50 protein-coding genes, 1 tRNA gene and 1 pseudogene are annotated in these 50,593 nt (G+C 50.6%); 5 read left to right on the forward strand and 47 right to left on the reverse strand.

The genetic code is table 11. From position 1 onward, the window contains the following. The 6 genes and pseudogenes from AC1DWB_RS19115 to AC1DWB_RS19140 all read right to left on the reverse strand — a co-directional run. Window positions 1-885, reverse strand: an 885-nt coding sequence (locus AC1DWB_RS19115; protein WP_477542684.1) for a choice-of-anchor Q domain-containing protein, incomplete at its 3' end; no start/stop codon positions are given. Between the two features lie 19 nt (window positions 886-904). Continuing rightward, a complete protein-coding gene (locus AC1DWB_RS19120; RefSeq protein WP_477542685.1) occupies window positions 905-1,615 on the reverse strand; it encodes a DUF1565 domain-containing protein in 711 nt (236 codons plus the stop codon). A gap of 314 nt (window positions 1,616-1,929) precedes the next feature. Continuing rightward, window positions 1,930-3,192: pseudogene (gene ltrA, locus AC1DWB_RS19125) on the reverse strand (group II intron reverse transcriptase/maturase). A gap of 634 nt (window positions 3,193-3,826) precedes the next feature. Further along, window positions 3,827-4,309 (reverse strand): 23S rRNA (pseudouridine(1915)-N(3))-methyltransferase RlmH, encoded by a 483-nt coding sequence (gene rlmH, locus AC1DWB_RS19130; RefSeq protein ID WP_477542686.1) that lies wholly within the window; start codon window positions 4,307-4,309, stop codon window positions 3,827-3,829. Between the two features lie 115 nt (window positions 4,310-4,424). Next, the gene (locus AC1DWB_RS19135) at window positions 4,425-4,592 is read right to left on the reverse strand and encodes a CxxH/CxxC protein (RefSeq protein ID WP_477542687.1); all 168 of its coding nucleotides are present in this window, start codon (window positions 4,590-4,592) and stop codon (window positions 4,425-4,427) included. Window positions 4,593-4,596: 4 nt separating this feature from the next. After that, on the reverse strand, window positions 4,597-5,820 hold the full coding sequence (locus tag AC1DWB_RS19140; protein ID WP_477542688.1) for a S1C family serine protease: 1,224 nt from the start codon (window positions 5,818-5,820) through the stop codon (window positions 4,597-4,599). A 230-nt stretch (window positions 5,821-6,050) separates the two neighbouring features. Here AC1DWB_RS19140 and AC1DWB_RS19145 point away from each other — a divergent pair, with 230 nt between their 5' ends. Next, complete coding sequence (locus AC1DWB_RS19145) at window positions 6,051-6,260, forward strand: hypothetical protein (RefSeq protein ID WP_477542689.1); 210 nt, start codon at window positions 6,051-6,053, stop codon at window positions 6,258-6,260. Here the strand turns inward: AC1DWB_RS19145 and AC1DWB_RS19150 are convergent. The 12 genes from AC1DWB_RS19150 to AC1DWB_RS19205 form a co-directional block, all read right to left on the reverse strand. Continuing rightward, a complete protein-coding gene (locus AC1DWB_RS19150; RefSeq protein WP_477542690.1) occupies window positions 6,226-7,041 on the reverse strand; it encodes an MBL fold metallo-hydrolase in 816 nt (271 codons plus the stop codon). The two genes, AC1DWB_RS19145 and AC1DWB_RS19150, sit on opposite strands and share 35 nt — an antisense overlap. 77 nt (window positions 7,042-7,118) lie before the next feature. Continuing rightward, window positions 7,119-7,859, reverse strand: a complete 741-nt coding sequence (gene yycI, locus AC1DWB_RS19155; protein WP_477542691.1) for a two-component system regulatory protein YycI — start codon at window positions 7,857-7,859, stop codon at window positions 7,119-7,121. Between the two features lie 44 nt (window positions 7,860-7,903). Beyond that, window positions 7,904-9,178, reverse strand: a complete 1,275-nt coding sequence (locus tag AC1DWB_RS19160) for a YycH family regulatory protein (protein ID WP_477542692.1) — start codon at window positions 9,176-9,178, stop codon at window positions 7,904-7,906. Beyond that, window positions 9,175-11,019, reverse strand: a complete 1,845-nt coding sequence (gene walK, locus AC1DWB_RS19165) for a cell wall metabolism sensor histidine kinase WalK (RefSeq protein ID WP_477542693.1) — start codon at window positions 11,017-11,019, stop codon at window positions 9,175-9,177. The genes AC1DWB_RS19160 and walK overlap by 4 nt, the downstream gene beginning before the upstream one ends. A 16-nt stretch (window positions 11,020-11,035) precedes the next feature. Further along, entirely contained in the window at window positions 11,036-11,755 is a 720-nt protein-coding gene (yycF, locus tag AC1DWB_RS19170) for a response regulator YycF (protein ID WP_477542694.1), read from the reverse strand. A 149-nt stretch (window positions 11,756-11,904) separates the two neighbouring features. Next, window positions 11,905-13,443 (reverse strand): M23 family metallopeptidase, encoded by a 1,539-nt coding sequence (locus AC1DWB_RS19175; RefSeq protein WP_477542695.1) that lies wholly within the window; start codon window positions 13,441-13,443, stop codon window positions 11,905-11,907. Between the two features lie 167 nt (window positions 13,444-13,610). After that, a complete protein-coding gene (locus AC1DWB_RS19180) occupies window positions 13,611-14,228 on the reverse strand; it encodes a hypothetical protein (RefSeq protein ID WP_477542696.1) in 618 nt (205 codons plus the stop codon). 130 nt (window positions 14,229-14,358) lie between these two features. Continuing rightward, complete coding sequence (locus tag AC1DWB_RS19185) at window positions 14,359-15,645, reverse strand: adenylosuccinate synthase (protein ID WP_477542697.1); 1,287 nt, start codon at window positions 15,643-15,645, stop codon at window positions 14,359-14,361. A gap of 172 nt (window positions 15,646-15,817) precedes the next feature. Continuing rightward, on the reverse strand, window positions 15,818-17,173 hold the full coding sequence (gene dnaB / locus AC1DWB_RS19190; protein ID WP_477542698.1) for a replicative DNA helicase: 1,356 nt from the start codon (window positions 17,171-17,173) through the stop codon (window positions 15,818-15,820). A gap of 69 nt (window positions 17,174-17,242) precedes the next feature. Then, on the reverse strand, window positions 17,243-17,689 hold the full coding sequence (rplI, locus tag AC1DWB_RS19195) for a 50S ribosomal protein L9 (protein WP_477542699.1): 447 nt from the start codon (window positions 17,687-17,689) through the stop codon (window positions 17,243-17,245). Next, window positions 17,686-19,647: a DHH family phosphoesterase gene (locus AC1DWB_RS19200; protein ID WP_477542700.1), complete on the reverse strand. Its 1,962-nt coding sequence runs from the start codon at window positions 19,645-19,647 to the stop codon at window positions 17,686-17,688. Before AC1DWB_RS19200 ends, rplI begins: the two co-directional genes overlap by 4 nt. 21 nt (window positions 19,648-19,668) lie before the next feature. Continuing rightward, window positions 19,669-20,604, reverse strand: coding sequence for a DUF2232 domain-containing protein (locus AC1DWB_RS19205; RefSeq protein WP_477542701.1), 936 nt, complete (start codon window positions 20,602-20,604; stop codon window positions 19,669-19,671). A 180-nt stretch (window positions 20,605-20,784) separates the two neighbouring features. On the opposite strand from AC1DWB_RS19205, the gene AC1DWB_RS19210 reads away from it, so the two are divergent. After that, the gene (locus tag AC1DWB_RS19210; protein ID WP_477542702.1) at window positions 20,785-22,020 is read left to right on the forward strand and encodes an SGNH/GDSL hydrolase family protein; all 1,236 of its coding nucleotides are present in this window, start codon (window positions 20,785-20,787) and stop codon (window positions 22,018-22,020) included. A gap of 63 nt (window positions 22,021-22,083) precedes the next feature. Here the strand turns inward: AC1DWB_RS19210 and ftsX are convergent, their stop codons facing one another. The 9 genes from ftsX to AC1DWB_RS19255 form a co-directional block, all read right to left on the reverse strand. After that, on the reverse strand, window positions 22,084-23,001 hold the full coding sequence (ftsX, locus tag AC1DWB_RS19215) for a permease-like cell division protein FtsX (protein WP_477542703.1): 918 nt from the start codon (window positions 22,999-23,001) through the stop codon (window positions 22,084-22,086). After that, the gene (gene ftsE, locus AC1DWB_RS19220; RefSeq protein ID WP_477542704.1) at window positions 22,991-23,677 is read right to left on the reverse strand and encodes a cell division ATP-binding protein FtsE; all 687 of its coding nucleotides are present in this window, start codon (window positions 23,675-23,677) and stop codon (window positions 22,991-22,993) included. Before ftsE ends, ftsX begins: the two co-directional genes overlap by 11 nt. A 61-nt stretch (window positions 23,678-23,738) precedes the next feature. After that, window positions 23,739-24,818 carry a coiled-coil domain-containing protein gene (locus AC1DWB_RS19225; RefSeq protein WP_477542705.1) on the reverse strand — a complete coding sequence of 360 codons (1,080 nt, stop codon included), beginning with the start codon at window positions 24,816-24,818 and terminating at the stop codon, window positions 23,739-23,741. 72 nt (window positions 24,819-24,890) lie between these two features. Beyond that, window positions 24,891-26,153 (reverse strand): M20 family metallopeptidase, encoded by a 1,263-nt coding sequence (locus AC1DWB_RS19230; protein ID WP_477542706.1) that lies wholly within the window; start codon window positions 26,151-26,153, stop codon window positions 24,891-24,893. A gap of 127 nt (window positions 26,154-26,280) precedes the next feature. Further along, window positions 26,281-27,924, reverse strand: coding sequence for an extracellular solute-binding protein (locus AC1DWB_RS19235; protein WP_477542707.1), 1,644 nt, complete (start codon window positions 27,922-27,924; stop codon window positions 26,281-26,283). Between the two features lie 54 nt (window positions 27,925-27,978). Continuing rightward, window positions 27,979-28,869, reverse strand: a complete 891-nt coding sequence (locus AC1DWB_RS19240) for a carbohydrate ABC transporter permease (protein WP_477542708.1) — start codon at window positions 28,867-28,869, stop codon at window positions 27,979-27,981. Window positions 28,870-28,885: 16 nt separating this feature from the next. Continuing rightward, complete coding sequence (locus tag AC1DWB_RS19245) at window positions 28,886-29,803, reverse strand: ABC transporter permease (RefSeq protein WP_477542709.1); 918 nt, start codon at window positions 29,801-29,803, stop codon at window positions 28,886-28,888. Window positions 29,804-29,876: 73 nt separating this feature from the next. Continuing rightward, on the reverse strand, window positions 29,877-30,227 hold the full coding sequence (locus AC1DWB_RS19250; RefSeq protein ID WP_477542710.1) for a Rieske (2Fe-2S) protein: 351 nt from the start codon (window positions 30,225-30,227) through the stop codon (window positions 29,877-29,879). 15 nt (window positions 30,228-30,242) lie between these two features. Beyond that, entirely contained in the window at window positions 30,243-31,301 is a 1,059-nt protein-coding gene (locus tag AC1DWB_RS19255) for an amidohydrolase family protein (RefSeq protein ID WP_477542711.1), read from the reverse strand. Window positions 31,302-31,444: 143 nt separating this feature from the next. On the opposite strand from AC1DWB_RS19255, the gene AC1DWB_RS19260 reads away from it, so the two are divergent. Next, a complete protein-coding gene (locus AC1DWB_RS19260; protein WP_477542712.1) occupies window positions 31,445-32,257 on the forward strand; it encodes an AraC family transcriptional regulator in 813 nt (270 codons plus the stop codon). 241 nt (window positions 32,258-32,498) lie between these two features. Here the strand turns inward: AC1DWB_RS19260 and AC1DWB_RS19265 are convergent, their stop codons facing one another. From AC1DWB_RS19265 to rpsF, 6 genes are all read right to left on the reverse strand, one after another. After that, window positions 32,499-33,311 (reverse strand): helix-turn-helix transcriptional regulator, encoded by an 813-nt coding sequence (locus tag AC1DWB_RS19265; RefSeq protein WP_477542713.1) that lies wholly within the window; start codon window positions 33,309-33,311, stop codon window positions 32,499-32,501. 106 nt (window positions 33,312-33,417) lie between these two features. Beyond that, complete coding sequence (locus tag AC1DWB_RS19270; protein WP_477542714.1) at window positions 33,418-34,722, reverse strand: ABC transporter substrate-binding protein; 1,305 nt, start codon at window positions 34,720-34,722, stop codon at window positions 33,418-33,420. A 45-nt stretch (window positions 34,723-34,767) separates the two neighbouring features. Continuing rightward, window positions 34,768-36,036 carry an FAD-dependent oxidoreductase gene (locus tag AC1DWB_RS19275; protein WP_477542715.1) on the reverse strand — a complete coding sequence of 423 codons (1,269 nt, stop codon included), beginning with the start codon at window positions 36,034-36,036 and terminating at the stop codon, window positions 34,768-34,770. A 389-nt stretch (window positions 36,037-36,425) separates the two neighbouring features. After that, the gene (rpsR, locus tag AC1DWB_RS19280) at window positions 36,426-36,710 is read right to left on the reverse strand and encodes a 30S ribosomal protein S18 (RefSeq protein ID WP_477542732.1); all 285 of its coding nucleotides are present in this window, start codon (window positions 36,708-36,710) and stop codon (window positions 36,426-36,428) included. Between the two features lie 27 nt (window positions 36,711-36,737). After that, a complete protein-coding gene (gene ssb, locus AC1DWB_RS19285) occupies window positions 36,738-37,247 on the reverse strand; it encodes a single-stranded DNA-binding protein (protein ID WP_477542716.1) in 510 nt (169 codons plus the stop codon). 45 nt (window positions 37,248-37,292) lie between these two features. Then, window positions 37,293-37,577 (reverse strand): 30S ribosomal protein S6, encoded by a 285-nt coding sequence (rpsF, locus tag AC1DWB_RS19290; RefSeq protein ID WP_477542717.1) that lies wholly within the window; start codon window positions 37,575-37,577, stop codon window positions 37,293-37,295. A 242-nt stretch (window positions 37,578-37,819) separates the two neighbouring features. Between rpsF and AC1DWB_RS19295 the strand changes: the two genes are divergently transcribed. Continuing rightward, complete coding sequence (locus AC1DWB_RS19295; protein ID WP_477542718.1) at window positions 37,820-38,008, forward strand: YjzC family protein; 189 nt, start codon at window positions 37,820-37,822, stop codon at window positions 38,006-38,008. 138 nt (window positions 38,009-38,146) lie between these two features. Here the strand turns inward: AC1DWB_RS19295 and AC1DWB_RS19300 are convergent. The 4 genes from AC1DWB_RS19300 to AC1DWB_RS19315 all read right to left on the reverse strand — a co-directional run bounded on the left by AC1DWB_RS19300 (window position 38,147) and on the right by AC1DWB_RS19315 (window position 39,742). After that, a tRNA-Ser gene (locus AC1DWB_RS19300) sits at window positions 38,147-38,237 on the reverse strand. A 104-nt stretch (window positions 38,238-38,341) separates the two neighbouring features. Continuing rightward, entirely contained in the window at window positions 38,342-38,554 is a 213-nt protein-coding gene (locus AC1DWB_RS19305) for a DUF951 domain-containing protein (RefSeq protein ID WP_477542719.1), read from the reverse strand. Between the two features lie 35 nt (window positions 38,555-38,589). Next, entirely contained in the window at window positions 38,590-39,444 is an 855-nt protein-coding gene (locus AC1DWB_RS19310) for a mechanosensitive ion channel family protein (protein ID WP_477542720.1), read from the reverse strand. 40 nt (window positions 39,445-39,484) lie between these two features. After that, window positions 39,485-39,742, reverse strand: coding sequence for a putative Se/S carrier protein (locus tag AC1DWB_RS19315; RefSeq protein WP_477542721.1), 258 nt, complete (start codon window positions 39,740-39,742; stop codon window positions 39,485-39,487). 111 nt (window positions 39,743-39,853) lie between these two features. On the opposite strand from AC1DWB_RS19315, the gene yyaC reads away from it, so the two are divergent. After that, window positions 39,854-40,462, forward strand: a complete 609-nt coding sequence (gene yyaC / locus AC1DWB_RS19320; protein WP_477542722.1) for a spore protease YyaC — start codon at window positions 39,854-39,856, stop codon at window positions 40,460-40,462. On the opposite strand, the gene AC1DWB_RS19325 is transcribed toward yyaC, so the two are convergent. The 10 genes from AC1DWB_RS19325 to yidC form a co-directional block, all read right to left on the reverse strand. Continuing rightward, on the reverse strand, window positions 40,440-40,937 hold the full coding sequence (locus AC1DWB_RS19325) for a DUF4446 family protein (RefSeq protein ID WP_477542723.1): 498 nt from the start codon (window positions 40,935-40,937) through the stop codon (window positions 40,440-40,442). The genes yyaC and AC1DWB_RS19325 overlap by 23 nt on opposite strands. A 42-nt stretch (window positions 40,938-40,979) precedes the next feature. Then, window positions 40,980-42,137 (reverse strand): aminotransferase class V-fold PLP-dependent enzyme, encoded by a 1,158-nt coding sequence (locus AC1DWB_RS19330; RefSeq protein ID WP_477542724.1) that lies wholly within the window; start codon window positions 42,135-42,137, stop codon window positions 40,980-40,982. Between the two features lie 124 nt (window positions 42,138-42,261). Beyond that, a complete protein-coding gene (locus AC1DWB_RS19335) occupies window positions 42,262-43,116 on the reverse strand; it encodes a ParB/RepB/Spo0J family partition protein (protein ID WP_477542725.1) in 855 nt (284 codons plus the stop codon). Beyond that, window positions 43,109-43,870 carry a ParA family protein gene (locus tag AC1DWB_RS19340; RefSeq protein WP_477542726.1) on the reverse strand — a complete coding sequence of 254 codons (762 nt, stop codon included), beginning with the start codon at window positions 43,868-43,870 and terminating at the stop codon, window positions 43,109-43,111. The genes AC1DWB_RS19335 and AC1DWB_RS19340 overlap by 8 nt, the downstream gene beginning before the upstream one ends. 150 nt (window positions 43,871-44,020) lie before the next feature. Next, entirely contained in the window at window positions 44,021-44,842 is an 822-nt protein-coding gene (noc, locus tag AC1DWB_RS19345) for a nucleoid occlusion protein (protein WP_477542727.1), read from the reverse strand. Window positions 44,843-45,041: 199 nt separating this feature from the next. Beyond that, window positions 45,042-45,764 (reverse strand): 16S rRNA (guanine(527)-N(7))-methyltransferase RsmG, encoded by a 723-nt coding sequence (rsmG, locus tag AC1DWB_RS19350; RefSeq protein WP_477542728.1) that lies wholly within the window; start codon window positions 45,762-45,764, stop codon window positions 45,042-45,044. A 3-nt stretch (window positions 45,765-45,767) separates the two neighbouring features. After that, window positions 45,768-47,657 carry a tRNA uridine-5-carboxymethylaminomethyl(34) synthesis enzyme MnmG gene (mnmG, locus tag AC1DWB_RS19355; RefSeq protein WP_477542729.1) on the reverse strand — a complete coding sequence of 630 codons (1,890 nt, stop codon included), beginning with the start codon at window positions 47,655-47,657 and terminating at the stop codon, window positions 45,768-45,770. A gap of 33 nt (window positions 47,658-47,690) precedes the next feature. Next, window positions 47,691-49,067: a tRNA uridine-5-carboxymethylaminomethyl(34) synthesis GTPase MnmE gene (mnmE, locus tag AC1DWB_RS19360; RefSeq protein ID WP_477542730.1), complete on the reverse strand. Its 1,377-nt coding sequence runs from the start codon at window positions 49,065-49,067 to the stop codon at window positions 47,691-47,693. Between the two features lie 118 nt (window positions 49,068-49,185). Further along, complete coding sequence (jag, locus tag AC1DWB_RS19365; protein WP_477542731.1) at window positions 49,186-49,803, reverse strand: RNA-binding cell elongation regulator Jag/EloR; 618 nt, start codon at window positions 49,801-49,803, stop codon at window positions 49,186-49,188. Continuing rightward, window positions 49,800-50,504, reverse strand: a complete 705-nt coding sequence (yidC, locus tag AC1DWB_RS19370) for a membrane protein insertase YidC (RefSeq protein WP_477542733.1) — start codon at window positions 50,502-50,504, stop codon at window positions 49,800-49,802. The genes jag and yidC overlap by 4 nt, the downstream gene beginning before the upstream one ends. Window positions 50,505-50,593: the final 89 nt, after the last annotated feature.

The following is a 50,593-nucleotide window of genomic DNA, read 5'->3' on the forward strand; positions in this document are numbered from 1 at the left end:
AACTTCGACGGTAGTCGTTATGCCGCTATTAGCTATCGTGATTGTCGTTGTGCCTGCTCTTTTGGCTTCTATCAGTCCATCCGCTGTTACCGTTGCAACTGTTGGATCCCCACTCGTATAGGTAGTTCCTGTTGTGGAGTTAGTCACATCGTCTGTAGCTAAATTTGACAAGGTTGCCGTCACCGACAACTGTTGTGAATGAGTTGTCCCTCGTCTCAATTCGACGGGGGTTGGCGATGCCTTCAATTCTATGACCGACACTTGATATTCGTAAGCTCCCATATCGACCTGCAAACCTATAATGCGTGGGTTCCTTTCAATATCGGTGGAAATACCCGATAGATTCGGATTTTGTCCATCAGCGAATACACTTTTGTCCCCGGTACCAATGGCAGGTGAATAGGGTCTCAATCTGTAATCCCCTTCGGTTGTGGGTTCAATCATTGCCGGCTTATAATCTATTAACATAGGATTCTTATCTATATTTCCACCCCCATCAACTCCAAGATCTGTGTCCCAACTGTTGCCACTGCCCCCTGATCCTTCGATGAGACTATGATTAATTTTTGGAATGGAGGGATTATACCTGGTCTCATTGAAAACGCTGTGACCTATTACGTTGGTATTACCCCAGACAATGCTGTTGCGTATGTTAGGATAACTACTAGATTTGTTATATATCCCGCCGCCAGCATTAGTAGCTGTATTGCCGCTGATCGTCACATTCGTCAAGACGGGGTTGGAAGATTGGTTAAACATCCCGCCTCCATTAATAGCTTTATTGCCGCTTAGCGTCACGTTCGTCATGGTTGTATGGCTACTAAAATTAACCATCCCGCCACCGGCATCTTCAGCTTTATTACCGCTTAGCGTCACGTTCACCATGGTTGGTTTGCCTGAAAGGTTATACACCCCCCCCGCCTGAACCAGCTATATTGCCGCTTAACGTCACATTCGTCATGATTGTATTGCCATAACTGTTATATATCCCACCGCCATTAATAGCTTTATTGCCACTGAACGTCACATTCGTCAAGGCTGGGCTGCTTTGAATGTTATGCATCCCGCCGCCTCTTTCATAATTGAAACCACCACTCCCATTCGCATTCCCACCGGTGATTGTTACACCGTCCAGTATCGCAGTTTGATTTAAATTAGGAAGTTGATTGTAAAACACATGGTATGCTTTGTTCGCATCACTTCCGTCAAAATCCCCGCTAAGTATCGTTTTATGGGTAGTATAATTGCGATCACCGAGAGAAAAGCCTGGATCTTCATTACCCATGAAACCGCCGTATATGGCAACGTCGTTCTTCATCTCAAAATGGCGATCACGCCCTGTTCCGTTTTTAGTCGGAAAGTACGTTCCCTCCGCCATCCATATTTGATCCCCGGCAAGTGCCTTCTCCAATGCTTGCTGCAGCGTAGCGAAAGCACTCCCCCAACTGGACCCATCTTTTCCATCATCACCGCCATCTGTCACCGTTTTCACATAAATAATCGTCGGCCCAGCCGCCTTCACCTGATCTATACCGAGCCCCGGCCATAATCCGCCGAACAGCAAGACTACGACCATGAATGCACTAAACCACTTACTCTTCCAATTTCCCACCATTCATTCATCCTCTCGAGTAGAATCTATTCTACCCCTAGTTTCATAACGTGCTTTTTAAAAATTGTATTCTTCGTGACCACGACACAATGATTACCTTTCCAATGGGCGATCACAGCAGTGGCCAATTGTTCAAGTAAACACACCCTCAAAGATGAAGCGTACCATTTTACCTTCACGCATTCTATTATACGAACGTAGCAAAATAGTCGAATTCCGGTATACTTTCATTCTCCTCACAGACAAAATCGAGTAGGAGGGGGTGACTAGCCCCCGGCCTCTCACACCACCGTACGTACCGTTCAATATACGGCGGTTCATGAAATATTCCGTAATATGTTGTATCTGTCCGTTAAGCTCTTCAATCCATTGGATTCCCAGTATTGGTTTCCCAATGCTCGATGCAAGATCGGACTTCCTGCAATTCGCCAGTACCCTTTTCGGGTATTCCCCCACTCATAGGCTTATATCCTTCGGCATGCCTAAGGATATAAGCCTTTTGACTTTGGTTTTCAGTTTCTTCCATTGCTTCCAAAGGCACATTCGCAGCCTTCTTCGTATCCACGAATCCAGATGCTGAAAGATACTTGGCGTGTCCGCAAGCGAGAAATATCCGCACCATCCAATAAGATATTGGTTCAGCTTCTTAAATCTCTCTTCCATCTTCATCGATTTTCTTCGAGACGTAATCTCTCGAATCCTAGACTCCGCTTTCTATAAGGATTGTTTTGCAATTCTTACCTTCGGGTTCTTATTCACATTGAAACTAAATCTAAGAAACTTCCGTTTCCATGGACGGTCTACCGCGCTTTTCATTTGGTTTACCTTTAGTTTCAGTCTTGTCTCGATGAATTGGGTTACGGATGCCTTGACTCGTTTGCCTGCTCTCTTCGTTTTCACGTAGATATTACAGTCGTCCGCATAGCGGACGAAACGGTGTCCACGCTTCTCTAATTCTTTGTCCAGTTTGTCCAGTTCGTCCAGTACGATGTTAGATAGTAACGGACTCAGTGGCCCACCCTACGGCGCTCCTTCTAATGTCGGTTTAACTAACCCATTCTCCATTACACCAGATTGAAGGTATTTCCGAATGAGTAAGAGGACTTTCTTGTCCTTCACTTTCTCCGAGATCCTCATCATTAGACGGTCATGGTTGACGCGATCAAAGAATTTCTCCAAGTCCAAGTCGACTACGAATCGATATCCTTCTTTCATGAATGTTCCAGCTTTCCTCACTACGTCATGTCCGCGCCTTTTAGGACGGAACCCATAACTATGCTCAGAAAACTGTGGGTCAAACAATGGTGTTAACACTTGAGCGATTGCCTGTTGAACCATTCGGTCTGTCACGGTAGGTATACCTAACAATCTGACGCCTTTTCGGGATTTCGACCCGACGCACGGGGCTTGGTTGGTAGGTTCCTTCTTCTATCGCTTGTCGTAGGATCTGCCAATTTTGTTTGATGTGTTCGCGTAAGAATTTTACGGACATGCCATCTACGCCGTGGCTTCCTCTATTTGCTTCCACACGTTTAATGCTTTAAGAAGATTTTACACCGTGACAGCAACTGTTCCAACATTTCTACAACTCCTTACGTGATTTGTACCTTCCTCTTGTGCCAGAGATGAGCTCTGCCCTGCTGGAGCCCCACATGGATTCACCGCTTCCTTCTCCAGTCAGTTCCTTTCGGATTTTCTGCTTTCATCACTCATCCTGAACGCCTTGATGCACAAATACCTATTTCATGTTCAGCCCTTCCGCAGGTGTTGCAACACTCTGCGTAATATGGCTTCTGCTGACTTCTGTACGTTCAGTCTACTTTCACAAGCAGAGTTACGGAGATTGCTCCGCGTTCCGTACAGATCTCCCCAGGTAAGAACGCTATCTTTCCCTCCCTATTCGCCTCATTTACTCCCGTTCGCCTTCGGCAGTAAGGACTTTGGCTTGCTTTGCAGCCTCATCCAACGAACGTAGCCTGGTATGAGATTCGCGTTCCTCGAAACGGAGGTTTGCCGCCGACTTCATTCAGATTCGACCTCGCGGTCGACACCCTTGTCTTAAGCTAATGACTACTACTGCCTTTGTCACTCGGGACTTACACCCTATAGATATCGCCCATGCTGGGCGCACAAAGAAGACAAGCTCTCTCCTAGGAGAAAACTTGTCTGATTTCCGATCAGACCTTTGGGACAACCCCATATAAAAATTTCGCTCTATTTATGGTAAGGTTCCCCGCGCATAATCTTGTACGCGCGGTACACCTGCTCGGCCAGCACGAGCCGCATCAGCTGATGCGGCAGCGTGAGGCGGCCGAAGCTCAGCTTGCGTGCGGCGCGCTGGAGCACGGCGTCGGCCAGGCCGAGCGAGCCGCCGATGACGAAGGCGAGCTGGCTGCGGCCGTACGTGCCGAGCTCGTCGATATGGCGCGCCAGCTCCTCCGACGACCAGGCCTCGCCCTCGATCGCGAGGGCGATGACGTGGGTGTCGTCGCTCTTGATCGCGGCGAGGAGGCGCTCACCCTCGCGCTGCTTCACTTGCGCTTCCTCGGCAGCGCTCAGCCGCTCAGGCGCCTTCTCCTCGGCGACCTCGACGATCTGCAGCTTCGCATAAGGCGTCATGCGCTTCACATACTCCGCGATGCCGTCGATGAGATACTTCTCCTTCAGCTTCCCTACCGCTATAATCTGAATCAACAAAGCCGTCAACACCCCTTCATAGAATCCATCTTTCCAGAAGAAATAAAAAAGAAGAGAACCCTAAATCCCGTTCTCCCCTCCTGTCCAAGTCCTGTTCCAGCTCATCCCGAAATAGTCAAATAACCAAATATTGCGGAGCATTCCCGCACCGCTCACAGTGAGCCGGCGGCTCCCAGGCGGTGAACTTCACATCATTCAAGTCATAGATGTCTGGCGCTTCTTCGTACTCGTCGACGAAGATGTCGAGTGCGAGCTCCAGATGTTCTTTGCAAACCACGAGCATGCGATTATTCCTCTTTCCTCTCGATTAACGTAAGCGTCGCGGTCGCCTTCTTGCTGCCGCGATAGTACGTCACCGTAAGCTTATCGCCGATCTTCTTCTCCGAGTACAAGTATTGCCGCAGCATCAGATTCGTGGACACCGACTTCCCGTCCAGCTCCGTAATGACATCATTAACGGCAAGTCCCGCATCCTTGGCCGGGCCGAGTGCGTCCATGACGATAAGACCATTTTTCACATTATCCGGCAGTTTTAACCCTTCCACGCCTTTGTAGGAGCGCAGTGAATCGGTCGTCACGCCCAAGTAAGGACGCTTCACCTTGCCGTATTTGATCAAGCTCTCAATCGTATCCTTGGCCTGATTAATCGGTATCGCGAATCCTAGCCCTTCGACACCCGTCTCGGACACCTTCATGCTGTTGATCCCGACGACCTTGCCCTCGAGATTGACGAGCGCGCCGCCGCTATTGCCTTGATTAATCGCCGCATCCGTCTGGATGACGTCCATCTCCCAGTCGTAGTTGCCGTCATTCGCGAATGAGATCGGGATGCGCCGATGCGGAGAACTGATCACCCCGACGGTCGTCGTCTGCGAGAACCCGAGCCCGAGCGGATTGCCGATCGCAATCGCGGTCTCTCCGGACTGCAGTTTCTCCGAGTCGCCGAATTCCGCGAACACCTTAATCCCGTCCGCATCCATCTCCAGCACCGCCAGGTCGGTAATCTGGTCCTTCCCTTTGACCGTTGCCTTCTTATGCTCCCCATTCGCCAGCACGACCTCGACTTGCGTAGCGTTCTGCACCACATGGTTGTTCGTGACCACATAAGCGCGATTGCTATTTTTCTGGAAAATAACGCCGGAACCAATGCCAATCATCTGCGCTTGCGTCTGGTTCTTATCGGCAGGGTCCTTGCCCGCGCTAATGATGCTCACCACTGTAGGCTTCACCGTATTCACGGCTTTCACCACTTTATCGCTGCGCCATTGCACGTAATCGTCCGTTGACATCGCGGGTGCGGATGCAGCCGCTTGCTGAGCGGGTTCCGTCGAAGTACCGAGGGATGATGCGGCCCAGATGACCGCCACCGCCAGCACAATGCCGGCACCTGCAGATGCTGCCACAACCCCGAGCTTGTGCTGACTCTTCCAGCCCCGCCTGGACCAATCACTCTTCCATGGAGCTGCCTTCGTCACCTTCGTTGTGTAAAAGTCGTCGTCAAACAAGCTCATAGCCGCTTCTCTCCCTCCAAGGACCCGATCTATCCATCTATACCGTAATAAAATAGATTCTCCCCAACGTGCACCGCCACGAATGGCGGCTCTTATGTTTGCCTACACTAATAATAACCTTTTTGATCTAACCACAGGAAAAGAGATTCTAAATCTACGAAGCCTATCATACTATTCTACTAGATTCCTTGAAGAAGATCGAGAGAATACCAATAAAAGGAGAGATTGCCATGAACCGAATCCATTCCCACCTGCAAGAAGTCAACATGATCGCCAAGCTGGCGGATCTGAAGGAAGAGCATTACCGCAACAGTCTGCTGATTAGCGCCTTAATGGAGTTGCTGATCGAGAAGGGGCTGCTGAACCGACAAGAAATCGAGTCCAAGGTGGTTGAACTCGATTCGCTCATGACTCCCGATTCAGCTTATCCCATGTCGTAGATCGGTCGAAATAGGTGTCCATCAGTTTCACCTTCCGGCCTTCCGCCGGCAAGCCACCCTCTTCTAATACATTATTCACGGTCAGTTTGGCCAAGTCCATCAAATTATGATCCCGGCTTAAATGGGCCAAGTAGACGGACTCCGTCCGTTCGGAAATCATCTCGCATAGCGCTTGGCCTGCTGCATCGTTCGATAAGTGCCCCGTGTCGCCCATAATCCGGCGCTTGATGTTCCACGGGTAGTGGCCGACACGCAGCATCTCGACGTCATGGTTGGACTCCAGGATCAAGGCGTTGGAGTCTGAGATTTTCTCCTTCACCTTACTGCTTACGTAGCCCAAGTCCGTAGCCAGGCTTAGCTTCTGCTCCCCATCATAGAAGCAATAACCGACCGGATCAGCAGCATCGTGAGAGATCGAGTAAGCTTCAATCTGTAGTGATCCGGATCCGAACTCCAGCATTTCGCCGGTTTCCATGACCACCCTCTTATCCTCGGCTAGCTCGCCCAGATGCTTGTTGAGCGCTTCCCAGGTCTTCTCATTGGCGTACACTGGGAGGTCGTACTTGCGGGCCAAAGCGCCGACACCCTTAATATGATCCGAGTGCTCATGCGTGATGAGGATGGCGTCCAGCTCTTTCCCGTGTACGTCCCGCTCCTGCATGAGCTGCTCGATTTTTTTCATGCTCAAGCCTGCGTCCACCAGCACCTTCGCTTGCTCGTTTGCGACGAGCAGCGAATTGCCGGTCGAACCGCTGGCCAATACTGTGAATCGCAAAGACATGACGTTCTCCTTCATCCCTATTTACTTGTATCTAACTAGAACTTCCACACTAAGCGCCCTTATATTTATGTATTCCATCACTTTGTCGTGCCACGATTTTGCGGGTTCTCTACATCGCCACGGAATCCGTGCACATAATACACATCGCCGCCTTCAACCGCCACCCGCCACGTAGGGACGAGCAGTTTTTTCTCCGAGTCGTACAGCTGCCCGTGATACCCGAGCCGAATGTCCTGAATAACTGCGCCATTCTGTAAATACTTCTCGGTCAGCGCTCGCAGCACGGTATAGGCCGGAATGACTTTCTTCTCTTCCTTGTCATCGGTCGCCTCTACCTCGACGAACGATTGTTTATACGCACTTATTTCCCCGTTAGTCATATACAACTCCAGATTCACATCGAACATCGGATAATCACCATGCATCTGGTTCATCCCATACAGGCCATCCTTGCCCGTAATCGGGTCGTAGCGGTACACCTCAGCGTTCGGGATCGAATGATTGGTAAGATCCTTCAACGTGCCTTTACTAATAAATCGATTGTACTTGAGCGGTTCCACCAACGTGACTTTTCGACCGTAGTTGTTCCCTTCGACCCATTTTACCACAATCTCTTTCATCTTGGGTACGTCTTTGGGAATCTCCGTACCGACCCGAATACCGCGATTCTGCAGCAATTTATTGAGCTCGACCGCCTGATCAGCCGTCGTCTTCTTATCTCCGACCAACCACTGATTCGCCCATAGCTCGTAGCCAAGCGTCATATTCAGCAGCAGAAAAGAGAGGATCAATATGGTTTTGGCTCGACTCCAATCCATGTTACCCGACTCCCCTCTCCCCCTGCATAGTGCGGCCGCAGCCCTTACTTGATCGTCTCATATGTGCCATCTCTATACTCGGCGATCCACACCGGATTCAGCTCCATGAATTTGTCCTGCACCACCGGCTGGTAAGCCGGATAGATCGCGGCCAGTAAAGCGCGCTTAGACGAAACCATCAGCCAGTCATCCAGATGCTTGCCACCTTCAATCGTCTTCAAGCTTCGCTCTACCCTGCGATTCTCCAAGGTCACCATCGACCGGTCATAGTTGGCCACAACCCCTTTTTGCAACACAAGCTTGATCAGGCCGAAACCTTCCGCGCGATCGCTCATAATCGGGAATGAATCGTAATACTGGCGGAATGTGAACTGCTGACGGCCGATGACCGGCATCTGTGGAATGGACTTGACCGCGAACTGGCCATTCCATCCCCCATGCTGATTGACGAACGCCACGGCGGAGTTCAGGTTCTCCCGCACATCGTTGCGGCTGTCTACAGAGGGGATCGGGTCGGAATAGCTCATCCACAGCTGATCATTCTTAATCTGCAGCCCCCGCTTCGCATCTGTGTAGATCTGAGACCCGTCACGATTACCGAAGTTCCGCGTATTGCGCGGATCGACGAATAGCGTCTTCATCAGCTGTTCTACCGTCATCGGCTCGAATGGAATGCGGTACTTGGTCATCTCTATCGGCTTGTCGGGCAAATAGATATCGCCATCCTTGGAATGGTAGGTCGTCTGCAACTCATTGAACCCGACATACCCCTCCACGTCTTTAATATTCAAGTCCGCTCTCGCCTCGTAGGTGTTGTATTCGGTCATGAAGAATGTCTTCACATCTTCCTTCACGTCCTTCGTATAGATCCAGATCCGCGTAACCATCTCGTTGTCGAGCGGTAAATCACCCTTCAACTCGAATAGAGACTTCAGAATGTTGAAGGGGACTCCCCCGCGAAATCGAAGCTCTACGCCTGGCTGCTTATTGCGGATCTCTTCCCATTCGAAGTTGGCCGTCATCGTCGATGTGCGCCGGAAGCTGTCGAATGTTCGCTTCTTGAGCGATTCGAAGATGATCGTATAGAACCGATTGTTCGGGTACAGGACGGTATGCGTTTCTTTGCCGGAATGCAGAATCATCTGTTCCGGGAACAGCAGCTCCTCTACCGACACCTGCGTACCGATCGTGTCCGCTTCCACATATTCATTCTGCTTAACCGGATCATGCCGGGGCTCGCTGAATACGAGGAAGTAGCTCTGGACCAAGCTCGAAGCGATGAGTGCCGCGAGTAATATCGATTTCAGCTTCTCCATCATACCGGCTCCCCCTCCCACTGCTGGAAGGGCAACGTGAATGTGACCCGGGTTCCGTGGTTGTATTCTGACTCTAGCGTGATGGTGCCGCCGTGGGCTTTTACTATTTCCCGGGCAATCGACAAGCCTAGTCCTGTGCCGCCCATACTGCGTGAGCGAGCCTTATCCACCCGGTAGAACCGATCGAAGATGCGGCTCAAATCCTTCTTAGGAATGCCGATTCCGTTGTCCTGAACGTGGAATTCCATCCAATTGTCGTCCAGCTTCTTGCTGAATATTTGAATAAACCCGTCTTCCGGCGTATATTTGATCGCATTCGACACGAGATTGTCCAGCACTTGATCAATCTGATCGCGATCCAGCTTCACCTCGCCGATTTGGTTGTCGACACTAATCGCGATTTGAATGTTCTTCTGCTGCAGTTGGAAAGAAAAGCGGTCGGCGACTTCCTCCAGCATCTCCGGGACGTGCGTTCGCACCCTCGCCAGCTGAGCCTTGCGAGAATCGAGACGCGACAGATGCAGCAGATCGTTCACCAGTCGGATCATCCGCTCCGTCTCATTGCGCATCACACCTACGAACCGATGAGCTAACGCCTGATCTTCAACAGCTCCGTCGTCCAATGCCTCCAAGTAGCTCTTGAGCGTCGTAAGCGGCGTTCGCAGCTCGTGGGACACATTCGCCACGAATTCACGACGGGCCTGTTCCAGCTTCTCTTGCTCCGTAACATCCTGCAAGACGGCAATCGTGCCGGCGGCCGTCCCCTTATCCCGACGATAGATCGGCGTGAACATGATCCGAATCGTAACTGGCTCATCCTCTTCATCGTCGCCTACATGAATAAGCGCCATCTGCTGCTGTCCGCGTGTATGGGATTCCACCGCTTCTCGCGGCATCCCGAGGATCTCCCATATTTCCTGATAGCGAATGTCCGTATTGCCGATGCGCAGCATGTGTCGAGCACGTCGATTGATGACGATCACTTTGCCCTGATCATCGGTAGCAATTACCCCATCGTTCATGTTCGACAAGATCGAAGAAAGCTTCTCCTTCTCCTCCTCGTTGAGCGCGAGCGCGTCCTTCAGCCGGTCTGTCATATAGTTGAAGGCATGGCCCAACTGCCCGATCTCGTCGGAGCCTTTTACACGGACCACTTGATTGTAGTTCCCTTCAGCCATCGCAGTCGCTTGTCTAGTAATTTCCTTGATCGGATTCGTAATCGTATTCGATAGGATGACGCCCAGCCCGATCGTGAGCACTAACGCGATAATCGTCCCGGTTAGGAAGATTTTGTTGATCCCGTTCATCGTCTTGTACAGCGGCTCCATGGAAGCCACGATGTATACAACCCCGATCACCTTGGAGCCGTTACCGACTGGCTGCGCTACGATCTTCTTGCGCTCGCCATTCTCATCGATCAGATCCGACTCGTTGTCCTTAATCCCTTGGAGCGCCGAGATCACTTCCGCTTGCAGATTCTTCTGTCCGACCCTGGCAGCATTGCTCTGCAAAGACGTACTTAACACGATTCCGTTCGCATCAATAATCTGGATCTCCGCCGCACTAATGTCGAACAAGCTGTTCACGATCCCGTTCAAGTCGGCGAACGACTTCTTGCTTTCCTCCGTAGCGGTTGCATCCTGGCTTTCCGACAAATAGCGGTCGACGAACCCAGCCAGCAGCCCGGCCTGTGTATTCAGCGACGTGGTGAAGTTGTCGATGAACGATCGCTCCATCGTCCGAACGAAATACACCCCAATGAGCTGCATCGCGATAAGAATCAGCAACACATATATAATAATGAGTCGGGTTTGAATCGTCTGGAACAGCTTCATGCCTTTCATAGTCGGCCCCCTTGGCCTAGACTGGCCCTCCGGTTCTCGGATTCCGCATCATATACCCGAGCCCTCGTCGAGTCATAATGTACTCCGGCTTACTCGGATCATCTTCGATCTTCTCCCGCAGACGGCGAATGGTCACATCCACCGTACGGACATCGCCCAAGTATTCAAAACCCCACACCGCCTGAAGCAGATGTTCGCGAGTCATGACCCGTCCGCAATGCTTACCCATATAATACACAAGCTCATATTCGCGGTGCGTCAGATCGAGCGGTAGACGATCCTTATAGACGATATACATATCACTGTCGATCATAAGCCGGTGAATACGCAGTCCGGTCGGTTCTGCCGCTTCCTGTTGAGAGGGCAGCGACTTATTCTGCCTGCGCAGATGGGCCTTGACGCGTGCCAGCAGCTCTCGGGTACCGAATGGCTTGGTCACATAATCGTCCGCGCCTAGCTCCAGGCCGAGCACCTTATCCAGTTCCGAGTCCTTCGCCGTAAGCATGATGATCGGGATGTCTTTCTTCGCTCGTACTTCCCGGCAGACGTCCATGCCATCCTTCACCGGGAGCATAATATCTAACAGAATCAAGTCAGGGTCTTCTGACAAGGCCAGCTCTACAGCCGCACCACCGTCAAAAGCACAGATGACCTGATAGCCTTCCTTCTCCAAATTGAATTTCAATATTTCCGCAATCGGTTGTTCGTCGTCCACCACCAGGATTTTCCCGTGCACTCCCGCCACCGCCCTGCTTTTCTTTCCATTTTACCACACCCGGTCGAGCTATGCCCACAAACTCCTCCCGTCTGATGTCTCACGCAAATAAAAAAGAGGCCGAATAACGACATCATGGTCGTTACCCAACCTCTGGAAACCCTGGTTTGTTACATAGAAATGAATTTCAAAGGATTCTCCGCTACCCCATTGCGTTGTACTTCAAAGTGCAAGTGCGTCCCAGTAGAGTCTCCGGTACTGCCCATAATGCCGATCTTCTCGCCCTTCTCCACGACCTTACCTTTGGAGGTTAGGACCTGACTCAGATGGCCGTAAACCGTACGATACCCGTTCTGATGATCGAGGATGATCTGGGTGCCATAGCCATCGCCCTTATCGCCTGCATAGATGACGATGCCATTGTCGGACGCCATAATGTTCTTATTGCCGGTAATGTCGATGCCCTTGTGCATCTTGCCCCATCGCATCCCGAAGCTGCTGGAAATGCTCGGGCTTAGGACTGGTCGAGCGAACTTACCTGTTCCTTCTCCAAGAACGACCTTCGTTCCCTTCTTCACCACTGCGGATACCGGTTGTTCTAGCACTTGCTCTTCCAGTAACTGCTCCTCGGCAAGATAACCGTTCTCCTTGGTCAGTTGGAACGTAGCCTTCTTCAGTCCATTCTTGCCTGGCGAGATCGTCTGGGTCTGGCCGGCTCGCATGTTCTCATCCTTCTCATAGACCGTATCGTATTGGATCTCCTGATTCTCCACAACCTTCTCTACTGTACGAACGGTTAGCGCGGGTTTGAGTACCGTCAGATCCAATACTTGGCCTACTTTAATCTTATCGTCTACAATCCATGGATTCTTCTCGTAAATAAGCTGCCGGGGAATGCTCAGCTTCTTGGCAATACAGCCGACACAATCGCCTGGTACTACGGTGTACTTGGTCGGTGCGACGTCGCCTGTCTCCAGCTTCTTCATAATCTCTTGCGGATCGGTTAGCTGGTCCGGCTTAATCTCCTTGGTGTTCATCTCCACCGGTTCTACGAAGCTTACAGATTGGATGACAGGCTGCCCGATCTGCGGCTCGGCCTTGGCCGCCAGTACGCTGACTGCACCCGCCACCTTAGTCGCGGGAACATACTTTGTCTTCACTTGCTCCAGAAGCTGAGCGGCTGCTTCCTTGTCCTTAACTAGACCAACTGCCTTGCCGTTGACGACCAATTCGACACCAATCGCCTTGGTAACCAACAGTTTGTTCACGCCATCGATTGCACCTGCATTGTCGCTTTGGAGGTTGAAAGCCTTTTCAGCTTTATAGTTGACTGCCTCGGAATTCAGGACCATATGTACGCTGGGATTATTTGTCTCTATCTCCTTGTACTTGCCCATAATGAAATCCTCTACCACTTTCGGATCGTTCACGGTACCGGCCAATTGATCGCCGACATACACATGAAACACCTCATACGTGTGAAGCTTCACATATTGGTTGCCGCCTATTGATACGGAAGCCAGGAGCCCAAGAGCGCCTACCCCTTTCAACAGACGAAGCCTGTACGCTCGTAGAATGGAAATCGCGTGATGAAGAGGCTTTCGATCCTTGATTGGTTCAGTCAAGCTTGAGCTTCGGGTCTTGGTGAAAGCTTGCTTGGATTTCTCCATTGCAGCCTTGACCCACTCGGATGCCTTGAATGAGTTCATGATTGTCTCCTCTTACCTTTTTTTGAAACTGGCAAATTTCGACAGCAAATGCCGAATTGCCAATGTTTCTACTTTACCACAGCTAGTCTACTATTTTCAACCGCCGGGACTAAAGTCGTAATAGGTGTGGAAGAAGAGGATCGTGAATGAAGCGAATGTGTAAGCTATTACTCGTATTTTTGTAAAATTTGTAGTAACCTCTTGTACTCTTCCGGTTTCAGATGCTGCTCCACGAGCTTCTCCACCTCCGTAAGTTCGCTAGAGGTAATGCCGTCTTCGACAAGGGTCGAGATCGTTTGCATGTCTGCTTCGGGGAGCTTTGACAATGCAGAGAAGATAACGAGCTTGTCTTCGTTCGATAACTGTTCCTTCTTGGTCTGGAATTGCTCTTCCGACATCACTAAGGCGCGTTCCTGAGACTGGGACGAATTCGTACTTGCGCTATTGCCCGTCTGTGCCCATGCTGCGACAGAGTCCTCCTTTCCAACCTGAGAGGCGCTGCTCTTCGTACCGCTGCCTGGGTCATTGCCAGTGACATTCCCATTGCCCTTAGCCGATACAGGCGCGTCTGCAACAGTTCCCTCTTGACCCAGTATATTCGACTTTCCCCATAAATTACTCCAAATATCTGAAAGTTCGAGAGGTTTCTGTGAAATTTGCAAGTTTAATGGTTTGAGTAGCTGTGTGATGTAGGAGTTTACGATATAAGCTGTCGTAACTACCGAGATGGTACTAACCAAGATGGCACTCACAAGCAATTTGCTGATCCAGCCTACGATCTTCATGTCGATTTCCCGCCTTTTAGCGCTTCCCAGAAGCGAAATCCATATTCTTGCTTCCAGTATTGACGGATTGGCCTTGATTTAAAAGGCTCGGGGAAAAAGAAAACCCGGCCAAGAATGGCCGGGGTTAGAATTATGCGTATATAGGGCGAACCAGATTCGTCTGCTCACGGTTGCGACCTACCGAGAAGATCGCGATCGGGATGCCGGTCAGCTGTGCTACCCGCTCCAAGTAACGTCTAGCGTTATCTGGAAGATCATCCAACGACTTCACTTGCGACAGGTCCTCCTGCCAGCCCGGGAACTCTTCGTAGACGGCCTCGCATTCCGCCAGCACGTTCAAGCTTGCTGGGTAATGGTCGATGACTTCCCCACGATAGATGTAGCTCGTGCAGATCTTCACGGTGTCCAGACCAGAGAGCACGTCGATCGAGTTGAGCGACAAGCCTGTAATCCCGCTTACGCGGCGAGCATGACGGACGACAACACTGTCGAACCAGCCCACGCGCCGAGCACGGCCTGTTGTGGTGCCGTATTCGTTGCCCTTCTCGCGAATCCAATCGCCCGTCTCATTGCTTAACTCCGTTGGGAACGGTCCGTCACCGACACGTGTCGTGTAGGCTTTGGCTACGCCGATAACTTGGTTAATCTTCGTCGGGCCCACGCCCGAACCGATGCAGACGCCGCCTGCGGTCGGATTGGACGACGTAACGAACGGATATGTCCCTTGGTCGATATCCAGCATTACACCTTGAGCGCCTTCGAACAGCACACGCTTGCCGTCATCGATGGCGTTGTTGAGCACGACCGATGTGTCTGTTACATACTTGCGCAGCACTTCTGCATACCCCAAGTATTCTGTCAGGATCGGCTCTACGTTCAAGCCTTTGGAACCGTATACTTGCTCAATCACGCGGTTCTTCTCGCCCACCATCTGGCGAAGCTTGCGCTCGAACTCGCCTGCATCCATCAGATCCGCGATCCGAATGCCATTACGAGCCGCTTTGTCCATGTAGCAAGGACCGATCCCTTTGCGTGTCGTGCCAATCTTATTCGAACCCTTGCTGTCTTCTTCCAGACCGTCAAGCAGCAGGTGATAGGGCATGATAAGATGCGCGCGATCACTGATTCTAAGATTATCTGTGGAATACCCATTCTCATGAATGTAGTTAATTTCTTCAATAAGGGCAGCCGGATTCAGCACCATGCCGTTTCCGATTACGCAAGTTTTATTAGAATAGAAAATACCAGATGGAATCAAGTGCAATTTATACTTTTTATTCTGGATTAAAATCGTGTGGCCGGCGTTATTACCGCCTTGATAACGGGCTACGACCTCGGCACTTTCCGCCAGAAAGTCGGTGATCTTTCCTTTCCCTTCATCGCCCCATTGGGTTCCGACTACAACAACTGTTGACATCCCGCATACCCCCGTAAGATGGTGAGAAACACACACCAAGATAGCCGCACCCGTCGGAGAGCGGCATTACCAGTTTAGCAGTCCCCTATAGCAAAGTCAATAAAAACGAACAATCACACGGTCGCCCGCGCAATTGTTCGGAATTTGTCGTGATAGACGCCTATATAGCCAGCTAACCGGCAGCTTCAGGCACATACTGACGATCCAAGCTGACGAACTTGTTGAAGTTCTTCATGAAGACGAGCTCCACCGTGCCGACTGGCCCGTTCCGTTGCTTGGCGATAATGATCTCGATGATGTTCTTCTTCTCGGATTCCTTGTCGTAGTAATCGTCCCGGTACAGGAACGCAACGATATCGGCATCTTGCTCGATCGAACCGGATTCCCGCAAGTCTGACATCATCGGACGCTTGTCCTGCCGCTGCTCCACGCCCCGGCTGAGCTGCGACAAGGCGATGACCGGTACATCCAGTTCACGCGCAATTCCCTTCAGTGTCCGAGAAATCTCGGATACTTCCTGTTGACGGTTGTCGCCCTTACCTCGACCGTGAATGAGCTGGAGGTAATCGATCAGGATCATCCCTAAGCCCTTCTCCTTCTTCAGCCGTCGGCACTTGGCACGAATATCAGTGACCGTCACGGAAGGCGAATCATCTATATAGATGTTCGCTTCGGACAAAGCCCCAATCGCCATCGTCAGCTTCTCCCAGTCGTCGCCTTCCAGGAACCCGGTCCGCATCCGTGTAGCATCGACATTGGCCTCGGCGCAGATCATCCGCTGGACGAGCTGTGCCGCGCCCATCTCGAGACTGAAGATCGCGACGGTTTCTTTGGCCCGCACCCCGACGTTCTGCGCGATGTTCAGCGCGAACGCGGTCTTACCTACGGATGGCCGAGCCGCCACGATGATCAGATCAGACCGTTGGAACCCGGACGTCATACGGTCCAGGTCGGTGAAGCCCGACGGGATTCCTGTTGCTCCACCCTTGTGATTGTACAAGAACTCGACGCGCTCGAACACTTCCATAAGCACATCGCGAATCGACACGAACCCATTCCCCGCGCGGCGATTGGAAATCTCCAGAATCTTGCGCTCCGCCTCGCTCAACAGGTCGCTAACTTCCTCGCCGCCGGCGTAGCCGTTGCTCACGATCTGCGTGGCCGTGCGGATCAATCGGCGCAGCATCGACTTCTCTTCGACGATCTGTGCATAGTAATCGACATTGGCCGCCGTCGGAACCGCGTTGGCCAACTCGCTTAAGTACGATACACCGCCTATATCTTCCAGCTGCTGCTTGTCCTGCAGCTTGGCGGTCAGCGTAATTAAGTCAACCGGCTCGTCCGCCGAACCCAGTTCCTGCATGGCCGCGAAGATGTGCTGATGCGCCGTACGATAGAAATCTTCGTCACTAACCCGCTCCAGAGCCGTAATAAGTGCTTCCCCATCGAGCAGGATCGCGCCCAGTACGGCTTGCTCCGCTTCCAAGTTCTGCGGAGGGATGCGGTCAAGAAACAATTCCCCAGACATAGCCCTCACCTAACATTTCCTATAATTCCTATTACTTATACCTTCAACCATAATGGCGGTAATGCGATCCTACTTCTCTTCGGTAATCTGCACCTTCACTTGCGCGGTCACTTCCGGATGAATCTTGATCGCAATGACGGTAACGCCAAGCGTGCGAATGGCATCGTCCATCTGGATCTTGCGCTTGTCGACGGAGAGACCTTGCTTCTCCATCTCCTCCGCGATTTGCTTGCTTGTGATCGAACCGAACAACCGGCCGCCTTCACCAGACTTGGCCTTGATCACAACCGTCGTCTCCCCTAGCTTCGCGGCAAGGGCCTGTGCATCTTCCTTCTCCTTGTCCTTACGCTTCTTCTCGGCCTGCTTCTGCTGCTCCAACTGCTTCACATTGCCGTCAGAAGCGATAGCTGCCAGTCCTTGCGGCAGCAGGAAGTTGCGAACATACCCTTCTGACAAGTCTTTCACTTCACCCTTTTTACCTTGTCCCTTAACATCCTTCAGAAAAATGACCTTCATTCGAAAAGCCCCTCCTCTTCGTTGATTTGTGCTAATACTTGCTTCAGCTTCGCTACAGCATCCTCTACCTTGCCTTCCAACTGCACGGCCGCATTCGTCAAATGTCCGCCGCCTCCGAGCCGTTCCATGACCACTTGCACATTAATCTCGCCTAGTGAACGGGCACTAATGCCGATTAGGCCGTCCGTCCGTTCACTTACTACGAACGATGCCATTATGTCGGTCATATTGATCAATGTGTCGGCGGCCTGCGCGATGAGCAACTGCGGGTACTTGCGTCCCGGCGTCGTAACGGCCAACGCGATATGCTCATAGATCACCTCAGCATGCTTGATCAATTCGGCCTTGCGGTTGTACGCCTCCAGGTCTTCCTTCAGCATGCGCTGAATAAGGCCCGAATCGGCACCGTTGCGCCGTAGGAACGAGGCGGCTTCGAATGTCCTCGCACCCGTGCGCAGCGCGAAGCTCTTCGTGTCTACGGTAATGCCGGCCAGCAGCACCGTCGCCTCCAGCACTTCCATCGTCATCCGCTCCTGGAAATACTGCAGCAGCTCGGTTACGAGCTCGCAGGTCGAGGAGGCGTATGGCTCCATGTAGATGAGTGTAGCTTCGTTGATGAACTCTTCGCTACGACGATGGTGGTCGATGACCATAATGCGCTGCGTCATCTGCAGCAGCTTCGGCTCGGCTACCATCGAAGCTTTGTGCGTATCGACGACAACCGCTAGACTGCGTGGTGTCGTAATCTGCATCGCTTGCTCCGGTGTGATAAACCACCGATTCAGCCGTTCGTCCGACTTGATCGTCTCCATCAGCTTGAGAATCGAAGGATTGACGCCCTCCAGGACGATATAACCTTCCTTCTGGCTCATGTGAACCGCCTTCAACACCCCGACAGCGGCCCCGATCGCATCCATATCCGGGAAGCGGTGTCCCATGATGATCACCTTGTCACTGTCGCGAATCAGATCGCGAAGCGCGTGGGAGATCACCCTTGCCCGGACGCGCGTGCGTTTCTCAACCGCGTTGGAGCGTCCACCGTAGAAGGACAGCCGCTGGCCTACCTTGACGGCGACCTGATCACCGCCCCGGCCAAGCGCCATGTCCAAGCTCGTCTGTGCCAGTTGGCCCAGCTCCACCAACGTGTCCATGCCGGCGCCAATGCCAATGCTGAGCGTCATCGGCACTTTGTTCTCAATCGTCATGTCCCGGACGTCATCCAAGACGTCATACCGGGACTGCTCCAGCATACGAAGCGACTTGTTGTTCATCACAATCAGGAATCGGTCGGACGCTGTGCGCCGCAAGAACAGTTCATACTTCGTCGCCCAGCTCGTCAGCTCGCCTGTCGTCTTGGCTAGCATGAGGCTGCGGCTCTGATCGTCCATCCCTTGCGTAGCTTCGTCCAGGTTGTCCATCATGACGATGCCGATCGCAATCTTCTCTTCTTCGAATCGCTTGCTGATCGTGCTCAGAGCCGTTACGTCCTGGAAGTACAGCAGCCGCTGCTCGGCCTTGACCAGGACTTGTAGAATATGCTTACCCACGTTCAGCTCAAGCCGACCGTCCTTGTCCGTCTTGCCCTTCAAGGTCGGGAATAACTCGTGCAAGGGGTCCCCGATTAACGAATCCCGCTTCAATAGCTGGGCCATGTAGGGATTGTTCCATTGGATAGAGCGGTCTTCATCATACAGGATGATCCCGATGGGCAGCTCGTTGAACACCTCATTGCCGGCTTTCTTAACCCGGTGGGAGAGTGTTGCAGCGTATTCCGTCAAGTCTTTGCGAAACGCCTTCTCGGCTGCCAGTGTGTAGTAGGCGAGCACTCCGCCAAGCACAAGACCGACCACGCCTAATATCCACTCGTAGTAACTAAGAACACCTGACAAGAGCAGGACCAGTCCGAATACCCCGTACATATGCAGGCCGTGCCATCGATTCACTAGAAACTTCGGCATAATGTTGCTCCCTAACTCTAGTTATGCTTTTTTCTTGAACCGTTCCCGGATCGGAAAGGCTACGTCGAACAGACCAAGCAGACTGACCATTTGCATTAGAAAAGGGATCAAGACGAGTACGATTACACCCACTACGGTCAATGTTCTCGGCAAAGCCTTTGACCAGCCGCGCTCGTGTGCGATAAAGAACAGGAATCCGAATGCTTGAATGGTGAAAGCAAACAGCATGAGCGGCATTATATTCAGCAGGATCATAAAAATCATGGAATTGTCCGGGCTCGTGTACACATAACTTAAAATCAGTGCGATCAGGTAGTACCAGATCATCGACCGGGGGAGCATCCAATCCTTAGCGGGTTTCAGCCCAGGAATCGCCTCTCCACTGCGGATCAATGCTTTGCGCGCGAGCCAGTGTGTCACGATCGAGTAATACAAGGAAAATCCGATCAAGTACAACGGTAACAGTTGCGTCATCACTTGCAAGATCTGATCCAGTAATTCGGTTGGCACCATACTCTGCAGCTCTGCAGGAAGGGTCTCCAGGCTCGTTCTCATGTAGTCTCTCATCTCATCGATCACATGGAAGCCTGATACGGTCATAATCAAGAGCAGCAGTAGCAATTGCGCCAGCATCGCTACCGAACCGGCTGTCAGCACACTGCGTGCAGATGCTTTCCGCTTATACATCTTCCCGATTACGACGCTAGGCGCCAGGAAGAACAGGAATAAGATTACGGCCACGGTCCCTAGAGCCGCCACGCCGAACACGAATGAAATCACATAGACGGCAAGCAGGACGACGACGTTATGCAGTACGAACCGTTTCCAGTCCAGCCGCACGAATAACACTACAATCGGAATCATCATCAAATGGATCGTCACCAAGACGAGCGGTGTAAACGAAAGCAAGAGCAGCACCATGTAGATGAGGCTCCAAAGCAACGGCTGCTTTTTCAACAAATGTCACCTCTTACCCAAATTACTGTTCATTATATCACAAATGACAAACGCTTGCCCGATTCGTATTCCAGTTAGCGTTCACCAGAAGTTCATTCGGCCGCTTCAAAAAGAAGGGTTTTTCATAGTAAATGTAGAATATATCAAGGTTATTACATCCTAAAGATGGAGGGAATTCATGTGATTGGGAAGAAAAAGATAATGACCTCGATATCCACGCTGCTGCTTACCACTTTGCTGCTGATGAGCATCCCTATGAACGCACTAGCTGAAACCGCTAAAGTGACTTCATTCGTAGCGTTCGGCGATTCCATTACCGTGGGCTCAGAACCCGATATGAACGCTGCTGCTACTCCTTACGGGTATGTTGACCGTCTGTATGAGCAAGCCTTGTTCCGTGGACGTGCTACCGTAGCCAATCACGGCATCAACGGACTGAACAGCACCGGACTGAACAAGCTTATGCAAGCCATTGCCGCAGGTAAAGTCGTGAAGGGCACCGACCTTCAGAGTGACTTGGACGATCCGCGTAAGGATAGCCCGCTTCCGATCGATCAGATGAAGAAAGATTTACAAGCTGCTACTTATATCACCCTTACGATCGGGATCTACGATATTGGAACGGACATCATCCAGAAGTATAAGGAGATGAACGATGAGCAACTAAAGGCATTCGCTGATGAGCGGATTAAACAATATAGCGAGAACCTGAAGGCTGCCTTAACAACCATTACTACCTTAAACCCTCAGGCGAAAATCATTATTGCCGACCAGTATTCACCGATTCCTGCGGTGCTAACCGCTATCTCCCAGAAGCTGAAGCCGATTAAGGAGAACATGTCCGCTGCACTGAAAGCTGTAGTCCAATCGTTCACCGACAAGAAATTCACAGTTCAGATCGCTCCCGTCGCAGAAGCGTTCGTAGGCAGTGAGGGCCTCTTCACCCACATCAGCATTCTTGACGTGCTTCCTACGCAAGAAGGATATGCTGAGATCGCCCAAGTGTTCGCTAAGACGATCTGGGGCGACGTGAAGACTGCTGTGAAAGTAAAAGACTTGATTACTGTCGTCGTGGGCGGCCGTGTGCTGGATACGCCGTTCCTGCCGACCCTGATCGACAATTCCACGTTCGTGCCGCTACGCGAATATGCAGAGGTAGCGTTGGGTGCTAAGGTCGACTGGGTAGGCGAGACCAATACAGCCGTGATCAAGTATGGCAGCAACCAAATAGAGCTCACAATTGGTTCCAAGGTCATGAAAGTCAACGGCACGACGAAAACGATCCAAGATGTTCCGCTCTTTTATCAAACTGCAGGAGAGACTAAGACTTACATCCCGCTCCGTCTGATGGTCGAAGGCCTAGGCCTTGACGTCCAATACGTGGGTGGCAGCCATACCGCCTATATCAACCTATAATTGCACAGCACGAAGGCCGCATGCGATCCTGATGATCGCGATGCGGCCTTTTATTTGCAGCCATCATACTTTCATGAATTTCCTCATCGACAGAAGCGTCCCCGCAACGCCGAGCAGTACACCGATGCCAAGCAGCAATCCTGCGACGGAGACGAGGAATTCGTTCGGTGGAACGAGCTTGATCAGCATCAGGCCAAGCTCCACTTTACTGTAATCGTAAAATTGCCAATACCCGATTAACAGAAGCACGGCAGGTACGAGCGATCCAATAAACCCGAGCAGCGCCCCTTCGATGAAGAACGGCCATCGGATGAACCCGTTGGTTGCCCCGACGAGCCTCATGATGCCAATTTCCCTGCGACGAGCCACAATCGTCATCTTGATCGTATTCGAGATGAGGAACATGGCCGTGAACCCCAGCAGCAGCACGAACACCAGACCCGCGGTTCTTACGAAATCGGTAATTTGGAATAGCGTCTCGACGGTATCTTTACCGTAACTGACTTTGTAGATTGGCGGTGGGGTCTTGCCAGCATTGAGCGCCTCAATCTGCTGTGCCACTTGGTCAACCAGATAAGGGTCGCGTACTTCCACGGTGAACGCATCGTTAAGTGGATTCTCCTCCCCCTGGAAACCTTCGAGCAGCTCTTTGCTGTCTTCTCCCAGCTTCTCACGCAGAATCGTCAGCCCTTCTTCCTTCGAGACGAACGTGACTTTACTGACATCCGATAGACCGGATATTTGCTCCTGCACCGCCTTCACCTGTTGCGCTGGCGCATCGTAATCCATATAGACGCGAATTTCCACCTGGCTTTCAATCTGCTGCGTCAAGGAGTTAACGTTCAACGTCATCATCAAGAATAGGCCAAGGACGAACAGCGAGATGGAGATGGCGCTCACAGACGCGAAGGACATCCACCCGTTGCGTAGGACACTCTTCCCGCCTTCGCGACAATGTCGTCCCAGCGTCTCAATCTTCATAGCCGTACTCCCCTCTGGCCTCGTCCCGTACGATCTGGCCGCTTTCAATGGCGAGGACGCGCTTGCGCATCGTGTTGACGATCTCCTTGTTATGCGTGGCCATGACGATCGTCGCTCCCCGGAAGTTAATCTCTTCGAGCAGCTTCATGATCTCCCACGAGTTCTCGGGGTCAAGATTACCTGTAGGCTCATCCGCGATAATGACCGATGGATTGTTGACAATTGCCCGGGCAATAACGACCCGTTGCTGCTGCCCGCCGGATAGCTGGTTCGGGTATGCTCCAGCCTTCTCCCCCAACCGCACGAGCTCCAGCACTTCCATCGTCCGCTTCTTGATTAGCTTCTTCGATGCTTCGACCACTTCCATCGCGAACGCAATATTCTCATACACCGTCAACTTCGGCAACAGCTTGAAATCCTGGAAGACGACGCCAATATTGCGACGAACGTACGGAATTTTACGCGCCTTCAGTCTGCCCAGGTTAAAGCCGTTGACGAAGATCTGCCCCTTGGATGGGCGCTCTTCCCGATATATTAATTTCATGAACGTAGATTTCCCTGCGCCGGATGGACCGACCACGTACACGAATTCGTTGGAATCGACTTTGACATTGATGCCGTGTAATGCTGTTGTCCCATCTGCGTAAGTCTTCCAAACATCCTGCATCTCTATCAAAATGATTCACATCCCCATTCTCATAATCAAAAAAAGCCCATCACGAAAACTCCGCACGGGCCTAAAAGTTGAGTTTCAATTCAATCGTCAGCTTCCCGACCGTCGTTTTGGCGCTTGTCGCCTGCAAGTATTCCTCGATTTTGCTCGGATAAAAGCTCAAATCGTTCGTTTCCTTCAACTCGCTCACCGTGCCTGGCGGCAGTTGAAGTCCATTGTACATCAGTTCGTCAATTAGAAAGTCGATGGAGTTCTTCGTCTTCTCATTCAGTTCATAGCGGCCAATAATCTTCATTTCCGTATCACCCTGTTTCCCAACGACGGTGATCTTCCCTTCCTCGAACGTGAAGGACAACGTCTCCAGATCCTTGCTCTTCGCATGGATGAATTCGTTGAAATCCGTATCCTTGAGCTGAAACGAATAGCCTCGGCCTTTGAACACCAGGCTTTCCGGCTTCTGATCAATCAGCTCCGTCAGTTTCTTCATCGTTTCGGCCAGAGCGGAGAAATACACACGAACTTGCGGGAGCCCCTTCGTCTGCCACTGCTGATTCAGATCTTGGATCTGACCCACTACGTTGCTTTCCACCGGGAGGGCGGCCAGCTTGCGATCCAGCTCGGCCTGCAGCTCTTCTAGCTGCGTCTTTTGTGCGACGAAATGAGCCTTGAGGTCTCGAAGCTGCGTCCTTGTCACTTCAAGCTGCTCCGTGGCTGTCTTCATTTCTTTATATGCCGCTGTATATCGGTCTAGTGCTCGCTTGTCATTCTTGGCGACGATCTGTGTTTGCTCCAGCACATATAGAGCGTCCTTCCAGCTGTTCACAGACAACAACATCGCCCACACAGGCTTACGTCCGCCGTTGTAATACGCCCTAAGGACATGCTTGGCGCGATCGCGCGTCTGTCGGACTTGCTCGTTCTTCTCCTTCAGCCGTTCCTGATTCTCCACGATCTGCATCGTGGTTTGCACTTCCTTGACCGATAGACCGGCGATCTCCCGGTCGAGCTCATGGATCGTTAACCCCTGTTGCAGGAGACTACGGGTTTGTTCCAATTCGTCGGCCGCAAGAGACTGGCCACCAGCAGCAATCGCTAGCGACAAGGCAAAGCAGAGAAGGGCGAATCGTCGCAGCATGGTGCGCATCAAACTCCCACGTCCTTTCCTAGATTAAAATATACCATGAATCGGGGGAGGGTGACGATAAGAAATTGCTGCTTACAGCAATTCCTCTACAAAGGCGATGTACAGCTGAACCGCCTCCACAACTTGTGCCACTTCCACATACTCATCGATGGTATGGGCTTGCGCCAAGCTGCCGGGACCGCATATAAGCGTTGGAATACCCTTGTCGAGCAGGAAGAACGGTGCTTCGCACGTGGCCGCGAACGCTTCGACGCGGGGCGCGCCGATCCTTCCCGCTGCGGTCCGGACGCGCGAGCCAGCCCGTGTCGCGGCTTGGACCAGCGAATGCTCGGGATCGATGTGGCTCGCGGGGACGAACAAATAGTTGTCGAGCTCATATGTCACTCCGTCGCCATTCGGCTTAGCTTCCCGCAGACAACGCTCGATCTCCGCCCGCACCTGCTCCCTCGTCTCCCCCGGCAGCAAGCGCCGGTCGATCTCGACCTCGCACCAGCCGGGTACCATGCTCGGGGCGTCGCCGCCGCGAATCTGGGTGACGGCGAGCGAGGAACGGCCAACGATCGGATGCGAGCGGCTCTTCACTTCCTCGCTCAGCTTGGCCAAGCCGACGATGTAGGGGGCCATCGTATGGATCGCGTTGTCCGGCTGCTCGGTGAAGGCGGTGTGCCCCGGCGTACCGCGCGTCCGCAGCCGATACCGGGCGACGCCGCGATGGCCGACGCACAGCTGTAGCTCGGTCGGCTCGCCGATGACCGCATAGTCTGCGGTCCAATCTTCCGACAGGAATTTCTTCATCCCGGCATTCTCCCGCTCCTCATCCACGTTGAAGAAGAGGATCAGTTCGCCGCTGAATGGAAGGCCCGCCCGCTTCAGCGTGATCGCGGCGTACATCATGGCGGCCACGCCCGCTTTCATGTCACAGGAACCGCGGCCATACAGCTTGCCGTCTTCCACGGCCCCGCCCAGCGGATCGCGGCTCCAACCCGCTCCGGCGGGTACAACGTCCAGATGGCCGTTCAGGATGAGCTTGCGCCCCAATCCCGGCCGCGAGCCTGCCAGCCGGGCCACTATGTTCGGACGGCCGGGAGCGGCCCAGCTGAACTCCGCCGCAATCCCATGGCGGGTGAGCGTGTCTAGGACGAAGACGGCGACTTCCTCTTCGGTTGTCGTCGGATTCTCGCTGTTCCGGCTGATCAACGCCTGCACCAGCGCGATCAATTCCTCGTTCTGAATCTGTACCTGATTTTGCCTCTGATCCTGTTCCTGATCCTGTTCCTGATCCCGATCCTCGTGCTGATCCTGCTTCTGACCCTGCTCGTCCCCCACTGGCATCATAACTTGCCCCCAATTCTAATCATTTTTGCCTCTCGCCTGCACCTGCAACGTTCCCACGACCTGTCCCTGCCAAAAAAAAAATACTTCTCTCCTATTGTACATAGAAGAGAAGCAACGCGGACAGGCTTTATTTCTCGTAGGCCTGGTATGTTTTCTCATAGATCTTCAAATATTCGTCCAGCCCCATCTTCTTGATCGTGCTCACGTACTCGTCCCACTTGTCGAACCCGACTTTACCGGAGATGAATTTCGCCTGCATGTCTTTCATGTAGGTGTTCAGGTCGTTCTCCAGAATGCGAATCCGCTCGCTGTCCTCGTTCGCGAATACGAATGCCGCCCAAAGCTTCTTAGGGGTGAACGGAAGCAGATTCAACCCGGCCTTCTTCGTAATTTCCCCAATCGCGTGGTCGCCGAAATATTTGTCCCCGGCTACTGAAGGGTTGGCGCCTCCGCCCCATACGACGTATTTGCCAAGCACTTCTTCCTTGTTCTGGCCGTTCGGGTTGTTCGCGACCTCGTCCGTGTATTTGACCTTGCCATCCGAGCCGGTCGTGTACGTCTTCCCTTCAATCCCCATGAAGTACAGCTTCTGACCCTCTTCCCCATAGAAGTAATCGACCCACCGCATCGTCGCTTCCGGGTTCTTGTTCTCCTTCGTGATCGTGAACGTCCCGACCGCCGACAGAATCGTATTCAAGCTCGCGTACAGCTGATCGCCTTTCGGCCCCTTGAGGGCTGCGGATAAGCCGGCAAAGTCGTTCTCATGCTCCTTGCCTACATACGCGTTGTTCGTCGCGAAGTTCACCCCGATCAGATCCTGGGCACCCTTCGCCGCCAGATTCGGCAGTGTCATGGTGAAAATCTCCTGATCCATCAGCTTCTCCGTGTACAGCTTGTTCAGGAACTGCAGCAGTTCCTTGTACCGGTCGTCGGTCTGAATGAATCGCAGCTTGTTCGTGACCGGATCGATGTCGACCATCGGATGATGACCGCCGCGCGTACCAAGCCCGTAGGCTCCCTTCAACGCTTCGATCACGGGCGTAAGCAACTGGCCGGAGGAGAGCGGAATTTCATCGGTTTTGCCGTTCTTGTTCGGATCTCTTTCCTTGAACGCTTTCAATACGGTGTAGAGCTCGTCGATGGTCGTCGGTTCTTTCAGATTCAAGTTGTTCAGCCATTTCTGGTTGACGAATATTTTGCTGGACAGGCGGGAAGGTGTCGCAGACACCAAGTAGGGCAAGGAATAGATTTTGCCATCCGGCATCGTCACGCCTTTCTTCACATCGGGGTTCTCGTCCAGAATTTTTTTGAAATTAGGCGCGTATTTGTCGATTAGATCGTTGAGCGGAATGAACATCCCTTGACCGCCGTACTTGATGAGCTCGGACCCCGACATCCCAATCTTGAATAAAGCATCCGGCAGCGTCCCTGCGTTGAGCAGCAAGTTCTTCTTCTCCGTTACATTCGCCTGCTGGACGACGTCCCATTCGATATGAACGCCGGTCATTTGCTCGTACACCTTCCACATCTCCACATCCTTGAACTCACCTTTGTTGTACGGGCCGGCCATGGCGAACATCTTGAGCGTCACCGGCTTATTCACAATCGGCATTCCGGGGGCGGCATTCAAGTAATCCGGCCCGGTTCCCTTCTTCCCGTCTGTTGTTTTCTTGGCCCCATCCTCTGAGCCTGAACCGCTGCACCCGGCGATCACCGTAACGGCCATGACCGAGGATAAGACGGCACCTGCTAATCTCTTCCGATTTCTCATCTAACATACCTCCCTTTTATATGAGCAAGCTGTAAATCCTTCGTCATGCTGCACCTACCCCTTGATAGCGCCGATCATAAAACCTTTGACAAAATACTTTTGCAGAAACGGATACACGATCAGCGCTGGGACGCTCGCCACGATAATGATCGCGTACTTGATGCCTTCTGCTAACATCTGTTTGGACGCCAGCGTGTCAACATCCTCCATGATCTGCTCCGACATCTGGTTCTGGATCAAGATCTCGCGAAGCACCAACTGCAGCGGGAACTTGGCCCGATCGGACAAGTAGATCAAGGCGTTGAAGAACGCATTCCAATGAGCGACACCGTAGAACAGCACCATGACTGCTAGGATCGGTTTGGACAGCGGCAGGATGATGCGGATCAGCACACCGATATTCGAGCACCCGTCTACGAAGGCCGCTTCTTGCAGCTCGCCCGGAATCGAAGTCTGCAGAAACGTGCGCATGATGATAATGTTGTAGATCGAGACGGCGCTCGGGATGACCATGGCCCAGAAGGTGTTCACCATTCCCAGCGACTTGACGACGAGATAGGTGGGAATGAGCCCCCCGCTGAAGAACATGGTGAACACCAGAATGCCGGTAATCCAATGCCTCCCTGCAAAATCCCGTCTGGATAACGGATACGCGGCGCAGATGGTCATAGTTAAATTGATAAGGGTGCCGACTAGCGTATACAGAATTGTATTGCGGTACCCGATCATAATGCTCGAGTCGCGAAATACCATGCGATATGCATCCAGCGTCACCTGCTTCGGAAACAGCCACACATTGCCCTTGATGACCTCGAGCGGATTGCTGAAGGATGAGCTCAAGATGAAGAGGAGCGGATAGATGACAATGACCGTAAGCAGGATCAGGATGAATGTGTTGACGGCGATGAATATTTTGTCGTTTGTCGATTTGGCTATGGAATCCATGTACGGAAACACCTCCTTACCATAGACTGGTCTCGCTTGTTTTGCGGGCAATCGCGTTCACTACGATGAGCATCGTGAAGTTAATGACTGAGTTGAACAGCCCCACCGCTGTGGAGAACCCGTATTCCGCCCCCAGAATCCCGCTCCGGTACACGAAGGTGGAGATGACGTCCGAGCCGACCCGGTTCAAGTCGTTCTGCATCAGGAATACTTTCTCGAACCCGACGTTCATGACAGAGCCGAAGTCGAGGATGAATAAGATGATCGCGGTCGGGATGAGTGCGGGAATGTTAATATGCCGGATCCGCTGCATGCGGGTCGCTCCCTCCATCACCGCGGCTTCGTGAAGCTGAGGGTCTACGTTGGCCAAGGCCGCCATGTAGATGATCGACCCCCAGCCCATATGCTGCCATACGCCGGACAACACGTAGATCGTCTTGAATTTCGAAGCGTCCCCCATGAAATAGATTGGTTCTCCGCCGAACAGTTCGATCACCCGATTCACGATTCCGGTCTGCGGCGACAGGAACATGACCACCATCCCTACCAAGACGACCGTCGAAATGAAATGTGGGGCATACGTAATCGTCTGCACCGTCTTCTTGAACCGTTTCCCCCCGACTTCGTTCATCATAAGCGCCAGCAGAATCGGAAGCGGGAAGCCCATAAGCAGCTGATACAGGCTGAGCCCGAGCGTATTCCAGATCAAGTCCCAGAAGTAATAGCTTTTGAAGAAGCGTTGAAAATGATCGAGCCCGATCCATGGACTGCCCCAAATCCCTTTGGTGGCGATGTAGTTCTTGAACGCAATCTGTACGCCGTACATTGGGGTGTAATGAAAGATCGCGACGTACGCCAAGACAGGGAGAATGAGCAAATACAAATCCCAATTCCTTCTTAGCTGCCTCCTAAACGATGATAGGATGACTTGCACCTGGGTACCCCCTCCTTTATTGTCAAAATGGTCAGACAGAATAAAACGCTTACATTCGTTTCGAGCCGAACGATTACATTTCGACCCCCAGCTTGTCGTCCTCCACGACTACTTTGTAGCTTCGCAATCGGACCTTTTCCTTCACGAGCGATTTTCCCGTCTTCAAGTCGAATTCCCAGCCATGCCAGGGGCACCGGATAATCTCTCCCTTCCGCCCGAACTTGTACTCATACACCCTCGATTCCAGGGTCGTGCCGCATACGGGCCCCTTGCAGATTTCCGCTCCCTGGTGCGGGCAATAATTGAGCACCGCATAAAATTCGCCCTTAACATTGTAAATACCAATCGAACGGCCTGCAATTTCAAATACGCGATGATGACCTTCGGGGATTTGGTCCGGTTCGGTCACATAATGTACGGTCATCGTCTTGTTCCTTTCCTATAGCTTGTATAATTGCTTGGCATTCTCGTAAAAGATCCGGTGTCTCGCTTCCGGTGGCAGCCAGCTCAAGATGTGGTGCGGCGAATCAAAATCCCAATGCGGATAGTCGCTCGAGTAGAGCAGCATATTCTCGGCGTCGATCATCTCGAAGATGCTCTTCAGGTGCTTCGGATTGGCCGGTTCTTCGATCGGCTGTGTCGTGAAGAAGCAATGCTCGCGGATGTACTCGCTTGGCATCCGCTTGAGCCACGGGACCTGCGCTCGCAGCGCCATGTAGTTCTTGTCCAACCTCCACATGAGGTGCGGCAACCAAGCGACCCCTCCTTCGATGAACACGAATTTCAGCCCCGGGAATTTCTCGAAGACACCTTCACATACGAGGCTCGTGAGCTGGGCCATGAAGTTCTGCGACAAGCACGTATGCCATTCAATGTACCATGTGGGATACCCTGCCGCCGTCGGCGGATTCGCCTGACCCGCCCCTTCTGCTCCTGGATGGACCGCAACCGGTAAGCCATTGCGCTCAGCCGCTTCGTAGATCGGGTGAAAGTAGCGTTGCCCGAGCGGCATCCTTGTGGCGCTGCTCATGATGACCTGTACCATGCCGGGATGCGACCCCAGTCGGTCAATCTCTCTGGCCGCCAGGAAAGGGTCCTGGGCCGCTACCAGGATCGATCCTTTGAAGCGCGAATCTTTGCTGAGCCACGTGTCGATGAGTAAATCATTGTAGGCGCTGCACACGGCAGCCGCAAAGTCCGGCTCGTGCCCGACCGATATGCTGAACAGATTGCCGGTCAAGATGACATGATCCATCTTATACATATCAATCAATTGCTCAATAACAAAATCAGGATCGGAACCTACTTGTCCGCCTCCGGGCGGGATCGCGTCCTTTCGTCCGACTCCGATCGGCGAGTGGTAGCCGGAGAACATCAGACCTAAGCCGGATTCTGCCACCCTGCTTTTCCAGGGCTCCTCCAAGTATGGAACAAGGTCCAAATGGCTCTTTAATGCGTTATGCACGTCGCAATCGATCACTTTTGATTTGGGTATCATCGCGGGTCTCCTCGGTCTATTGTCAGAAGTGTTCTGTAATGCGATTGTAATATATCCCGTTGTGTAGTACCATGAACTTAACCACTTTTATTTGAACGATTCAATCCTTCATCCAAAAATAATTCAGAGAAGGTGCCGCTTTCATGCTGGGAATTAAATCTGTTATTTTCGACGATCGCATTGAGAACTGGCGTATTCCGGATAATCCCGTCCCTCACAACATCATGATCTACATGGTTAGCGGGAAAGTGACGTACTCGTTGAACGGAGAAAAGGTTGTGCTGTGCAAAGGGGATGTGCTGTTCATCTCGGAGGGGACGTTCCGTGCTTGCGATAACGACCCGGAAGGACCGCATCAGAAATATTCCGCGCACTTCCGCGGGTCTGGCCATCCGGTCTTACGGCCATTGCTTGAGAACGCCTATCTGTATGGGCAAATCCGTAATTCCGACTATTTCAAGCAACGATTTTCCATGCTGCTGTTGGAATGGTTCGATCGCGGGGACGGACATGATCTGATCTGCGAGGGGGTATTGCTGGAGTTGCTCGGCTTGACGCTCAAGAGCATCCGGAGGAACGAAGTGACGGTACAAAAGCAGGAGTTGTTGAATCAACTGCAGACATACATCCTGCATAATCATTGCAAGCCGCTGCGGTTGACCGATCTGGCCGATCATGTGCAGCGGTCGCCTAATCACATTACGAAGATTTTCCGGCAAGTGCTGAAGCAGACGCCGATCGACTATATTCATCAAGTGAAAATCTCGATCGGCTACGAGATGCTGCGTAACAATCGGCTGACGGTGGCCGAAGTGTCCGACCATCTGGGCTATTGCGAGCAGTCTTACTTTCACCGCATCTTCAAGAAGTTTACCGGTGTGGCGCCCTCTGCCGTGCAGAAAGGCGGCCCGCCCGCCTTCTTCCCGCATTTGCCGAGTGACCGGCAGGAACACTAGCAGTGGGGAAAACCCTGACCGGGGAGGATATGGCGATGGGCATTGACCGCTGTTGTCATGTCGCTTCATGCCTCCTCCCCGAAAAAAGGTTAGAAAAAAAACACCCGATAGGGTGCACCGCGACACGTATCCTTGTCAGGCTCAAAGCCAAGAATCACGTGTGTAGTATAACCGGATCCCTCGTATCCGCCAAAAATATACACCCTCCTCTAGGGAAAGCGATTCCTGGCTTCGGGTACAGTTACGGCGAAGGAAACGAATGGAGTTTACGATACTTCGAAGGATTCATTTTAAAATATTTCGTAAACATCCGGCTGAAATACAGACCGTTCTCGTATCCGCACTGGCGGGCAATCCGGTCGATAGAATAATTTGTCTGTACAAGCAGCGATTTCGCCTTTTCCATCCGAATCGAGTACAGGTACTTGGAAGGCGGCACAGCGTACACGGCCTGAAACCGACGGGTAAACTGCACCGGATGAATCCCCATGTATTCCACGATATCTTTCATTTGGACATCGCGAAAAGCGTGACGCTCGATCATTTCCTTCGCTTCTTTCATCAACGGGTCGTTGACGATACTGCCGTATTGGGCAAGAGCTTCCGCCTCCATGCAGAACAGCAGCCACAGATCGTAAACGAAATGGGACGCCCAACTCAAATGATCGTTCCGGTTCATCCGGCTTGCCCAGAGCAGATGCCTGAAATTGTTGAACAGCCGGTCCCGCTCGGAAGGGGTGAACTTGAAGGAGAACAACCGGCGAAGCTGGTTCGTCAAATATTCTTCTCCAAGTTTGTCTTCCCCGGCATAATAAAATTTGATATAGAAAAAAGTGAGGGGTGTAACCATTTCGCGGTGAAAATCGTTGTACGGCGGACATAGGATTATATCCCCTGTCGTTGCTTCGCCGGCTAGTTCCCCGATCTCGTACCGGAAGCAGCCGGCTTCGACGGCGATCATAATCCAGCATCGCTCCTGCTCCACCTGCTGCACGAATGCCTGCTTATCTTTCCAATAGCTGCTGCTGATCAAATGAATCGGATGGATGAGCATCGCCGGATTCCCCCTTCCTTATGCCGAGCTTGCATCCATGGTACTCTAGATTCATCCCCCCATCAATAGTGCTGTTGGATCTTAGTGTCTTCCAATCGTCAACATCTTACTTTTTCATTTCCGATTCGATATATTTGTTAATCTGCTCCTCCGCGTCACGGAGCGCCGTGTTAATATCTTTCTTGCCTTGATACACCGGTACAAGCGCAGCATTGGTGAAAATCGACTTAGCCTGCCCGTCATACGCCGTCGAGGGTACCGGCTTGGCTATGGTATCCTGGAAGAAAGCGGACAAGTTCTTGCCTTCCATCCCTTTCAAATCTTTCGCGTACTCTTTCTTGACGCTCTCCTTATTGATGATCGGGATTCTGCCCTGACGCGCCATAATCGTCTGCACCTCGTCAGACAACAGGTAGGCGATTACCTGGAAAGCGGTATCCTTATTCGGGGACGACGGCGGAATCACATAGAACGGCGCGTTCATCTGGGAGCTAGTAGCACTCATCCCTTCGAATCGGGGCAGCGATACGAAATCGACGTTCAGGCCGGCCTCCATCGCCACGGGCAATTCGGTAATATAATTCGGTCCGGTACGCATGGCCACCGTCTGGTTTTTCAGAAAATTGGCTTTCTCATCGCCGGCTTGTTCGTTGCCTGCGATTTTGTAGAAGGAGGTCATTACGTCCAGCCAACGTTTCCAGGAGTCGGTATTGATGGCCGCCTTGTTTGTTTTCGGATCGACGAAGCCGAGCGCCAGCTGGTCCTTGTACACCACGTTAAGCGCATTATATTGGAAGCCCCTGTATTGAACGCCACCATCGGATCTCGTCACCTTCTTGGCGATGTCGAGCAGTTCTTCCCAAGTCATGCCGTCCTTCGGATAAGGAACCGCGAATTTATCGAAGATGTTTTTGTTGTAATAGATCGCATTGTTGTTCAGCTCGAACGGCATCATCAGGAATTCCCCTTTGTCGGAAAATCCCTTTACCGCATCCACGGCACCGGGAACCAGGCGATTGAGGTCAAAGTGGTGCTTCTGGATAAGAGGCGTCATGTCGCCGAGCAGACGCAGCGTTCTCAAATCCTGCAGGCTGCCGAGCGAGTAGGAGATCAGATCGGGGGTTTGCCCTCCGCCCAAGACGTCGGATATGGTTGAGCCTTTAGCGTCCTTGATCGTTTTTAACGTGACATGAGGAAACTTCTTCTTAACGAGCGACTCGATGGTTTCCGCCAAAACGATCGAATTCCCATGGGTAAAAAACGTTAGAGTAACCGGGGCAGGCGGTACCCCGGCGTCGGCTTCGTTGCTCTTCTCTACGGAATTGCCGGATTTGCCGCAGGCCGTAGACATGACAGCTACAAGACTTACGATAATCATCAAACTTAAGAACTTGCGACCCATATGCAACATAATGGACCCACCCTCTCTAATCTCCTATTGTGAAGCCTTCCTCATTTAGTACAGATTTGCCCCTTGCTTCTGCAACGATTGCTGTACCTTTGCCGCCTGAATCTGGCGCGGGTTGACGTTGTCTTGCACGCAGAGCGCCGCTGCGGTACCCGCTGCTTGTCCGATTGCGATGGCGATCGGCTGCACCCGGATAGCCGAATGCGCTTCATGCGTGGCCGATATCGGGCGGCCGCCGACGAGCAGGTTCTCGATGTTCAAAGGAATCAGGGAGCGCAGCGGAATATCGTACCATTCCCCCGGCTTTAGTTTTTGGATGACGGTTCCGCTGCCCGTCGGGTTGTGGATGTCGACCGGGTATGCGCCGCGGGCGATGACATCGTCGAACTTGCACGCCGAGAGCAGCTCTTCGGCCGTCAATACGTGTTCTCCCATTACCCGCCGTGATTCGCGAACGCCGATTTGCGGGGCAGTCGTCTGCAAGTAAGCGTTTTCAAACCCTGCAACATTCCGTTTCAAAAAGGCGACCAGCTGCTGTACTTGACGTCTTCCTTCAATTTCGGCCTCGGTCAGTTGCCACGGATCGATCGCGTCCTTCAATATGACCCGGGTCGTATTGAAATGGATAACGTCCGGCTGGTTCGCATAAAACCAAAGCACATCCTCGCGCGGGCAATCCAGCTCCCCCCGATCTTTCGCCTCCAAGTATAGTCGGGTAATTTCATGTTTGTCCGGCATCCGCGGAATGTCGACATCTGCCATGCGGAAATTAAGCGTCATCGGTTGACTGTTGCTGTCCACTGCACGCCCTTTCTCCACGACGGCTCCGGCCAACGACGCCAAGTCCGCGTCGCCTGTTGTGTCAACGAATATCCGTGCACTCATGTTGACAAGCCCCGCCTTGTTGGCCAATTGAATCGTTTCGATCGTCTTTCCGCCCTCGCTCATCTTCGCTCCTGCAAGAAACGTATGATACAACAGCTTAACTCCGGCTTCGAGACACAGGTGCTCGGCGACATATTTGAGCGCCTCCGGATCGAACGCGTTTCTCGCTTTCGGATGCCCGTACATGCCGAGCCCGGTCATGCCGTCGATCAATTCCTGAAGCACGCCGAATATGATTTGTTGTCCTCCATCCCCCGCTCTGTACGACATCCATGGATTCACCATCATGGCTGTTCCCGCTCCGCCAAGAAAACCGTAACGTTCGACAAGCAGCGTCCTGGCTCCTTCGCGGGCCGAAGCGATCGCCGCGGCGATGCCGCTCGGTCCGCCCCCCGCAACGATCACATCGAAATCCGTATCACTGTTCCGCATGTATTTCCTCTCCCATCCTGTTGTATATGCATTTATTTAATCACTCCCATTAAAGTATAAGGTGAAGTTGCGGAACTTAACGATACAACAATTTAATATTATATGCATTTATTTTCATGATTCCGAGTTTAAATCTCGGATACCGTTGGCACTCCTTGTCCTCATACTCCAGCTTGATCAACCAGTCCGTATAATCGGCGAGCGTGCGATTCTCTATTTGTGCAACCAAATTTTCTATGTCGTTTGCGGGCAGCGATCCAGCCTCGTTCGGCAAAAATAGTCCATCTCCACTCCAACAATCGCTTTCTGCATAGTACCCACTTCCCGAATCTCAACTGACCAACAAAAAACAGGCAACGCTAAGTGCGCTGCCTGCCTTTATATCAATCTTAGTTATCAGTTGTGTAAGGGAGCAAAGCGATTGTACGGGAACGCTTGATAGCGATCGTCAACGCACGTTGATACTTCGCGGAAGTACCGGTTACACGGCGAGGAAGAATCTTCCCACGCTCGCTGATGAATTTCTTCAGCGTCTCGATATCTTTATAATCGATGTGCTTGATTTTGTTAACGGTGAAGTAGCAAACTTTACGACGCTTGTTGCGTCCGCCTTTGCCACGGGAGAATTTACGCTCGCCGCGCTCTTCGTTGCCAGCATCTCTTCTGTTGTTCATGCTCATGCGACTGTCATTCCTTTCTACCTAAAATGGTAAATCATCATCTGAAATATCGATGGGCTTGCCATCGTCTGAGAACGGATCTGAATTATCCCGTGTATTCCCGCCGTTATTACGGTTGCCACCGCCACCGCCGCCGCCACCATTGCCACCACCATTGTTATAGCTTCTTCCACCTTCAGAAGGAGCTTCTTCCCGGTTGCCGCCGCTGTTAGACGACTCCAGAAAACGAACGTTATCCGCGATTATCTCAGTCACGTATACACGTTTTCCTTCGTTATTGTCATAATTGCGTACTTGAATACGGCCTTCAACCGCAGTCAGCCGCCCCTTGCGTAAATAGTTCGCGCATGTCTCAGCAAGCTGTCTCCAAGTTACAATATTGAGAAAATCGGCTTCCCGTTGTTGGTTTTGTTGGTTGGAGAACGGACGATCTACCGCAAGCGTGAACTGAGTCACGGCAACCCCTGCTGGAGTATAACGCAATTCAGGATCTCGCGTAAGACGACCGATCAGAATAACACGATTTAACAATTCAAATTCCTCCCCATCACGATCGGTTCACTCGGCGTTCCGAGATTAAGCGACGTCTTTAACGATCAGGTAACGAATGATTTCATCGGAAATCTTCATCACACGGTCAAGCTCCGCGATAACAGCTGGGGTCGCATTGAAATGTACCAATACGTAGTGCCCATCACGCATCTTGTTGATCTCATACGCTAGACGGCGTTTACCCATAACGTCATGCTTTGTGATTTCGCCACCGTTGTTGATGATGCCTTGGAATTTTTCGACTGTCGCTTGAACAACTTCTTGTTCAATATCCGTACGAATAATGTACATCACTTCATACTTGCGCATGCTTCTTTCACCTCCTCTTGGACTTAAGGCCCTCGTTCAACGAGAGCAAGGAGCGAGACTTGCTATTCAAAACTCGCACTTTAATATAATAACAGAACACCCGGGCCATTACAAGCAACTTGTCCTCCCGCGTCACCCTTCCCTTGTAGCATTGGATAGTGTTCCCATGGTTAGAAGAGCTCGACCGGGAGGACACTAGGAAGGAAGAACAAGTATACTGATTTCTCACGGAGGTATCCATTATGGGTGAACAAACAGAATTCAGGCCTGGCCAGCGGGCCCCGAACGACGGAACTTATATCGAAATCGGCGACAGAGATATCCACATGGGGATAAACAACCCGCAACAAGTTACGCTTCAGGCTGGGGATAAGTTCCCGCAGACCACCAATGAAGACCGTATGTGGAAAAAGAAAAAGCAACTGGACTAAACATCCAGCCCTACAGCCTGTCCGAGGAGAGCATCTGCTCTCCTTTCTTCATGTTCTTCTTATCATGCAGTTCTTATCCCACACTCCCATTTTCACTCATCAAAAAACGACCCCGAAGGGTCGTAGGTTTGATATGTATGGCGGAAAGAGTGGGATTCGAACCCACGCACGCCTCGCGACGCCTAGCTGATTTCGAGTCAGCCCCCTTGGGCCTCTTGGGTACCTTTCCGCGTTAGCCCTGCCGCATACAGAAAATGCGGACAAAAACTATTGTAGCACAACCCTCCTTTGAATAGCAACCGAAACTTTTCGCCTTATTATCGGTTCATTCCACTACTTCTGATCGAGAGACTCCCCTTTGGAGGCCAGCACTTTCTTCATCTTTTTCTCGAACTCCAATCGCGGAATTAATACGCTGTGCTTACAGCTCACGCATTTGATCCGGATATCCATCCCCATTCGGATGATCTCCCATTCATTCGTTCCGCACGGGTGAGGCTTCTTCATCTGCACGATGTCGCCTAATTGAAACTGCTTCCGTTCCATCTCTGCACCCTCCCTCCTTCATTACGTAATTCTATTTAGACTTGCGTACGGAATTTCATTCCTTTTTCATCAAATGTCTTCTTAATCAACGCATTCATCTGGCGGGTCACCGCTGGCTGTGCGTTCGGTTTGCATTCCGCAATAACCCGAATGACCACTTCTGTGGCGCTCATCGTTTGCACACCTAGCACTTCAGGCTCTTCCACCATATTATCGTTTGCCTCATAGCCCTTCTTGAGCGTTTCCTTGATCAGTACAATCGCACCATCAATATCGACGTCATGGGCAACGGTTATATCCAATACGGCCATGGAATTGTTCACGGAATAGTTGGTCACTTGCACGATGGACCCGTTCGGAACAATGTGCACCTCTCCCGTCCAACTACGGATACGTGTAACACGGATACCAATTTCCTCGACAGTCCCTTTGTTCGCCCCAATCTGCACGACATCCCCAACGGCGAATTGATCCTCGAAGATGATGAAGAACCCGGTAATGACGTCTTTCACCAAGCTCTGAGCACCGAAACCAACCGCTAGTCCGATGACGCCAGCACCCGCGAGCAAGGGAGCCAGATTGAAGCCGAATTGATTCAACACCATCATAATCACGATAAAATTAACTACATAAGCAATGATATTGCCTACTAACTTTCCTAAGGTCTTAGCCCTGCGGGGATTGAACTTAAGCGGTGACCGCTCTCGATCTATCATAACATGATTCAATGCTTTCGTTGCCATCTTGTTCACGAATCGGCCTACGATCAGGATCAAGAAGATTTTTAGAATGATCGCTCCATAATGAATCCAGAACATAGGATCGGCAATTTTGTCCCATAACTCCTGCTTGAACGCGCTCCACTTCGAAGCTGATAAAGAATCTAACACTGTTCTCTCTCCTTCTGCTAGGACGACCGAAGTTCTATCCTTAATCCAATTTGACGTATCCACCCTCGACTGGAGTGAATATGCCGCGTATCTCTACATGCTCACTTTGGATAATCCCTTTGACCTCATCCAGCGAGCTGCCCGGAAACTCAATGCTTAATGCGCAGCCTGCTGTTATTTCCTTGGGCGTTGGTCTAATGTCAATTTCGATATCGGCATACTCAAGCAGCATTTCCGTTCTCAACGCTTGTTGGGTCGAATCAAAAGCAATAACGAGCAGCCCGTTCAACATGTGCATGACCCTTCCCTTCTCACTTCGAGGAAAATAGTTGAATCTCCCAAATCACACGTATAAAACCTTTCTTTTATTCGTATACTAGTAAAAATTACAAGCATGCGGAGGAACCTTATGAAGTTCTCGTTAGGATTTCAGAACAAAACCGAGTCCGTATTAAGCAAATTCAACTATACCGATACTAATGTGACTGAGCATCTCACTCAGAGGCTCTACGATTACTTTATAAGTGTCCCCTCTTATAAGAGCATTGTATTCGTATGTATCGGTACCGATCGCTCCACAGGCGACTCGCTAGGCCCTCTTGTAGGCACTCATCTCTCCAAGCACCACTATTCCGGTCTGCATGTATTCGGTACACTGGACGAGCCTGTTCACGCTATGAATTTGAACGACACCGTCCAGCACATAGAACGCTTGTTCCCTGACGCTTATATAGTAGCGATCGACGCCTGTCTCGGCCAATTAACAAGCGTGGGACATATCACGGTGGCAGATGGTCCTGTCAAGCCAGGTGCTGGTGTTCAGAAGGAATTGACCCCTGTTGGCGATATGCACCTCACGGGCATCGTTAATGTCGGCGGATTTATGGAATATTTCGTTCTGCAGAACACACGACTCAGTCTCGTGATGAACATGTCCGAGATCATGGCTCGCACACTCTTCCGCGCGATGTTAATGAGCCAACGGATTCACGCCTTCAGCTACCCGAAGATCGATTAATCGCTTCTTTTTCTTCCGGAGACAGCGCGTAGGATGATTGCCCTTTATCCAATGGCTTGGCGTAAATATACGTCTCGTCGCGTGTGTGAATACCGGTCAATACGACCCCATCCTGGGATTCATCGACAATCGCGACTGAAAAGCTCAGATCGCTACCCCGATCACCGAATGCATTATACCGATGCACACCCACTTTTGATTTCATCTTTTTCGCGGCCGCTTCCAAATTGGACAGGCGGCTTTTCTGTTGCTCAGATTCCGATGCGGTTTGCTCCAGTCTTTCGTTAATTTGCATCAGCAATTCTTCGATATTGTCTACGCTTCCTTTATTCATGACTTGCATATAGTTGTTGCGTAACTTCCGCAATTTCACGGATAACCTTATCGAGCTGATTACTAGTAWGCATACAACTACCCCTAATCCCAATGCCACCCATGCGACTGCACTCAGAGACAGCCAGTCATCCCAATTCATCCATTTGCCCTCTCTTTAATCCGAATCAATCATCTGTATCGCTTATCGCGTATAATGCTGGCCTATTTCCTTAATCGCATGTACAAACTGTTCAATCTCATGATCCGTTGTATAGTAGCCGATACTTGCTCTTACAGCTCCACTTCCCAGTGTGCCTATTGTTTCATGAGCGAGTGGCGTACAGTGGTAACCTGAACGAACTGCTATCTGAAATGATTGATCAAGAATAAATGCTACCTCGGATGCTTCCGCTTGTCCCACATTAAAGGCTACAATCCCCGTTTTATTTTGCCCTAACTCTGGTCCATACATCACAATTCCAGGTATCGATTGCAGCCCCTCCATCAGGGTCTGAATCTGGTTCCATTCCTTGTTATGGATTCGCTCTACCGTTTCATTACGAACAAATTTAACACCTTCAACAAGACCTGCAATGCCGACCGTATTTTGTGTACCTGCCTCATATCGATCCGGTCTGACTCGGGGTTGCTCAATCGCTTCCGATTGGCTACCCGTCCCTCCATACAGCAAGGGCTCTATATCAAGCTGTGGGGATATGTACAACCCTCCCGTTCCTTGAGGACCGAGCAGTCCCTTATGCCCCGGAAAAGCCATCATATCGATCCCCAGCGCTTGAACGTCGATGTCCAATAATCCCGCTGTTTGAGCCGCATCCAGGAGCAGCTTCACCCCGTGTTTCTTCATCAGTTGCGCGATGGCTTCAAGGGGCAGAATCGTACCTAACAGATTAGAGCTGTGACTGCACACTATCAATGTAGTGTTGGGTTGAATGAGTCCCTCTAGCCGGCTCAGATCTACGTTGCCTTTTGCATCCGAATGCGCATATGTCACTTCAACTTGATGCACGGCCCTCATATACTCCAATGGTCGTCTAACCGAATTATGCTCCACTGCTGTGCATATGACGTGATCGCCCGGTTTCAAATAACCTTGGATGGCCAAGTTGAGCGCTGCAGTCGTATTCAATGCATAACTAATATCATTAGGGTTCGCAATATGGAACAGCTGTGCCAACTGCTTCCTACCCTCGAATAATACTCGACTCGCTCTTACACCCAGTTGATGGCTCCCCCTGCCAGGATTCGCCGCATAGTCCGTTATACATGTCGTCATTGCTGCCGCAACAGCTGGCGGTTTGGGCCATGACGATGCAGCATGATCGAAGTACAAGACACTCATTGCGCTCCCCCTTTCTCCCTCATTCACCTATAAAGTCCGAAAAAACATACCTCGATACGATTCAGCATAGAACTCGCATAATCGGTACCTTAGTATGTTTTCGAGGTTACAACATAGTTCATCTTCAGCTTATCTTTCCCTCAAGCAACTCCAACAACCGTTCCAAATCATCTTTGGAATAATACAACAATTCAATCTTTCCTTTATTGTTGCTGTGTTTGATTTTCACTGTTGTCCGATAGCGGTTCCTTAAGTTTTCTTCTAACTGATCGATATACGGATCCTTCCTCTTGTTGGTCTCCTTTGGTTTTTCCTTAGAAACCGTCTCTTCAAGATTCTTGATCATTTCCTCTAAGTGACGTACACTCCACTCATTCTTAATCGTTTCATCAGCTAGTTCTTTCTTCTGCTTGTCGTTCTTCACTCCTGCAATTGCTCTTGCATGTCCCATTGATAATGTTCCACGTGAAACATGTTGCTTAATCTCTTCCGGTAGCTGCAGCAATCTAAGGAAGTTAGCAATGTGCGATCTACTCTTACCTACCTTCACAGATAGCTCTTCCTGAGTCAGAGAGAACTGTTCGACTAACGCTTGATACGCGTTAGCAATCTCAATTGCATTCAGATCCTCGCGTTGTACATTCTCGATCAGAGCAATTTCCATAACCTGCTGATCGGTGAATTTGCGAACAACCGCGGGAATCCTTTCTAACCCACACTGCTGTGAAGCCCGGAATCGACGTTCACCTGCAATGATCTCGAACCCTCTAAGAACGGAACGGACAATAATCGGTTGAATCACACCATGCTCTTTAATGGAAGCAGCAAGCTCACTAATCGAATCTTCATTGAACGTCTTTCTCGGCTGATAAGGATTGGGACGTAGTTCTTTCAATGATATGTCAATGACTTTGTCATCATCACTCACATTTAGTGATGGGATTAACGCATCAAGACCTCGCCCTAATCTTTTACTCATAGGAGATCACTTCCTTTGCCAGCTCCATGTAGACTTCCGCTCCCTTAGACTTAGGATCATATGTAATAATCGATTGGCCATGGCTTGGCGCTTCACTCAACCGAACATTTCTAGGGATGATCGTTTGATACACTTTTTGCTGAAAATATTTCTTAACTTCTTCAATAACTTGAATACCCAAGTTCGTCCGAGCATCGAACATCGTCAATAAGACGCCCTCAATCTGCAGGTTCGTATTCAGGTGTTTCTGGACAAGTCGTACCGTATTCAACAGTTGACTCAATCCCTCCAACGCATAATATTCACATTGAATTGGAATAATGACGGAATCCGATGCAGTCAATGAATTGATCGTAAGAATACCCAATGATGGCGGACAATCAATCAGAATATAGTCAAACATGTGCTTAACCAGATGTAAAGACTTCTTCAATCGGACTTCTCTTGATATTGTTGGAACAAGTTCGATCTCCGCACCAGCCAACTGAATCGTAGCAGGGATGATCTTCAAGTTGGGAATCGACGTATCTACTATCGCATCCTTGGGGTGCACATCGTTAATCAATACATCATAAATGCAGTGCATAACATCAGCTTTGTTAATCCCAATACCGCTTGTTGTGTTCCCTTGCGGATCTATATCAACAAGCAAGACGCGCTTACCTAGCGTAGCAAGAGACGCACCCAAATTGACAGACGTGGTGGTCTTCCCTACRCCACCCTTCTGATTGGTAATCGCAATAATTTTTGACAACACATTCACCTCGATGGAAATCCTATCAAACAATGATTTTCATAGTTTTATAGAAAAGTTATAAACTCACTATACCATATTACAGATCGACATTCACCTTTAGGAAAGCAAAACAAAAGCTCCAACTTGGAGCTTTCCAGCAAGAAACAATTATGGTTTGTTTTTCGGTATGCGAATAATGAATTCGTAGTGATCCTCATGATCTTTCTCATCTGTTTTGATCGTAAGTCCCGTACCAGCAACCATCTCTACCGACTGGCGAATGGTATTCAGCGCGAGGCGAATGTCCTTGGAGAAGCTGATCCGTTTGCTTTTCTTGATCTTAATCGTTTCTTTGTAAAAGGCAACACGTGCTTCTGTTTGCTTCACGTTCAGTTCTTTCGTTATAATATCGTCCAATACTTTGAGCTGCAACTCTTCTGAATCCAACGATAACAGGGCCCGTGCATGGCGTTCCGTTATTTTCCGTTCCATTAGTGCTAGCTTCACGATCTCCGGCAATTGCAACAGTCTAATCTTATTCGCAATCGTGGATTGGCTTTTCCCTAAGCGCTGAGCCAAGCTCTCTTGGGTTAATTCATGAATATGCATCAATTGTTCGTAGGCCACTGCTTCCTCGATTGCCGTCAGGCCTTCTCGCTGCAAATTCTCAATAAGCGCAATTGAAGCAGCTTGCGAATCATTGATCTCCCGTACAATCGCTGGGATGGTGTCCATACCCAACTTCTTAACAGCTCGCCAACGACGTTCACCAGCTATTAGTTCAAACTTATTATTCCTAACGCGCACAACAATCGGTTGGATGACTCCATGCGTCTTAATGGTTTGGCATAGTTCTTCTATTCGTTCATCATCAAATATAGTACGCGGTTGATAGGGGCTAGATACAATCTCCCCCACCGGTACATTCTTAATTTCTTCGCCAGACGCTCTATCGGATAATCCAAACAGCTTGGATATTTGTTCTTTCATAGTATGCCTTATCACCCAATCTTTGAGATACATCTATTCTGAACGTACAGCTTTATGTATTAGATGTTCATGACATAATAAGTCGCCTACTAACGATCTTTACTCTATATAAAATTCTCCAGAAAACCGATTTTTCCTGCTTCTAAATTATGAACAATTATGAATTCGGACGATTCGTCTCATGTTCCACGTGAAACAATTATACAAGTGGTTGCTTGATCGGCAAACCAGCTTTTCTTGGGTATTTGCTTGGAGTCGAGCCTTTTTTGCGGATACAAATAATATGTCTTGCAGAGTTTTCAATAGGGAGTTCGAAGTGATGGGTTTGTTCAATTACGCCTTTCAGCTCACGAAGACTAACCGAGGATTCCGTAATCTCATCAGTAGGATCTGCGCCCTTCATAGCAACGAAATATCCACTCGGTTTCACGAAAGGTAAACAAAACTCATTCAATACGTTCAATCGAGCTACAGCACGTGCCGTTACCAAATCATACGCATCTCTATGCTCGGCTTGTCTTGCTACATCCTCCGCCCTGCCATGAATGCAATTCACGCCCTCTAACCCCAATCGGGACACTAACTCGTTAAGAAAAGAAATCCGTTTGTTCAATGAGTCAACAATGGTCACACGAAGATGAGGGAACATGATCTTCAACGGAATGCTTGGGAAGCCTGCTCCAGAACCAATATCCGCTAATGAACGAACAGATGCAAGCGGAACAAAGAAACTCAGCGCAATAGAATCATAAAAATGTTTAACGAACACTTGTTCCCGATCTGTGATCGCCGTTAAATTCATCTTCTCATTCCACGACACTAGCTCTTGATAGTACATTTCGAATTGATTCCATTGTTGTTCAGACAAGGAGAGCTGCTTTGATGCCAGCAGCTCTTCGAACTTGATTTTCAATTGATCCATAAATTAACCTCTTGAGGCAATGACTTTGTTATAGTGTTCCAAGTAAACGAGTAGAATTGAAATATCTGCCGGCGTTACACCGGATATGCGTGTAGCTTGCCCGATCGAGATTGGACGAATGTCAGACAGCCTCTGCTTCGCCTCATTGGCGATCCCGTGGATCGCTCTGTAGTCGATATCATCCGGAATCCGCTTCTTCTCCATCTTCGTCAAGCGTTCGACATGAGCTAATTGTTTCTCGATGTATCCTTGATACTTAATCTGGATCTCAACCTGCTCCTTCATATCCTCTGTCAGGGCAAGCGGCGATGAGGACATCCGTTCAATGTGCGAATACGTAATCTCAGGACGTCTCATTAGGGAGAGTAGATCCACAGCATTGTTCAACGTTACGGTACCCGCATCCGTCAGTATTTGTTGAATTTCCGGTTCAGGACGTACCTTCGTCGTTCTCAACCGTTCAATCTCCAGCTCCACTTGTTGTTTCTTATGCTCGAAGCGAGCGAATCGCTCATCCGAGATCAAACCAATATCGTGACCAATTGGGGTAAGACGCAAGTCTGCATTGTCATGACGTAACAATAAACGGTACTCCGCGCGCGATGTAAGTAGCCTGTAAGGCTCACTTGTCCCCTTGGTAACGAGATCATCAATCAGAACACCGATATAGCCCTCCGAGCGATCCAGGATGACAGCTTCCTTCTCCTGCACTTTGCGTGCCGCATTAATACCGGCCATAATACCTTGACCCGCAGCTTCTTCATAGCCGGATGTTCCGTTAATTTGTCCTGCTGTGAATAAACCAGGCAAGCGCTTCGTCTCCAAAGAAGGCCACAACTGAGTAGGTACAACCGCGTCATATTCAATCGCATACCCAGTGCGCATCATCTCGACTTTCTCCAACCCAGGGATGGATCGAAGAATTTGCAATTGAACATCCTCCGGCATGCTAGTTGAGAGTCCCTGCACATAATATTCGGAAGTGTGGAGCCCCTCCGGCTCGAGAAAGATTTGGTGCTTCGGCTTGTCGCTGAATCGAACGATCTTGTCCTCGATCGAAGGACAATAGCGAGGTCCAGTACCTTCGATCGCACCCGAGAACATCGGTGCGCGATGCAGATTGTTGTTGATAATGTCGTGTGTTTCCCCGGAAGTATACGTAAGCCAGCAAGGCAATTGTTCATTGGACGATTCCGTAGTCTCGTAGGAGAAGAACTTGGGCTGCTCATCACCTGGCTGGATGTCCATCTTGGAGAAATCAATCGTTTCCTTATGAACTCGCGGCGGAGTTCCTGTCTTAAACCGCACCAGATCGAATCCTTGTGCCCTTAGAGACTCGGACAGCTTCACAGAGGGCTGTTGGTTGTTCGGCCCACTCTCGTACATGAGCTCCCCCATAATCACTTTGCCGCGCAAATAAGTTCCCGTTGTCAGAACGACCGCTTTCGCGTGATACTGCGCACCTGTCTTCGTCACAACACCCTTACAAGCACCATTCTCTACAATTAACTCTTCGACCATCCCTTGGCGAAGTGTTAACTGGTCCTGCTTCTCAATCGTCTGCTTCATCATGTGCTGGTACAGAAACTTATCCGCTTGCGCACGCAAAGCATGCACAGCCGGCCCTTTTCCCGTATTCAGCATACGAAGTTGTATGAATGTCTTATCTATGTTACGGCCCATCTCGCCGCCCAACGCATCAATTTCCCGTACTACGTGTCCCTTGGCCGGCCCGCCGATTGACGGATTACACGGCATGAACGCCACCATATCCAAGTTAATCGTCAGTAGCAGCGTCTCGCAGCCCATTCGCGCTGACGCAAGAGCGGCTTCGCAACCGGCATGCCCTGCTCCAATGACGATAACATCATATTGACCTGCAACGTATCCCATGTTAGTTCCCTCCCACCTATACATCTTTCACAATTATTTACCCAGGCAAAACTGCGAGAAAATTTGATCGATCAACGACTCCCCTACAGAATCGCCAATCATCTCCCCTAGGCTCTCCCAGGCACTCCGTATATCGATCTGTATTAGATCGATCGGAATACGGGCCTCTCCTGCTTCTCTCGCTTCCTCAAGCGCTCTCCGCGCTGATTTGAGTAAATGGATATGTCTGACGTTACTGACGTAAGTAAGATCGCCGCTTTCCAGCTGTCCACTGAAGAACAAAGAACTTATCGCCTTCTCCAGATTATCCATGCCTTGCTCTTCCTTCACAGACATACGGACGACACGTTCTGCAGGGATTTGCTCCAACAAAACCTTTTCATCGATATGACTGGCTAAGTCCGACTTATTCAACACTACAATACTTTGACGATCCGCGATCTGCCCTAACAGGACTTTCTCGTCCTCATGCAGGGGCTCATTCTGATTCAGTACGAGAATAATCAGATCGGCCTCCGACAGCGCATTTCTTGATTTCTCCACTCCGATCTGTTCGACCAGATCACTAGTCTCCCGGAGCCCAGCCGTATCCAGAAGCTTGAGTGGAATTCCGTTCACGTTCACGATCTCTTCTATAATATCCCGCGTCGTTCCAGGTATATCCGTTACAATTGCTTTATTATCCTGGGCCATAGCATTCAAGAGTGAAGACTTACCCACGTTAGGTCGACCTACAATAGCCGTTACGATACCCTCGCGCAGTACCTTCCCCTGCTCAGCTGTCTTCAATAGAGCATCCAACCGACCGATGGCTGTCACGCATTTGTCCCGAATGAAGCTATTCGTTAACTCTTCCACATCGTGCTCCGGATAATCGATATTCACCTCGATATGAGCCATCAATTCAACAAGCTGGTGGCGTAACTCCTTCACTTGACGGGATAGTGTCCCCTCGACTTGCTTCAATGCGATCTTGAACGCTCGGTCCGACTTGGCACGAATAAGATCGATGACCGCCTCAGCTTGAGTAAGATCAATTCTTCCGTTCAAGAATGCCCGCTTCGTGAATTCCCCAGGCTCCGCTAATCTTACGCCTTGATCGAGAATGAGCTCCAACACTTTCTTAACGGAAATAATCCCACCATGGCAGCTTACCTCAACGACATCTTCCATCGTGAACGAACGCGGAGCTTTCATCAGGGTTACCAAAACTTCCTCTACTCGCTCATTCGTAGCGGGATCGATCACATATCCATAATGTACGGTATGGGAGTCCGCTTTCGCTAATTCCGTCTTCGAACGGAACAAGCGGTTTACAGCAGGGATGGAGTCCGGGCCGCTAATGCGAATAACCGCAATCCCCCCCTCCCCTAGGGCAGTCGATATAGCTCCGATCGTATCAGTTAACATGTTGCAAACACCTCTCAAAGGGACTCGTCGGGCTACTTCACCTTCAGCACAATGTCCCATTCTACGAAAAAATGCAATGACTTCGATCATCGAAAGTCATTGCATGTCTTATATACGATCAACGAAGAGCGATGACTACTCTCCGATTCGGATCTTCGCCTTTACTGTATGTCTTCACACTAGGATGGTTCTGTAATTGAGAATGAATGACTTTGCGTTCTTGCGGGGACATCGGCTCGAGTACGACTTCCTTACGAGTTCTAATCACTCGCTTAGCTAATCGATCCGACAGTTCCTCTAGGGTCTGCTTGCGACGATCACGGAAGCTCTCAGCATCGAGTACAATTCGAACATGAGACATCGAATAGCGATTGGCCACGATATTGGTCAAGTATTGGAGCGAGTCCAATGTCTGCCCTCTTCGCCCAATCAAGATTCCAAGCTCTTGGCCGCTTACATTCATCCGAATACCATCATGGGTTTCATGACTGTCAATAGAAGCTTCAATATGCATGGTACGGAACACCTCGAATAAAAAAGCAGTCGCTTCTTCAATCGGGTCGGGGACCCATTCCAACTCAACCTTCGCTTCCTTGGTTCCGATCAAGCCGAACAACCCTTTACTTGGTTGCTCCAGAACTTGGATTTTCACCCGATTTTCAGTCGTGTTCCACTGGGCTAATCCAGATTTCACGGCATCTTCGATTGTTTTCCCCGCAACAACCATCTTTTTCATTTCGCTAGGCCACCCTTATTCGATGATCGACCATATAGGAAATAGGACTGAACGACGGTGAACATGTTGCTGTAAACCCAGTATAACGGAAGCGCGGATGCAAAATTCATCGACATGACAAAGATCATGACCGGGAATATGAACATTAACGCTTGCATTTGCGATGTCATTTGGTTCGCCATCATCTTCTGTTGAAGGAATGTCGAAATCGCAGCTAGAACGGGCAATATATAGTAGGGATCGGGCGAGCCGAGCTTCAACCAGAGGAACGTGTGTTGGCTGATTTCCCCGTTACGCATGATCGCGTGGTACAAAGCAATTAGAATCGGCATTTGTACTAATAGAGGGAAACATCCGGCTAGGGGGTTAACCCCATTGCTCTGGAACAGCTTCATCGTCTCTTCCTGTTGTTTCTTCGGATCATCCTTATACTTCTCTTTAAGCTTCTTCATTTCCGGTTGAATCAGTTGCATCTTCTTGGAGCTCTTATATTGTTTCAAGGTCAACGGCAACACTAGGAATCGAATCATAACCGTGACGATCAGAATCGATAAGCCATACGAGCCCCCAAAGAGATCGGCGATCCAATCCATTAACGATGAAAGCGGATAAATAAAAAACTTGTCCCAAAATCCGTTGGCCGGATTGATTGGATTCGTCTCAGGGCTCATACTGCCGCATCCAGCTAAAACCAGAACCATAAGAGAGAGCAAAGTAAGTGTATAGATACGACGACGGGTCAAAATAAGCTTCCTCCTAACCTTCTTATCCAAAAACAATATACCACAAT

The organism is Paenibacillus sp. P4_E11 (genome assembly GCF_056401635.1).

Bases quoted from the DNA above. Each gene is read 5' to 3' on its own strand.
- AC1DWB_RS19120 (WP_477542685.1), bottom strand. From the start codon at position 1,615: ATGGTGGGAAATTGGAAGAGTAAGTGGTTTAGTGCATTCATGGTCGTA.
- AC1DWB_RS19135 (WP_477542687.1), bottom strand. From the start codon at position 4,592: ATGCTCGTGGTTTGCAAAGAACATCTGGAGCTCGCACTCGACATCTTC.
- AC1DWB_RS19140 (WP_477542688.1), bottom strand. From the start codon at position 5,820: ATGAGCTTGTTTGACGACGACTTTTACACAACGAAGGTGACGAAGGCA.
- AC1DWB_RS19145 (WP_477542689.1), top strand. From the start codon at position 6,051: ATGAACCGAATCCATTCCCACCTGCAAGAAGTCAACATGATCGCCAAG.
- AC1DWB_RS19150 (WP_477542690.1), bottom strand. From the start codon at position 7,041: ATGTCTTTGCGATTCACAGTATTGGCCAGCGGTTCGACCGGCAATTCG.
- yycI (WP_477542691.1), bottom strand. From the start codon at position 7,859: ATGGATTGGAGTCGAGCCAAAACCATATTGATCCTCTCTTTTCTGCTG.
- AC1DWB_RS19160 (WP_477542692.1), bottom strand. From the start codon at position 9,178: ATGATGGAGAAGCTGAAATCGATATTACTCGCGGCACTCATCGCTTCG.
- walK (WP_477542693.1), bottom strand. From the start codon at position 11,019: ATGAAAGGCATGAAGCTGTTCCAGACGATTCAAACCCGACTCATTATT.
- AC1DWB_RS19175 (WP_477542695.1), bottom strand. From the start codon at position 13,443: ATGAACTCATTCAAGGCATCCGAGTGGGTCAAGGCTGCAATGGAGAAA.
- AC1DWB_RS19180 (WP_477542696.1), bottom strand. From the start codon at position 14,228: ATGAAGATCGTAGGCTGGATCAGCAAATTGCTTGTGAGTGCCATCTTG.
- AC1DWB_RS19185 (WP_477542697.1), bottom strand. From the start codon at position 15,645: ATGTCAACAGTTGTTGTAGTCGGAACCCAATGGGGCGATGAAGGGAAA.
- dnaB (WP_477542698.1), bottom strand. From the start codon at position 17,173: ATGTCTGGGGAATTGTTTCTTGACCGCATCCCTCCGCAGAACTTGGAA.
- rplI (WP_477542699.1), bottom strand. From the start codon at position 17,689: ATGAAGGTCATTTTTCTGAAGGATGTTAAGGGACAAGGTAAAAAGGGT.
- AC1DWB_RS19200 (WP_477542700.1), bottom strand. From the start codon at position 19,647: ATGCCGAAGTTTCTAGTGAATCGATGGCACGGCCTGCATATGTACGGG.
- ftsX (WP_477542703.1), bottom strand. From the start codon at position 23,001: ATGAAGATTGAGACGCTGGGACGACATTGTCGCGAAGGCGGGAAGAGT.
- AC1DWB_RS19225 (WP_477542705.1), bottom strand. From the start codon at position 24,818: ATGCGCACCATGCTGCGACGATTCGCCCTTCTCTGCTTTGCCTTGTCG.
- AC1DWB_RS19230 (WP_477542706.1), bottom strand. From the start codon at position 26,153: ATGATGCCAGTGGGGGACGAGCAGGGTCAGAAGCAGGATCAGCACGAG.
- AC1DWB_RS19235 (WP_477542707.1), bottom strand. From the start codon at position 27,924: ATGAGAAATCGGAAGAGATTAGCAGGTGCCGTCTTATCCTCGGTCATG.
- AC1DWB_RS19240 (WP_477542708.1), bottom strand. From the start codon at position 28,869: ATGGATTCCATAGCCAAATCGACAAACGACAAAATATTCATCGCCGTC.
- AC1DWB_RS19250 (WP_477542710.1), bottom strand. From the start codon at position 30,227: ATGACCGTACATTATGTGACCGAACCGGACCAAATCCCCGAAGGTCAT.
- AC1DWB_RS19255 (WP_477542711.1), bottom strand. From the start codon at position 31,301: ATGATACCCAAATCAAAAGTGATCGATTGCGACGTGCATAACGCATTA.
- AC1DWB_RS19260 (WP_477542712.1), top strand. From the start codon at position 31,445: ATGCTGGGAATTAAATCTGTTATTTTCGACGATCGCATTGAGAACTGG.
- AC1DWB_RS19265 (WP_477542713.1), bottom strand. From the start codon at position 33,311: ATGCTCATCCATCCGATTCATTTGATCAGCAGCAGCTATTGGAAAGAT.
- AC1DWB_RS19270 (WP_477542714.1), bottom strand. From the start codon at position 34,722: ATGTTGCATATGGGTCGCAAGTTCTTAAGTTTGATGATTATCGTAAGT.
- AC1DWB_RS19275 (WP_477542715.1), bottom strand. From the start codon at position 36,036: ATGCGGAACAGTGATACGGATTTCGATGTGATCGTTGCGGGGGGCGGA.
- rpsR (WP_477542732.1), bottom strand. From the start codon at position 36,710: ATGAACAACAGAAGAGATGCTGGCAACGAAGAGCGCGGCGAGCGTAAA.
- rpsF (WP_477542717.1), bottom strand. From the start codon at position 37,577: ATGCGCAAGTATGAAGTGATGTACATTATTCGTACGGATATTGAACAA.
- AC1DWB_RS19295 (WP_477542718.1), top strand. From the start codon at position 37,820: ATGGGTGAACAAACAGAATTCAGGCCTGGCCAGCGGGCCCCGAACGAC.
- AC1DWB_RS19305 (WP_477542719.1), bottom strand. From the start codon at position 38,554: ATGGAACGGAAGCAGTTTCAATTAGGCGACATCGTGCAGATGAAGAAG.
- AC1DWB_RS19315 (WP_477542721.1), bottom strand. From the start codon at position 39,742: ATGCACATGTTGAACGGGCTGCTCGTTATTGCTTTTGATTCGACCCAA.
- yyaC (WP_477542722.1), top strand. From the start codon at position 39,854: ATGAAGTTCTCGTTAGGATTTCAGAACAAAACCGAGTCCGTATTAAGC.
- AC1DWB_RS19330 (WP_477542724.1), bottom strand. From the start codon at position 42,137: ATGAGTGTCTTGTACTTCGATCATGCTGCATCGTCATGGCCCAAACCG.
- AC1DWB_RS19335 (WP_477542725.1), bottom strand. From the start codon at position 43,116: ATGAGTAAAAGATTAGGGCGAGGTCTTGATGCGTTAATCCCATCACTA.
- noc (WP_477542727.1), bottom strand. From the start codon at position 44,842: ATGAAAGAACAAATATCCAAGCTGTTTGGATTATCCGATAGAGCGTCT.
- rsmG (WP_477542728.1), bottom strand. From the start codon at position 45,764: ATGGATCAATTGAAAATCAAGTTCGAAGAGCTGCTGGCATCAAAGCAG.
- mnmG (WP_477542729.1), bottom strand. From the start codon at position 47,657: ATGGGATACGTTGCAGGTCAATATGATGTTATCGTCATTGGAGCAGGG.
- mnmE (WP_477542730.1), bottom strand. From the start codon at position 49,067: ATGTTAACTGATACGATCGGAGCTATATCGACTGCCCTAGGGGAGGGG.
- jag (WP_477542731.1), bottom strand. From the start codon at position 49,803: ATGAAAAAGATGGTTGTTGCGGGGAAAACAATCGAAGATGCCGTGAAA.
- yidC (WP_477542733.1), bottom strand. From the start codon at position 50,504: ATGGTTCTGGTTTTAGCTGGATGCGGCAGTATGAGCCCTGAGACGAAT.